Here is a 53,458-nt window from a genome sequence, read left to right as displayed (position 1 = left end):
AGATTCACACCACGCATGGTGGCTCCGGCCGCGGCGTGATGGTGGCGCGCGACGGGCGTTTGTTCGGCGGCAATGCCGCCTTTGCGTTCGCCGGCCGCTACCTCGAATCCGGTCACGATATCGCTGTCGACATCACGACGGTCCAGCGCAACGACAATCTGGGTTTCAAGCGGGTATCGGGTGCCGATAACATCACGCTGCGGGGAACGCGCAGAGGGGGTGACCGATACATATTTGAGGATGGCACCGCGCTGCTCGCGGGCGCGCCATTCACGGCTCACGTAACCGCCATCAGCGAGGAGGCGGCGCCGCCGGCGGGAGCGAACGCGCCGGACGGCGTCCGGAACGGACTCTATTCGCTCAACATCCGCATGCTCGACGGCATCGACTCCGGCAATACCGGCCTGATGGTGCTGCATGACGGCACCATTCGCGGCGGCGACGCCCATTTCGACTATGTCGGCGCCTACAGCAGCGCGCAGGGGCGGTGGAAGGGCGAATTGATCAACCACACGCATACGCCGACGATGGGCCAACGTCCGCTGTTCGGCGACCGTGAGGTCGGCATCGGCTTTTCCGGCACCTACGACGAGGATGGCGCGGAAGGCGAAGCCACCGCCCTGGCCGGCAAGCGCAGCATCCGCTTCAAGGCGGTGCTGCGCAGGCTTGCAGATTGAGGACTTAAACCCGCCCGCTTACCGGCAGCAGCGCGCCGGTGACGGCGGAGGCGGCGTCGCTGGCGAGGAACAGGATCACGTCGGCCAGTTCTGTTGGTCTTACCCATTTGCTGAAATCGGCTTTCGGCATGCTGGCGCGATTGGCCGCGGTGTCGATGATCGACGGCAGCACGGCGTTCACCGTGATCCTGCCCTTGTATTCGGCGGCGAGCGCTTCGGTCAGGCGATGCACGCCGGCCTTGGACGCGGCATAGGCGCCCATGCCGGCGCTCGCCTGCAGCGCGCCAAGCGCGCCGACATTGACGATCCGTCCGGCACCGGACGCGGTCAGATACGGGATCGCCGCGCGCGAGGCATTGAGCGCGGTCGTGACGTTGAGCGCGTACATGCGCTGCCACGTCTTCGGATCGCCCTCAATGACCGTCTCGAACGCAAAACCGCCGGCGATGTTGATCAGCGCGTCGAGCTTGCCGAAGTGCGACACCGCGGCATCGATGGCCTTCTTCGCCGCCGCCGCATCGGTCAGGTCGACGCCGCCGAGTTCGAACTGGTTTGACGTCGCCGGCACCTGCGTCGGCGCGTGGTCCACGCTTGCGACCCTGGCACCGGCCGCCAGCGCCTGGTCAACGACGACGCTGCCGAGCGCGCCGAGGGCGCCGGTCACGACAATGACTTTTCCATCCATAATGGGCCTCCGCGGGCCGATAAAAGGGAGCACACACTAGCGCCGGCAGTTTTTCATTTGCAATGCGGCGAATTTCGCATCCAAATGCGGGTGTCGAACAAAATATTCCCGTTGAGGGTGATGAAATGAACGACGTGTCACGTACCGGCGATCCGGACGTCGCCAACTTCAAATACAAACTGCCGTATCTGACGGCGGCGCTCCAGCGTCCGGAAAAGGTCAAGATCGTGGCGATCGGCTCGTCATCGACGGCGGGCGTTGCGCCGGTCGCACCTTATCCGCCTCGTCTGGAAATGCTGTTGCGGCAGAAACTTGCGCGGCGCACGATCGATGTGGTCAACCGCGGTATCAGCGGCGAAGAGGCGCCGAAAGAGTTAGAGCGGTTTCGATCCGACGTGTTCGATGAGGCGCCCGCTCTGGTAATCTGGCAGGTGGGTACCAACGCAATCTTTCATGACATGGATCGCAGGGAGGTCGCCAGAGCCATCGAGAGCGGGTTAAGACAACTCGCCGACTTGTCGGCGGATGTGATCCTGATGGACCTGCAATACACCAGGGCGATGACCGACAAGCTCAAGGCATCGGAAGAAATGGTGGCGTTCATCGCCGCAGCCGCTGAGATCGCGAAGGTCAACGTCTTTCAACGCTTCGCCCTGATGCGACGCTGGGTCGATGACAATATCCCGATCAGTGCCCTGGAAGACGGTGCCGACAATCATCTTCACATTAGCGAGTGGGCGACCGGTTGCTTGGCAGAAGCCCTGAGCGATGCGATCGAGCGGGCCGTGAAGGCGGCGGGTACTACGTAAGAATACGGATCAAGGCCGATAGCTAAAATTTGCCTGAGTTGCGCAAGTCGATTGCAGGTTCCGTTCCCTACAAGGGGAGTCCAATCCTGGCAGGGGCATCACGATGGGATCTCTACCCGATCACGGTTTACCGCTTGTTCAGCTTAAGGAGCAGCGGCGGGACTTGGTGGTCGCGCTGCAAAACCGCAACGGTCCGATCAAGGACTGGGAGCTGATGCAGATTGCGGCGATCCAGCAGGCGATCCAGGCGTTCGAGGACGTCATCGCCGATCTCGATGCTGAAATGGAAATGGAAGCCGCGGCCTGAGCGATCGCGAGACACACTCGAGCCCAAAGGTCGGCCGCGCGGATCGCTTCGATGCGGCGGGTGAAACACGATTAGAGCGTTTTCGAGCGAAGTGGGCACCGGTTCGCGTGAAGAAAACGCGTCAAAATAAAAACCGTCAGGATTGCAGATAGCGCGCCGCGAGCGCCGCGCGCTCCTTTTCGCCAAGACCGATGCCGTCGCGGAGATAAGCTTCGAGACTGCCATAGTCGGCGTCAATGGCTTCGAACGCAGCGCTGAGGAACGCGGGCTGCACCGAACCCAGCACCTGCTTGACGTGATCAGGCAGGTCGCTGCTGGCAGCGGGATCCCTGCGGTAGAACTGGTTCGTCAACAGATAATCTTCCGCAATCACCTCGTCGGGAACGCCAAGCGTATGCAGGATCAGCGCACAGGCGAAGCCGGTGCGATCCTTGCCGGCGGTGCAATGGATTACCAGTGGCGCGCGGTCCTCCAGCAGATGCGCAAACAGCGCCCGGAAGCGCGGCGTGTTCTGTTGCACATAGCTGCGGTAGGAATCGCGCATCACCTCGACGGCGTGGTCAGTCGACAGCGCCGTACCGCTGGCGGCGATGGCACGAAGTGCGGCGACCACCGTTGGCTCGACCGGCAGCGAATGCACGGTGATATCGGCCAGGCCGCACACCGCCTCAGCGCGCTCCGTCGTGCCTCGAAAATCGAACGCGCGCTTGACGCCGAGCGAGCGCAAGACCGCAGCGTCATCATCGGTGAGATGGCCGAGGTGGTTGGACCGGAACATCTGCCGCCAGCGTACCGTGCGGCCGTCCCGGGTGAGATAACCGCCGAGGTCGCGGAAATTGCTGGCGCCAGCAAGATTGAGATGACGGGCAGGGGAATCTGACATCGGGGCTGCCTTACGGAATTCTTGGTAGAATTCTTGGAGATGCAATTCTTGTGTGGCGATCGAGCCGGGGTGTGTCGCGTCTTGCCCTCTGGTCTATACTCGGGCCATCAGGAGGAGAATATGAATAATCGCAAGATCGCTGGTTTCGCGGCGGCGTTGCTTCTGGGAACGATGTTTTTGGGAGCGGGCGGCTCGACGGCCGCGTTGGCACAGGCGACCTTCAAAAACTATCGTTGCGCCGACGGCACGCAATTCATCGCCGGGTTTTTTCGGTACGATTCACGCGCCCATCTGCAGCTCGATGGCAAGGCGGTGACGCTGAAAAAGGGTGTGGCGTTGTCGGGGGCGCGCTATTCGGGCCGCGGGATTACCCTGAAAGTCACAAAGGCCGGGCTCACCACGCTCAAGCACGCCAAACGGCCGGTAACGGCATGCGAACTGACGTAAAAACAAGGCTTGCATGAAAAAGGGCCGAAACGATTTCGTTCCGACCCTTTTCTACTTCACCGACCGCGCCTGAACTCTTTGACGCGGATTTGCCGAACATTGGGCTGGCATCAGTGGTCACGCCCAGGCTTGGTTTCCTCGATGGCCGCTGCGTGGTACCAGCTGCCGCTGCAGTCCGCGACATCGACCGTCGGCGCGGCAAAGTCGGGCTTGGTCTCGCCAAAGCGACGTCCCGCCAAGGCCGACCGGCCCCCGGCTGGGAATTGATAGATCTTGGCAGATCCCTCATTCACACCTGTATTGATCATCCTGGTCTCTCCTGGATCGAGCGAACCACCATGGTGCGCCCGACTCGTTCTCCGTTAGTTACCGAGACTGCGATATCGTTCGCGCCCTCCCGGAATGCAAATTGCTCAAAAAAAGTCAGCTGCTGTGCATTTTGTAGGCATTTCCTGTTTTGCTTCGTGTGAGGCAATGGGCAGGTGACTAACGCTTGAGCCGGGGAGATGGTTGCCGGCCGCGACCGAACCTCCCGCCGAATGGCGCAAAAGGCTGCTGCAGCTTTAATCGGGCCGGGAGTTGCGGGCCGAAACTGCCGTAGAATCGGGCGTCAGACGGGCTCGAAAGCGCCTTTTGGCCGCCCGCCGCGCATGTCAGGCGCGCTTCTATGTCGCATCAAAAAATGCACGCACGAGGGTGGACATCCCAAAGCCGTCCGGTGCCGCGCTGCAGCGATTGGCACTTTAATTGCTTGGTAAGAAGCGGCCTGACGTGGCCGGGTACACGTGTGCGGGGACTGCAGGGCTTCTAACCTCCAAAGTCCGAGGCTTCCGCACCTAGCAGCATTAAACTCAAGAGAGGCTCAATGACCAAGTACAAGCTCGAGTATATCTGGCTCGACGGGTATACGCCGACACCGAATCTGCGCGGCAAAACACAGATCAAGGAATTCGCTTCGTTCCCGACGCTCGAGCAGCTCCCGCTGTGGGGCTTCGATGGCTCATCGACCATGCAGGCCGAAGGCAGAAGCTCGGATTGCGTGCTCAAGCCGGTTGCGGTTTATCCCGACGGCGCGCGCAAGGACGGCGTCCTGGTGATGTGCGAAGTCATGATGCCGGATGGCGTCACCCCGCACGCGACCAACCGGCGCGCCACCATTCTTGACGACGAAGGCGCGTGGTTCGGCTTCGAGCAGGAATACTTCATGTACAAGGACGGCCGGCCGCTCGGGTTCCCGACCTCGGGTTATCCTGCGCCGCAGGGCCCGTATTACACCGGCGTCGGCTACAGCAATGTCGGTTCGGTCGCGCGTGAGATCGTCGAGAAGCATCTCGAGCTCTGTCTTGCCGCCGGCATCAACCACGAGGGCATCAACGCCGAAGTGGCGAAGGGCCAGTGGGAATTCCAGATCTTCGGCAAGGGCTCCAAAAAGGCCGCCGACGAAATGTGGATGGCTCGCTACCTGTTGCAGCGCCTGACTGAAACTTACGGCATCGACATTGAGTATCACTGCAAGCCGCTCGGCGACACCGACTGGAACGGCTCGGGCATGCACGCCAACTTCTCGACCAAACTTATGCGCGAGACCGGCGGCAAGGCCTATTTCGAGGCGCTGATGGCGGCCTTTGAGAAGAACCTCATGGACCACATTGCCGTCTACGGGCCTGATAACGACAAGCGTCTGACCGGCAAGCACGAGACCGCTCCCTGGAACAAGTTCAGCTACGGCGTGGCTGACCGCGGCGCCTCGATCCGCGTGCCGCACTCGTTCATGAAGAACGACTACAAGGGCTATCTCGAAGACCGCCGCCCGAACTCGCAAGGCGACCCCTACGCCATCGCTTCGCAGATCCTGAAGACGATCGCCGAAGTTCCGACGGCTGCCAAGTCGGCCGCGGCCTAAACCACGCCGCAGACCCGGACGGGGGCGTCCGGATTACAACCCTGACCCGCCAAAGCGTGCCCGCTTTGGCGGGTCATTGCATTGCGATGACGTTGCCTCAAATGAATCGATTCAAGCCCTTTGCCCGATTCAAGCCGTTCCCCTGCGTTATGAACCGCGCTAGATAGCGGATGCGCTTGCCGGGGACACGGCCATTGCTCGAGGGTTTCTACAAGATCCGGTTTCAGCTCAACGACGCGGTCGGCCGCAGCGTGATGTATGTGCGCGCCGGCAAGATGCTCGGCGGCAATTCCGCCTTTGCGCATATCGGCACCTACCGGGAAGAAGCCGATGGCGAGCTTGCCATCGAGATCAAGACCGTTCGCCATAATCCCGACCCGAATTACCGCGCGATGGCCGGCACCGACGACGCCACCCTGCTGGCGCGGGGCAAGCCGGATGGCAATCTTTACCGGTTTGAAGGCGGCCTCAAGGAATTGCCGGGTGCGAAATTCAGCTCAGTCATGACGCCGATCGGGGAGGAGGAGATCCCGATCGCCGGAGGCGTCGGCCAGGATGGTATCGTCAATGGCCTCTATTCCATTCACATCCGCATGCTCGACGGCGTCGACGGCGGCCTGACTGGCGTGATGCTGCTCAATGAGGGTCGTATCCTCGGCGGCGACGCGTCGTTCTACTACATCGGCAGCTACACCTCGGAGAAGGGCCGCTGGAAGGGCCAGATCCTCAATCAGGAGCACACGCCGGCAAGGGGCGAGAACCCGGTGTTCGGCGGCCATGAGGTCGGCATTGGCTTTGCCGGCACCTGCGACGACCAGGGCGCGCTGCTGGAGGCCACCGCGCTTGCGGGCAAGCGAAGCCTCCGCCTGACAGCCGTGCTCAAGCTGATGCATCGGGCGTAACGCCATGGACAATGCCGTGCGCGTGCTCTCGACACTGGCCCTGAAGGGCGCGGTTCACAATCTGGCTGGGCATTATGAGGCAGCCGGCGGTGTGCGCATCGATGCCGACTTCGCGCCGACATTGGCGCTGCTGGATCGCCTGCGCGGCGGCGAGGGCGCCGATGTCGTTATCCTGACCCGCGAGGGGCTCGACGACATGGCCCGCGAGGGGCGCGTGGTGGCGGATAGCTGCGTGGATCTCGCGCGGTCCTATGTCGGCCTGGCGGTGAAAGCGGGCTTTGCCCATCCCGACATCGCAACCGAGCCCGCGCTGCGCGCGGCGCTGCTTGACGCCCGTTCGGTGGCCTATTCGCGGATCGGCGCCAGCGGCATTTTGTTCGCGCAGTTGATCGAGCGCTTGGGGATTGCATCCGAGATCAATGCGAGAGCGTGCATCATCCCGTCGGGTTTCACGGCCGAGCGGCTGGTCACCGGAGAGGCCGATCTGGCCGTGCAGCAGATTAGCGAGTTGAAGCAGGTCGGGGGTATCGAGGTTATTGGCCCGATTCCTCGCGAGCTGCAAACGCCCGCGGTGTTTTCCGCCGGCCGCGTGGCGGCCTCTGGCAAGGCTGCTCAAGCGGACCGGCTGTTGCGGTTTCTCGCCTCGCGCGAGGTTGCGCCGGTGCTGCGCGAGAGCGGGCTTGAGCCTTGAATTTGCCTGCCGGTCGACGCAACCTGTCGCCCCATGAGGACGCTGTTTCACGGGGTCGCGGTTGCGATGGGTGTGTTGGTGTTGCCCGTTCCGGCGCGCGCGCAATCGGCCGATCTCGTGCTCTGCGACCGCGTCGCCGCCGATCCGTCCGATCCCGACAAGCCGGCCGACGTGAAAGGCACGTCTGAGATTGCAGCCTCCGATATCGCCACCGCGATCAAATACTGCAAGATCGCCGCGAGCTCATCGCGGCGGGCAACGTACCAGCTCGGACGCGCCTACGCGGCTAACCGGCAAGCACCCGAGGCGGTCGCGGCATGGCGCAAGGCGGCCGACAAAGGCTCGACCTCGGCCATGGTCGAACTCGGTGTGCTCTACGGAACCGGAGCCGGCGTTGCGCGGGACGAAGCGCAGGCGCGCAAGCTGTTCGAGCGCGCTGCCCAGGCCGGTAATCCGCGTGGCATCAGCAATCTCGCGGCCCTTGGCGGCGGCGCGGGCGGACCGGCCGACCCGGTGCGGGCGCGCGAATTGCTGTCGAAGGGCGCCGAGACCAATGCGGAGGCGCAATATCAGCTCGGCATGATGCTGGCGGAAGGCGACGGCGGCGCCAAGGACGATGTTGCCGCGCGGGCGTTGTTTGAAAAGGCGGCGGCACAAAATCATCCTGGTGCGCTGGAGCGCATGGGCGCGTTCGCACAGCAAGGCCGTGGCGGCGCCAAGGATTCCAACGCCGCCAAAGCCTACTACGAGCGGGCCGCCGCACTCGGCGATGAAGATGCCAAGAAGGCATTGGAGCGGCTGCGATGTCCTTACACAATCAAGGCAAGCGCGGCAACGTGGTGACCAATCTGTGCTTTTGAGGTGAGGGGCGCGTCGTTCAGGCCGCCATCACTTCATGTAATAGCTGATGTAGTATCGCGCCCGCTGATAGGTCAGTTCCAGATATCCGGGATAATCTCTTGCCGCCAGTTCGACCGCGCGCTTGTAGCGTGCGCCGAACTCGCCCTTGATCTTGTCGAAGTAACCAAAACAGGCATCGTCGAATCTCACCGCGGCAATGATGGCCTGCTTCACTTCCGCTTCATCCATACCGGGATGGGTGAGTTGCAAGCGGTCGAAGGTCAGACCGTCTTCGGGATGATCGTGCTCGAATTTGACCTCGATGGAATTTTCTCCCGACGGCCGCGACCGGAACACGTCACGCACGTTCGGCGGCATCGCGCGCCACGCGAGCAAGTCGAGCTTGGAGCACTCCCGCCACAGCAGATAGGCCGCGTCCCTCAACGGCAGCTCGCTGGCCTCGGCGATGGTTCGGGCAATGGTCTCTTCATCTTCGGTCATCGGTATCACCCGCAATGGAAATCGCCCATTGGTCGGCTGCCGTGGCCAGCCGGTTCACGTCGCCGGCACCGGTTGCGTGAGGTATGACACGGAACGCCCAAAACCTGCGCTGAAACGACCGCTGGTACTGCTTCCCCGCTGGTGCTATGCCGCCGCGAGATGGTTCAATAAAGCTGGAAATCTTCCTTGCTGGACGGGCTTTACAAGGCTGAGTACGGCGTGAACGACGCGTTCGGTCGCAGCATCATGTGCATGCATGAGGGCAAGCTGCTGGGCGGCAATTCCGCTTTCGCGCATCTGGGGACCTATCAGGAGAGCGGCGAGGAGATCCTCGCCGAGCTCATCACCCAGCGTCACAATCATGATCCCCATTACAAGCCGCTGATGGACACCGACGTCGCCTCAGCCAGCGTGATTGGCCGGGTCAACGGCAACATGCTGCGCTTCGAGGGCAGCGCCGCGCAGCGGCCGGGTGCGCTGTTCTGGGCCAATCTGACCCGGCTCGACGACGAGGCCTTGCCGCCTGTCGGTGAAGTCGGGCCAGGGGGCATCGTGAACGGGCTCTATTCCATTCACATCCGCGCGCTCGACGGCGTCGATGCCGGCCTGTCCGGCGTCATGCTGCTGATGAATGGCCGCATCCTCGGCGGCGACGCGTTCTTCTATTACCTCGGCTCCTACAGCTCGGCCGATGGCCGCTGGAAAGGCGAGATCCTCAACCAGGAGCACACGCCGGCGAAGGGCGAAAATCTGGTGTTTGGCGGCCATGAGGTCGGCATCGGCTTTGCTGGCACCTGCGCCGACGAGGGCGCGGAACTGGAAGCCATCGCGCTGGCGGGAAAGCGCAGCCTGCGGCTGGCCGCCACCTTGAAGCTGATGCGGGCCGCATAATCTTTTTATTTGACGCGTTTTCTTGACGCGAACCGGTGCCCGCTTCGCTCGAAAACGCTATGCCTTGCCCCCGGAATAGGCTTTCCCCTGCGCCCCACATGGAATAAGAGCGGCCAACAATTTTCATGTTTGGGCAACAATGATCCGTCTCGATAACGTCAGTAAGCAAGTCGGCCACCAGATCCTCTTCATCGAAGCTTCGGCAGCCCTGCAAAAGGGCGAGAAGATCGGCCTTGTCGGCCCGAACGGGGCTGGAAAGACCACGCTTTTCCGGATGATCTCAGGCCAGGAACTGCCCGACGAGGGGCAGGTGTCGCTCGATCGCGGCATTACCATCGGCTATTTCAGCCAGGATGTCGGCGAGATGGCAGGCCGCAGCGCGGTTGCCGAGGTGATGGACGGCGCCGGCCCCGTCAGCGTCGTGGCGGCCGAACTCAGGGCGCTCGAGGCCGCGATGGCCGATCCGGACCAGGCGGATGAGATGGAAGACATCATCGCCCGCTATGGCGAGGTCCAGCACCGCTTTGAGGAACTCGACGGTTATGCGCTGGACGGCCGGGCACGCGAGGCGCTTTCGGGCCTCGGGTTCAGCCAGGAAATGATGGATGGCGACGTCGGCGCGCTGTCGGGCGGCTGGAAGATGCGCGTCGCGCTGGCGCGCATCCTGCTGATGCGCCCGGATGTGATGCTGCTGGACGAACCGAGCAACCATCTTGATCTGGAAAGCCTGATCTGGCTGGAGCAGTTTTTGCGCGGCTATGAAGGCGCGCTGCTGATGACCTCGCATGACCGCGAGTTCATCAACCGCATCATCAACAAGGTGGTCGAGATCGACGGCGGCACGCTGACGACCTTTTCCGGCAATTACGAATTCTACGAACAGCAGCGTGCGCTGAACGAGAAGCAGCAGCAGGCGCAGTTCGAGCGCCAGCAGGCGATGCTGGCCAAGGAGATCAAGTTCATCGAGCGCTTCAAGGCGCGCGCCTCGCATGCCGCCCAAGTGCAGAGCCGGGTCAAGAAGCTCGACAAGATCGAGCGCGTCGAGCCGCCGAAGCGGCGCCAGACGGTCGCGTTCGACTTCCTGCCGGCGCCGCGTTCCGGCGAGGACGTCGTCAGCCTGAAGAATGTCCACAAGGGTTACGGCAGCCGCAGCATCTATGAAGGGCTCGACTTCATGATCCGCCGCCGCGAGCGCTGGTGCGTGATGGGCATCAACGGCGCCGGCAAGTCGACGTTGCTGAAACTGGTGGCGGGCTCGACCGAGCCTGATGACGGCACCGTCGTGGTCGGCGGCAGCGTCAAGATGGGCTATTTCGCACAGCACGCGATGGATTTGCTCGACGGCGAACGCACCGTCTTCCAGTGGTTGGAAGATTGCTTCCCGCAGGCAGGCCAGGGCTCATTGCGCGCGCTGGCCGGCTGCTTCGGATTTTCCGGCGACGATGTCGAGAAAAAATGCCGGGTGCTGTCGGGCGGCGAGAAGGCGCGTCTGGTGATGGCGCAGATGCTGTTCGACCCGCCGAATTTTCTGGTGCTGGACGAGCCGACCAACCATCTGGATCTCGCGACCAAGGAGATGCTGATCAACGCGCTCTCCGAATTCGAGGGCACCATGCTGTTCGTCTCGCATGATCGTCATTTCCTGGCGGCGCTTTCCAACCGCGTGCTGGAATTGACGCCCGAGGGCATCCACCAGTTTGGCGGCGGCTATACGGAATACGTCGCGCGCACCGGCCACGAGGCGCCGGGCCTGCGGAGCTGATGCGCGGGACGCACATGGGGCACGCGCCGCGGGCTGCTTGAACCATCATGATCTGCCCGATACGCTTCTTGCAAAAATCGGGGGAAACGATGCGGCAGATCAGGATCGGCGACATCACTATCGACGCGGTGATCGAGCGCGAGGGGCCGTGGCGGCGGCCGCAGGATTTCTTCCCGGCCTATGACGACGCGGTCTTCAAGCAGCATCTGCCAAAGATGGAGCCGGAATTCTTCGACGCGGCGTCCGGCAAGATGTTCATCACCTACCAGACGTTTGTGGTCCGCACGCCGCGCCATACCATCCTGGTCGACACCTGCACCGGCGAGGACAAGGGGCATCCGCCGCCGTTCGATTTCCCCGGCAAGGCGCGCTGGCGCAACGAGCTGTTCGCGCTCGGCGTCGGCTTCGAGCAGGTCGATTACGTGTTCTGCACCCATCTGCACATCGACCATACCGGCTGGAACACCACGCTGCGCGACGCGCGGTGGGTGCCGACATTCCCGAATGCGAAGTACATATTCCACAAAAAGGAATACGCGGTGTGGGAAGCCGAATACGCCAGGGGAGCCGAGCCGCCCGGCAAGGTGTTTCGCGACAACTGCCTGCCGATCGTGGAGGCCGGGCAGGCGCTGCTGGTCGACGACGACTACGCACTCGACGATACCGTCACGCTGACACCGACGCCCGGGCATTCGCCCTGCCATTGCTGCGTCAACATCTTCTCGAAAGGTCAGCACGCCGTGGTGGCCGGCGACTTGATGCATCATGCGATCCAGTGCCGCGAGCCCGACTGGTCGCCGGGTGTCGACTGGGACCCAAAACAGTCGGCGGTGTCGCGCCGCACGTTCTTTGCCTCCGTTGCCGGCACCGATACGCTGATCCTGCCGGTTCATTTCCCGAATCCGACGGTCGGCCTGATCACGGCCGATGGCGATCGCTTCGATTATCGTTTCAAACGGGATTAGCGCTATTGACTGATCGCTCACCGAATGGCGACTTCGTGCGCTATGTCGGGTTCGACGACTAGACCAGCAACACAGGACAGCATCATGGATCAGCGCGACCCAAGGACCGGTAAGGAGCACCGAGAGTTCTTCAACATAGATCTTTCCTCGGGTTGGGAAACGATCGCACCGGGTATCGAAGCGAAGACGCTGGCTGGATCGCTCGATGAAGCTGCCGGCAAGGGGCATCTCAATCGCCTCGCTCGCTGGGCGCCGAATGCCGAGATCGACGCTGTGCGCGTGCACGAGTTTTACGAGGAGGTCGTGGTTGTCCAAGGAACGCTCCTTGTGGCCTCGCAGGAGCCGCCACATCGTTTTGAGGCGTTCCACGCTCCGGCTTTCGCCTGCCGCCCTCCGCATGCCAAACACGGCCCCTTCAAGGCAGGTCCGGAAGGCTGTTTGCTGCTTGAAACATCGTTTTTCTACTAGGCGGTACCCGCAGATTGACCCCACCGCGCGCAGAATGCCTCGACGTCGCCGGATTGAAATTCCGGCAGGCGATGAAAGATGGTTTCCGCCGGCCAATTCCACCACGCAATCCGCGAGAGCTGCACGGCGATTTCGCGGTTGAAACGCTCTCGGATCTGTTTGGCCGGAATACCGCCCACGATGGTGTAGGGTGCCACGTCGCGGGTGACGACGGCGCCCGCGGCCAGCACGGCGCCATCGCCCACCGTTACGCCCGGCATCACAATGACGGCGTGACCGATCCAGACATCGTTCCCGATGACGACGCGATCGGCGCGGCGCTGCCGGAAGAAGCCGTGGTCGCGCTGCGCATCCGCCGTGTAATATTCGGGGCAATAGGTGAAGCGGTGCTGTGACGGGCGGTCGAGAGGATGGTTCGGCGCCCCGATGCGCACTTGTGCCGCGATTGCACAAAATTTCCCGATCTCTGCATCCGCGACCATGCAGCCCGGGCCGAGATAGGAGTAATCGCCGAGGTCGGTGTATTCGATGGCGGTGTCGCCGAGAATTTCGCAGCAAACACCGATGGTTACTTCGCGCAATTTGACGGATGGTTCAACGAAGGTTTCGGCAAGTTTTGGGCGCGGCGGTGCCGGTTGGTGCATGTCGACTGCTCGTCCTGAATCAAGCGGCCCTGCTGCCGCGAGATTCATCTATCACACCAGGCAGGCGGCCGCGCGCAAAGGTTCGGACTGGCCAGCATGCGCTGGCTGCAACGATCCCCGCCTGACTCAGGCGGTGCGAACCTCGCTGAGGAAGCGGTTGACCTGGCCGGCGAGGTCCTTGGACTGCGACGACAATTGCTCGGCAGCGCCCAGCACCTGGGTGGCGGCTGAACCGGTCTCGTCGGCCGCCCGTTGCACGCCCGAGATGTTGGCGTTGACTTCCTGGGTGCCGCGCGCGGCTTCCTGGACGCTGCGGGAAATCTCCTGCGTGGCCGAACCCTGTTCCTCGATGGCGGACGCAATCGCAATGCCGATCTGGTCGATCTCGGCGATGACATTGGCGACGTTCTGGATGGCCGTCACCGTCTCGTCGCTCGCGGCCTGAATGGCGGCGATCTGTTCGGAGATCTCGGTGGTCGCCTTCGCGGTCTGGCCGGCCAGCGATTTGACCTCGGAAGCGACGACCGCAAAGCCGCGTCCGGCATCGCCGGCGCGCGCGGCCTCGATGGTGGCGTTGAGGGCGAGCAGGTTGGTTTGGGCCGCGATGCTCTGGATCAGCGTCACGACGTCGCCGATCTTCTGCGCGCCCTCAGCCAGCGAACGGGCGGTGTCGCCGGTGCGGCGCGCGTTGTCGACGGCACGGGCCGCGATCTCGGTGGACTGTGCGACCTGGCGGCCGATCTCCGAAATCGAGGAGGTGAGTTCTTCCGTGGCGCTCGCAACGGTCTGGACGTTGCTCGAGGTCTGCTCGGAGGCGGCCGCCACAATACCGGCCTGACGGTTGGTGGCTTCCGCGGTCGAGGACATCGACTGCGCGGTGTCCTCCATCACCGATGACGCCGCGGACAGCCCGCCGACGAGTTCGGTCACCTTGGCTTCAAACCCGCGGGTGAGTTCGTCGAGCACCTGGACGCGCCGCATCTTGACGTCGTTCTCGGCGGCCTTTTCCGCTGACAGGCGTTCGGCCTCGATCATATTGTCCTTGAAGACGCGCACGGCAGCCGCCATCGCGCCGATCTCGTCGCCGCGCTCGGCGCCCGAGATTTCGTCGGAAACGTTGCCGCTGGCAAGACGCGTCATGGTGGCGGTAAGCTCGACGATCGGTTTGCAGACGCGGCGATAAACCATCAGGATCAGGCCGGCGCTGGCGCCGATAACGGCGATCAGGCCTGCGAGCGCGATGATGAAGCTGAGGCGCGCCGAGGAGTAGGCGGCGCCCAGGACCTCCTCGGCATTGTCGTAGAACGCGTCGCGCAGCGTGATGACCGCGCCGAGGCCCTTCTGCGATTCCGCGAAGAACACGTCGACGTCGTGCTCGTATTTGCCGCTGATCGCGCCGTCCTTGACGAGCTTCAGCTCCTTGCCGAACCGATCGACATAGGCCTCGTTCATCTTGCCGAGGGCGGCTGCCACATTGGCTGGCGTTGCGGGATTGCCGCGCAAATCCTGCAGCGACATCAGGATCTGGTCGGCGCGGCCTTGCGCGCGGCTCAGTTCCATTTTCTCGGCGTCGGTCGCGACGCGGTTGGCGCCGACCAGGTTCTTGTGCAGGCTGGCGTTGTAGCCGCCGACATCGCGCAGCGCCCAGGTGATGTTGGCGTAGGTCGCCTGGCGGTAAGCGTCGCCGTCGAGCAGCGCCATGCGGCGGACCTGTTCTTCGAGCAACGCGGTGATGGCGGCGTTGAAGGCTGCGTTATCGGCGACGATCTTTCTGGCGGCGTCCTTGCGGGCATCGGCGGGGCCGGCGATCGCCTTGTCGATGGATTCGCGCAAGGCATTGAACTTCGCGTTCAGCGCATCGATGCCGCTGCCGACCAACGCGCCATCGTCGAGCGAGCCGGGCAGCGCCTTGCGGATTGCGTTCATCTTCGCCAGCGCGCCGTTGGTATCCTTGCGGTACTTGTCGAGGTCGGTGAGCATCTTCGGCTCCACCACCGCCGGCCCATACAGGATGTTGGTGGAGAAGCCGCGTTCGGGGTTCATGTAGCGCGGGATGTCGCCGACGGCCCGCACCACTTCGAGCCGGCTCTGGGCGACGGACACCTTGTCCATGGTCTGGTATTTCGTGACGGCCACATAGACGGCGAGGCCACCGCCCACGGCGGAAAGCGAGACGATAGCGGCGGTCAGGAGGGTACCGATTTTCATGGGATTTGGGCCATTCACGATGGTATGGTGACCTCCATCCTAAGTGGTGCGCCTTAATCTTGGGTTACGGTGCGGGCAGTTGGCCGATCCACCAGCCGTCGTGGCCGATCCGCAGCGCGAACTACCTGACGCCTGCAACCAGCGCGTTTAAGAGCAGCGGTTCCGGCATCGCGCGGCGGGAAAACACACTTGCGCATTCCCGCGGCTCATTTCGCCCGGGTTGTTCAAATCTCGCCGCCCCCCAGAAAAATTAGAGGGCGCAGGGAATGCCGGATGCGCGCTGCACCCGCGGTCTCGTGTGCGATTGTGCAACAAGATGGTGCACACGAGCATACAGGGCAGCGGAGAGCATCCGACATTCCCTGCGCAATGGCTTTACGGCTTATGGCGCGCTCTCCCCGGTGAGACGGTCTCTATTGCCACCGTCGTCCCTCGGAAGCGTTAGCTCCCGAAAGACTTGACGCCGTTACGGGCGCCAGGACCACACGCTTTCGCCGTACGCTTCAGCCGCGACCGTCAATCGCAACCTCGGCGTCCACCGCGACCCGCCCCTCGTCGTGACGATGGCCAACGCCCCTCTGAGTGGGACGGGATGGCTATTGATGTGCCGGTGATTTGGGGTGGAAGGAAAGGGAAATATTTTTGATTTACAGAATCTTTGTGCTTGACATTATTTCCGTAAATCAGAATTGATTTGCCCGTCGCGCTAATTTGTCGCGGCCTGTCCCTATCGAACCCCGCATGTGCTCCCCGGGATCACGCGGCACCGCGTGACCGTTGCAATCGACGGATGGGTCAAGACTTCGCGCTTCAGCGGTCGTCTTCGTCAGTCGTTCGCGCCGACGATCCCCGACTGGGCCAACGATCAGCACACACAAGCCGGGAAAAAGCCGGGCCGCGGTCGCGATCATTTCCGTGTGGAAGGCGCGAAGCTGTTCCCGCCGCCGATAGAGCCGGACCCGCAACGAGGACGAAGCCTATCGGCTGTGGGCGCTCAAGCAGCGGGGCAAGTGAGGCCACGGAACGTCTTGGTTCACCCGCGCGCCTTTAACTCCCCTGGCGATTTGCGTGCGAGGTATTCGCGTAAGAGCCGATCCATCGCAAGTTGAGGCTCACTGTTTGGTTGAGACGGCGCTACGTTCGCAATTTTTCCTGAGCCTTCGCAGGAGAGATTTTCGGTCGTGATTGGTGGCTTGCTGCCGTAGCTATAGATTGAAGCGCCAGAAGACATAATCTCTTCCCAAGCCAGTGCCGCGAAACGCCCGGACCGAACGTGAATTAGACTGAAGCTCTCCACAATTGGATCAAAGGACATTGTCCTAAGGTACACTGTTTCATTGACGCGCCACCTCGTGTACCGAGCGGCACAAAATTAAGCCGGGATTGCGCGAGGGCAAATATCCTCAAACGTCGCAGTCGCGCGGTCCCGGCGCAAAGTCGCGCCCTCCACAGGACCCGGACAACCGATGGAGGTCCCCCGTTAATGTTTGCTGTCACAGCAAAAGCTGACATCGGTCTGACCGCGCGGAGGTCAGAAAATGACCCAAAGCGGACTCGCGTGCCGTTTGGGTTGATTTTCGGAACAACGAGGAAAGCTCATCCGAGCCCATTTCGATCACGGGAATTTTGCAACCGCAGCCAATCGACTGCGCAGCCAGCGATGGGCTTTATCCCTGTCGTTGCGCGGATGCCAAACGGCAATCACTTCGAAACCGGGGACCTGGAAAGGAAGCTCGCGCACGAACAGCCGCTTGTTGTTCTGACCCAGCAGGCGAGATGGAACGAGTGCCACAAGATCGTCCGTCTGCAATATCTCCGGAATGAGCAGGAAGGTTGACAGGGAATAGCGGACCTTGCGCCGTTGCTGAAGCCGCGCAAACGCCTGATCGCCCTCGAACGATCCGCCCGTTGGCGACACCACAACGTGATCGTAATCGCATAAGCGCTCGACCGTCATGGCCGCATTGCCCGCGAGCGGATGCTGACGGCGAACCGCGACGACATAGCGGTCGCGATAAAGCAGCCGTGACGGCAGATCGGACATCGCAAACTGAGCCGCAGTGATCGCCAGGTCGATCTGTCCGCGTGCGAGGGCGTCGCCGAGGCCCTCGATAATCGGTGGCACGATGGCCAGCCGGATCTGTCTCGCCTCGCTTCTGAGCGCCTTTACGAACGGGGTGAGAACGGCGTGCTGCATATAGTCGTTGCTCGAGACCCTGAAGGTGACCTCGGCATGGACCGGATCGAATGCATTGCGTGCGACGAGATGCCGGCTGTCATCGAGCAACTGTTTCAATGGAACGGCCAGCGCCTGTGCCCGCGGGGTCGCCAGCAGGCCGCGCTGGGTGCGTACGAACAGGGGATCGCCAAACAAGTCGCGGAGACGCATCAACATGCCGCTGACCGTCGGCTGGGTGTAACCTAGCCGCGCGGCTGCTCGCGTAACATTTCCTTCTTCGAGCAGTGCGTCGAGCACGACGAGCAGGTTGAGGTCAACTTTCCTGATATTGGCCATGGCAATATTAGAACCATAATATTGCGATTTGAGCAATGTCAGGCCGCTTGGTAGTCTTGTTGCACGGATTTGCGCTCGGGAGTGAAGAGCAGGGAGAGATGCGATGCCGACGATCGAGGGAGGGTGCCTCTGCGGTGCCGTACGCTACCGTTCTGACGCCGAGCCGCTGATGCAGGTGGTCTGCCATTGCGAGACCTGCCGCAAGAACTCGGGCTCCGCTTTCTCGATGAACGTCGCGGTGCCGCAGGACACGCTCCGCATCGAAAGCGGCAGTCCGCGCCGCTACGAGGATCATAGCGGCGCGAGCGGCAAGGCGTTCTACCGGTTCTTCTGTGGCGATTGCGGCTCCCACGTCTACAGCCACGGCGCGGCATACGGCGCCATCGTGTTCGTCAAGGCCGGCACGCTCGACGACTCGAACTGGCTCGCACCCAACCTGCATATCTGGTGCGCCGAAAAACTGCCTTGGGTCGGTATTCCCGAGGGCGCCACCGAAGTACCCGCGAACCCGGGCTGAGCAGGAAAGCAATTTCCCCCATCGAACCAGCGAAACCGATCAACTCGTCTTCATCGTCGTCTGCCATCCCGCGCCATCGGCTAGAGTATCTGCGCGTGCGCTTTGGTCGCTAATGGCATTTTTCGAACGTGCCGAGCACGTTAACTCGGGCAGTATTGCCCTACGTTTGGTCCAGAATGCGCATTTTGCTGATGGAGTGACCTAATGATTACGGCAGGTTGTGAACGGCTTGGCATCGAAGTTCCAATAATTCAAGCGCCCATGGGTGGGGCAGTCGGCCCCGCCCTCGCTGCTGCCGTTAGCAACGCTGGCGGCCTCGGTACACTTGCGCTGTGGGGGGCGGACGTACCGAGATTGCGTCAGCTGGTCCGCGAAACGCGCGCTCTCACGACTAAGCCGTTCGCCGTCAATCTGAACCTGGAGTTTCCGCAAGAAGAGCGCCTTGACGCCTGTTTGGAGGAGGGCGTGCCGGTTATCTCCTTCTTCTGGCGCGATCCTTCAGACCTTGTGGCCCGCGCAAAGTCTGGTGGTGCCACAGTGCTCCACACCGTCAGCACGGCTGCAGAAGCGCGGCACGCGGTAGGGAGCGGGGTTGACGCCGTTGTCGCACAAGGATGGGAAGCCGGGGGTCATGTGCGTGGTAAGGTCGCAACGATGCCACTCATTCCCGCAGTGGTCGATGCGGTCGGACCGGTTCCCGTCTTTGCAGCGGGGGGTATTGCCGACGGCCGCGGGCTTGCCGCTGCCCTGGCACTTGGCGCTTCGGGGGCATGGATCGGGACCCGTTTTCTTGCGAGCAATGAGGTCGCCATTCATCCGCGCTATCGCGAGCGAATTTTGCAGGCCACCGAAGACGATACCGTTTATCTCGAAGAACTGTTCGACATCGGCTGGCCTAACGCACCTCATCGTGTATTGCGCAATAGTACTGTCGCTGCGTGGGAAGCCGCCGGACGTCCGGCAACGGGCAAGCGCCCGGGTGAGGGTGATGTGGTGGCTACTTCGAAATCACGCGGGCCGATTGTGCGCTATCGATCGTACACGCCCGGTACTGATGCCGAGGGGGATATAGATGCGTTGTCGCTCTGGGCTGGCCAGAGTGCTGCCCTTGTTCACAAGCGACAACCCGCAGCAGAGATCGTGCGCGAGATTGCTGGCGAAGCTCAAGCTATCTTGTTTGGATTAGCTCGGCAGCTGAGAAACTGATCGTCAAGGCATATGTCTGTTCCTGGCACTTCTGAGACATGATAAGGCACGCGACCGGAGTCCGCCTTTAACATCGGAAGCGGACCTCTCTACTCAAGTCGGCGTAAAGGCCTCCTTTTAAATTCCGGGCCCCGCCCACGCTAGGGAACGGCCGCGGCGCGCTGGAACGCTGGCCGCGCAAGCAGGCGCTCACGATAGGCCGTGGCGCGGGGACCGAGCAGCGAGGCGAATTCGGGCTTTCCCATGGTGTTGAGCGGATAGCCAACCGAAATGTCAGCAAGCGTCATCCGCCCCGCCACCAGGAAGTCACGACCCTCCAGCCGCTGCTCGAGTAGCTTTGCCCGCATCGAGAGCGAGTGGCGTGCATCAGCCAGCACGGCATCGATGCCGGTCTGCATCTCCGGCGTCTTGTTCCGGATGCGGCGGACGCGCGCGATCGCGGAGAGCGGCGCCTGCAGAGTCGCCTCGCCGTACAACAGCCATTGCACGAACTCCGGCCGCTCCGGCTCGTCCGGCGCCACGACTAGGTCGGAACCATGCCGGGCCGCCAGGTATTCGCAGATCGCCAGCGATTCGTAGATCGCCCGGTCGCCGTCGATTAGGGCGGGCAGCGTGCCGGCCGGATTGATCGCGAGATACTCGGGCTCCTGCAGCCGCGGCCGAACACCCAGAGACTTCACTTCGACCGTGGCGCCGATCTCCTCCAGCGTCCACAGCACGCGGAGCGAGCGCGAGGTGGGCACGTGATAGAGCGTGGCCATCAGTCGACCCTCTCCAGCAGCCGCGCGCAGAGATAGGTGCGCGGCATCAGCGACGAATAGTAGATCTGCTCATAGGCGGCGTGCGAATAGCCGACCACATCGGCTGTAACGATTGCCGCCAATCGGCGCTGCTCACGAGCCAACAAAACTCCTCCCACTCGGTTTGTACAAGGGCTCAACCGACAGGGCAATGACGCGGCCGACGTGGCGCGCGTACATGTCTGCTTCTGGCAGATATTGTTGAAAAAGTCGAAAATCGAGCGACCCGAAAAATCTCGCGAAAGTTGACCTCAAGGCATCTCTGCTGCTGCATCGTTTGCCAGCGCCACTACGGAAGCACGTGATCGATTTTGGACGAAGCGATATGGTCCTGTAAGGCGCATCAGCGGCGCTAGGAATTTTCGTTCGTCACCCCAAAACGACTTTTTCAACAATATCGGCCATTTTTGGACCTCGACGCACGCAATCGCGATGTCCGCTCTACACCGATGAGCCGACTTCGTCAGTCTCGCGCGTCACTTCCGAAAAGGGCCAAAAGCCGACTTCATCGACTTTCCCCGGCAGATCTAAGGCAGCATCGCCCCGTCCGGCCAAACTAGGGCAGCTATAATGTGAAACGCGGATCGGCTGAGAGCGCCGATCGGGCGACGTAGTCGAGTTCGCCCCGTGCAATCCCGATATCCATCAACTCTCTGTCGCTCAGATCGTCCAGCGCAGCACGCAGCCTCTCGCGTTTGCGCCACTCACGAAATGCATTCCAATATGCCTCGAGGGGACTGTAAGGCTGCCGCCTCGCCGTTGCTGGTCCAAACTCACTGTTTCCGTGGATGGTGCTCATTGGAGTGTCCAGGTTGGTCTATTTCTGCCAAGCGAGATTGCCGGCACATCCCCTGGCGCGCTTAACAGTTGGCTTACATTTCCCTTACCGACAGCTTATTCTTGGGGTTTCAGAGGTGGCCGCGAGAGGGAATGCAGCTTGCGTTTTCTTTTTGAGGAGTACGCATTGGATACCGACAGGCGCGAACTGCGGCGCGCAAGGGAAGAGGTCGTTGTCACACCCCAAGTATTCGACCTGATTGAATACCTGATCCGGAACAGGGAGCGCGTCGTCAGCAAAGACGACCTCGTCAGCGCCGTTTGGAAGGGTCGCATCGTCTCGGATGCCGCGCTAACGACTCGCCTGAACGCCGCCCGGAGCGCAATCGGCGACACGGGCGAGAAACAGCTCTTGATCAAAACATTGCCGCGCAAAGGTTTCCGCTTCGTTGGCGCAGTGAAGGAAGACCGGAGGCCCGCAAATGAGACGATTGGCCTAATTGAGCGAACCGGCGAAGCGCCGCCGCGCCTGTCCATCGTCGTGCTACCCTTCGCGAACCTGAGCGGTGATCGTGAGCAGGACTATTTCGCGGACGGTATAACCGAGAGTCTGACCACGGACCTGTCGCGCATCGGTGGTTCATTTGTAATGGCACAGAACAGCGCCGTCTCATACAAGGGCAGAGCTGTCGATGTCCGCCAAGTCGGCCGCGAATTGAATGTTCGCTACGTGCTCGAAGGCTCAGTGCAACGCAGCGGCAAGCGACTTCGGATGAATGTTCAGCTGATCGATGCCAGGAGCGGCCAGCATCTTTGGGCCGAGCGCTTCGAGAAGCCTGTCGTCGACCTGTTCGATATGCAGGACGAAATCGTGTCGAGGCTCGCCGGTACATTAGGTGCCCAGCTCATCGAGGCTGAGGCGCGACGAGCCGAGCGTACGCTGCATCCCGATGCGATGGACTTGTGCTTCCAGGGCCGGGCCTGGTTGATGAAGGGGATTAGCCTTGAATGCGTGACGCAAGCGCGGGGCTTCTTCGAACGCTCGCTGGAGTTCGATCCCGGCAACGTCGAAGCAATGATTGGTCTGGCAAATGTTGATACGGTAGTGGGAGGTAGCTTTACGACGGATGATGGGCCCACGCGGCTTGCGGCGGCCGAGGCGATGGTGAACAAGGTATTGTCGATTAGGCCGAACAGTGCCTCAGCCCACATGGCTCGGGGTTGGGTCCAGACCTTTACGAACCGGGCCGCCCAAGGCATCCGTGAGTTCGAACATGCGTTGGCGCTGGCTCCGAATTTGGTCCACGCTCATGCTGCCCTTGGTTTCGCAAAATCCTACATAGGTCGCGCTACGGAGACCGAAGGCCATATACTCGAAGCTTTACGGCTCTCTCCTCGCGACGTTTTCGCCTACCAGTGGGCGTGTTTTGCGGGCGTGGCCAAGCTGCTGCTTGGTTCAGACTTCGAAGCCGTCAGTTGGCTGCGACGAAGCACCGAGGCGAACCGTAACTTTCATCTCGCTCATATATCGCTCGCCGCTGCCTTGGCCTTGACCGGCGCGCTCGATGAGGCGCGAACTGCTGCGAGAACGGGACTTGCGCTCAACTCAGGTTTCACCATTCGTCGCTTGCTCGCAGCTCAACAAAGCGACAATCCAATTTACCTTGCCGGGCTGCAGCGCTTGTGTGAAGGCTGGCGCCTCGCTGGCGTGCCGGAAGGGTGATGAGCGCTTCAGGCCGACTTCAGTGCTTTACTGCCCTACGTCGGCTTTGGGGCACTTTTCGGACCTGATGGGCCACATCGACGATGTCCGTTCTTGAAGGCGAAGCCGACCTGCCGGTTGAACGTCCGGGCTTCTCACTTTGACCCAACACGGACATTCGATGAGGTTGTGGTGACGCCTGCAGTTGGCCTACCTTCGGGTTGAGAAGCCGGGGGCGAACAATGAATGATAGCGGCAAGAGCGAAGAGCTTCACGAGGGCGGATGCTTGTGCGGCGCAGTACGATTTCGGACCGTGGGAGCGCCGATAAAGGTCACGGTTTGTCATTGCCCGCTCTGCCAACGTACCTCCGGTAGCGCATTCACTGTCGAACTGATTTTTCTTCGAAAGGCCGTAGGCTTCGAAGGTGTCCCTTCCAGCACGTACACGTATCGCTCGCCAGATCACGGACGACTGCTACACTACAACTTCTGCCCAACTTGCGGCACTCGCCTCGGCGTAACCCTGGAGCGGTTTCCCACTCTTCAGATCATTTACGCCGGCGTTTACGATGATCCATCTTGGGTAAAACCTGACTCGCACATCTTCACGCGCAGCGCCGCGGCATGGACTCTCCTTCCCGAGGATGTTGACTGCTTCAGCGCCAATATGATGGACGAACAAGGCAGTCCTCAAAAGCCACTCGCGCGGAAGGTCTGGTGAACTGCACGCGGTCAAGCTCGGCATTCCCGGCAATGTAGCCGAATGACCGCTGTTGGCACTTTCCGGACATGACTGGTCTCACTGGCAATGTCCGCTCACGGGGCGGAAGCAGCCATCAAGCATTCGCAGTTTGAGGCTGCTTGTGGTCCATCGGCGCGCGCCGTCTATTATGGACGGATCGTACAGAAACTAAAACCGGGAATGCGCGATTGCAAATACGCTCGCACCGGGCCGTCGCGCGGTCCCCGCATCGGATTTTCGGCCTTCACAGTACCTTGCCGCCGACTGCGCAGGTCGCCATCCTTCGACGGTCCCGCGCCGACAGTCATCACGCCGCGTCGGCCTGCACCCGGTGCGCTTACCCCTGTTGGGTCAGTTGCTGCATAATCTGTTGAAACATTTGGGCCGGATCGTTCTGACCACCCCCACCACCGCCCGTTCCTCCGCCTGTGATTTCCAGCACTTTGACCGCCACCAAGGGGAGCCGCATAAAGCCGCCAGACACCGCATCGAGTTCCTGCGCATTCAGAACGTCGCTCACATTGATTGCTTCGGTCATCACAGTTCCCCTTTGATTTAACCAGCGCGATCATCCGGGCTGGTGCGGCCACATTTAGCGACACCGCTTTTGTCGCGATGTGACGGAGATCACATAGCCAGCGCTCGCGCGCATCGCGTCATCACGACCGGCGACGACAACGCCAGTATCACGGCGCGGACGGCGACCGATTGCGGACGGCATCACGTCATCTCGACGCGGACGATGGCATGGCAAGCTGGTCACTTCGCCCGTTTGAATACCAACTCCAGTGTCACACCTGCGGGTGTGCGCGGGTTCGTGAGCTTCAGTTCCTCGTCGGTAATCGACGTGACGATCCGGCGCTGATTGGGCGCTCCGACGAAATTCGGAACCGAACTCGTCTCGATGTTGAGGTGAGCCGTCTTCGTGCTTTCGTCCACCGTGTAAGTCCCGGTGTAGGCAACCACGCCCGACGCGACGGCCATGGCTTCCTCGGGGGACGGTCGTGCTGGATCGCCCGACGCATACTTCGGCACCTCGGTGCGCACCGTAATGAAGTGGAAGCGGCCGTCTGGCGTGTAGGTCACCGCGCCTTGGGCGCTTGGCCGCGGCACGGCGCTGCCATCCTCGCGCTTACCTGTGCTGGATACGTAAATCCACGTGCCGACGAGTTGATCCTTGAGTGACTTTCCTTGCGCCACGCTGCTGCCTGGGAAAGCAGGAATTGTGACCAACGCGATTGCACAGAGGCCAAATACGCAATGCCTGTTCATGAGACCCCCTAAAGTTGGTCCAGCCACGGTACAACAAAAGCTGGTGGCCAGACCAGTTTCCCATTCATCGCAGCGTCGCGTCTTGCAGGATCGGCGCCTAGCGGCGGCACTGGCAACCCTGGCACCCAACAAGCCGGGAGATGGGCGACACCGGCGGGCGACCGGGACCGCAGCCGAAGGCACAGGAAGGCGTACATCGCGCCGCCAGCGCAGGGCTACAGGACACCGCGCCCGCACCGGCAGCACGCATAGGTCAACCGTGCTTTCCAGAAGATAAGCGACAGGCGCGAGGATTGATTAGGAGCGCCGTACAGCGCGCCGCTAGCGCAGGGCTAAGGAACAATCGACGGATGGGGCAAGACTTCGCGCTTCAGTGGTCCTCTTCGTCAGTCTTACGCGGCGAGGATTTGCGCGATGGGGCGGGTGCGCCGAGTTCCTGGCAGGGCAGTTCGGTCCACGATCCATCTGATGTCTGCTGGTAGGAATGGCAGGACGATGACGCCGGCTGCTCGCTCGTCTTCGGCGTGTCGGCATTTTTGGCAAGTCCGGGTACTGCCGCCGCGAGCAGGGCGGCTGTCGTCGCCACAAAGATCGCGTGTCCTAACCGCATGGAAATTCCCCTTTTTGAAAACAGAGTTCCTTTCGTAGCGGACATTGTGGAATTTTTTGGACAGGCGTTGCGCGCACGATAGTTTGATTAATGATCTCCAAATCGTGCGCGCTCGTTCACAGCCGCGTGACGCGCAACCGCAGGGCATTGCCGACGACGCTGACCGACGACAGCGCCATGGCCGCAGCGGCAATGATCGGCGACAGCAGGATGCCGAAACCGGGATAGAGGATACCCGCGGCAATCGGGATGCCGGCGGCGTTGTAGATGAAGGCGAAGAACAGGTTCTGCCTGATGTTGCGCATGGTGGCCTGCGACAGTTTTCGTGCGCGGACGATGCCGCCAAGGTCGCCCTTCAAGAGCGTGATGCCGGCACTTTCCATCGCCACATCGGTGCCGGTTCCCATGGCGATACCGACTTCGGCTGCCGCCAACGCCGGGGCGTCGTTGACGCCATCGCCGGCCATGGCGACGATCCGCCCCGCCTTCTGCAGCCTGGCGACCACGGCGCTCTTCTGATCCGGAAGCACTTCGGCCTCGACGTCTGATATGCCGAGTTGCCGTGCGACGGCTTGCGCGGTGGTTCTGTTATCGCCGGTCAGCATGATGACCTTGATGCCTTCTTCCGCCAGCGCGCTCAACGCCGCTTGTGTTGAAGCCTTGACGGGATCGGCGATGGCGAACAATCCGGCAAGTTTGCCGTCCACCGCGATATTGATGACGGTGGCGCCATCGGCGCGCATGCGCTCGGCATCGGAATCCAGCGAATGGGGATCGACGCCAAGCGAATTCACGAACTTCGAATTGCCGAGCAGAACCGATTTGCCGTCGACCTTGCCGGTCGCACCTTTGCCGGTCGGCGAGTCGAACGCCTCGACCTTGCCGAGTTCCAGTCGACGTTCCCTTGCGGATCGCACGATGGCGTCGGCGAGCGGATGCTCGCTGGCAAGCTCGACGCTGGCGGCGAGCCGCAGGATTTCGTTCTCGTCGAATCCTGAGGTCGCCACGATTGCTGTAACCTTCGGCTTGCCTTCGGTCAGTGTGCCCGTCTTGTCGACCACCAGCGTGTCGACCTTTTCCATGCGCTCCAGGGCCTCGGCGTTCTTGATCAGGACGCCGGCCTGCGCGCCGCGCCCGACCCCGACCATGATCGACATCGGCGTCGCAAGGCCGAGCGCGCAGGGGCAGGCGATGATGAGTACGCTCACGGCGGCGACGAGGCCAAACGCCATGCGCGGCTCCGGCCCGAAATATGACCAGACGCCGAAGGCGATCAGTGCCACGGCAATGACCGTGGGCACAAACCAGCCCGCAACCTGATCGGCGAGCCGCTGGATCGGTGCGCGCGAGCGCTGCGCATCCGCCACCATCTTGACGATCTGGGACAGCAGCGTGTCGCGGCCGACTTTCTCCGCGCGCATCACGAACCCGCCGGACTGGTTCAGCGTGCCGGCGATCGCCTTGGCTCCGGCCTCCTTGGTAACCGGCATGGATTCGCCCGTTACCAGCGACTCATCGAGCGAGGAGCGGCCTTCGAGAATGACGCCGTCGACCGGTACTTTTTCGCCGGGGCGGACGCGCAACATGTCGCCGACCGCGAGGCTGTCGATGTCGACTTCATGGTCGGCGCCGTCTGCACCGAGGCGGCGCGCGGTCTTCGGCGCCAGTTGCAGCAGGGCCTTGATGGCGCCCGAGGTCGCTTCTCGGGCGCGCAGCTCCAGCACCTGACCGAGCAGGACAAGCACGGTGATGACGGCAGCAGACTCGAAATAGACCGCGACCGCGCCGCCATGGCCGCGGAAGGTGGCCGGGAAAATTTGCGGGGCGATGGTGCCGATCAGGCTGTAGAGATACGCGACCCCGGTGCCAACAGCGATCAGCGTGAACATGTTGAGATTGCGTGTCAGCAGCGATTGCCAGCCGCGCACGAAGAAGGGCCAGCCGGCCCAAATGACGACAGGCGTCGCGAACGCGAGTTGAATCCAGTTTGACAGCGCCGGGTCGACGAGGCCGTGACCACCGACCAGATGCCCACCCATCTCGAGCACAATCGGTGGCACCGACAGCACGAGGCCGATCCAGAAGCGCCGCGTCATGTCGGCGAGTTCGGGGTTGGGCGGCGTATCGAGGCTCGCAACCTCCGGCTCCAGCGCCATGCCGCAGATCGGGCAACTTCCGGGCCCGACCTTCCGGATCTCGGGATGCATCGGGCAGGTGTAGATCGTGCCGTCGTCGGTGGCTTGGGGGACGTCGGCCTTCCCAGCAGTTTTCTCCAGATACTTCCTTGGATCGGCGGCGAATTTCGCTTTGCAGCCCGCCGAGCAAAAGTGAAACGTCTTCTCCTGGTGGTCGAAGCGATGTTTGCTGGTCGCGGGATCGACCGTCATTCCGCAGACGGGGTCGAGCACCTTGGCAGCGGCGTGGTGATCATGATGGCTGTGGTGCCCGTCATCTGTGTGGGCGTGATGATCGTGGCCACCGCAACACGATTTGGAAGTTGCGCCGTCCGGATTGGCCTTGGTGTCCGGGGTCTTGCTTGCCGGGTTCTTGTCGTGGTGGCTCATCGCGAATGCAGTCCCTTGCAACCCATACCCTATAGGGGTATATAGGCCGCATGAGAAAAGACATCAAGGCATCCTGTCAAAAACGTCTGAGCCGCATCGAGGGCCAGGTCCGCGGCCTGTCCCGGATGGTGGACGAGGACCGCTACTGCATCGATATCGTGACGCAGATATCGGCGGTGCGCGCCGCGCTCCGGCGCGTCGAAGAAGAAGTGTTGAAGGATCATGTCTCGCATTGTGTCGAACACGCGATTGCGAGCGGTGACAAGACGGATCAGCGCCAGAAGATATCGGAGTTGATGGCGGTCATCGGCCGTTCTGACCGATAAGACGCGATCGCGTCACTGTCGGCGACGTGCAATCGCGCCGGCAACGGTCTGCATGGTGATTCCCAAGACCCAGCCGATCATGATCATCCAGGTCCAGGCGAGGTACGGATCGTGACGGAGCACGATCACGCACACGGAGGCAAAGGCGGCGCCCGCGGCGAGGAACGTGCCGACCGCGCTGAGCAATTCCGGCGCGTCGATCTTGCCATCCCAACGCCCGTCCGACGGCTTGCCATTGTTGTAGAAGGGACGTTGCGGGGTGTCGATGCCCAGATAGAATCCGACTGCGCCGCCGAGCATCATCAAAAGCAGGAAAGCCTGGGACGTGAACCGCGCGATGCTGGTGCCGACGAGTGCAGCCACAAACAATCCGCTTGCAGCGCCGGCCATCGCAAGGCCAAGGCGCTCCAGTACGTGTGCGGTCTTTCTGACGCGGGTTCGCATGCTGGCTCCCGCAGACTGTGAGCAGGGAGGTTAGGCCGTTTTGGTGCCGGTTGAAAGACGTCTACAAGTTGAAAGACGTCTACAAGGAGAAGTGATACGCGCCGACGGATCCGCGTAAGCGGCGGCTACGGATAAGCGTCCTGCGCCAGCCAGTTCGGTGAATCGGGCCGCGCCACCGTCGTGCAAAACGGGCGCTAGTTCTTGGCGCGGATGAAGCCTGCAAGCCTGCCCTTCTGGGTCTGGCACCAGGTCGTCATGCCGACACGCCTCTGGTCGAGGTCCGTCGTCCTCGTCGCGATGGCGACCTCCTGCAAGAGCAGGTCATCGGGGCGCTCACCCATTTTTCCGCCGGTATGCACGTATGCAATGGCCTTTCGGACTTGCTCGGTGGTGCCATCCGGCTGCTGCATCTCCTGGGCCTTCTGCACCAGATCCTGATACACGACATCCGTGCCGGGGCATTCCACCTTGGCCGCGAACGCCTGCAACACCATCGTCACATATTCCGAGCGAGGGCCGGCATGCGCCGTCGTCGCAACGAGAACCAAACCAACTAGCAACGCAGCACCGCGCATCATGACCTCCCTGGCACTTTCCTTAGGCTTTTCCGGTTTTGGGGAGGCTAGCGCCGACGGCAGCCCGGCACAACCTTCGGAAAGCATCTGGCGCATCAAAGCGCCGTCAACTCGCCCTTTGCCCAGATCTCGCGCAACTTGAACTTCTGGATCTTGCCGGAGCCCGTCAGTGGAAACGCCTCGACCACGAACCAGTGTTTTGGCGTCTTGTGCGGGGCCAGCGAGGCCCGCATGTAGGCCGACAGTTCCTCCTTGTCGATCACGGCACCCTGCGCCGGGCGGATGAAGGCGGCGACTTCCTCGCCCCATTTTTCGTGCGGCAGTCCGACCACGGCGATCTCGCTGATCTTGGGATGGCGGAACAGCAGTTCCTCGAGTTCGCGCGGATAGATGTTCTCGCCGCCGCGGATGATCATGTCCTTGAGCCGGCCCTCGACGGTGCAGTAGCCGCGGGCGTCCATCGCGCAGAGGTCGCCGGTGTGCAGCCAGCCATCGGCGTCGATGGAAGCGGCCGTGGCGTCCGGCATTTCGAAATAGCCGAGCATGACGTGGTAGCCGCGCGTGCAGAACTCGCCGATCTCGCCGATCGGCATGGTCTGGCCGGTGTCGGGATTGACGATCTTGTTCTCCATGTTCGGCAGCGGCAGGCCGATGGTGCCGGCCTTGTCCTCGATGGTGTCTGACGTCTTGGTCATCGCCGCCACCGGCGAGCATTCGGTCTGGCCGAACACGATGGTGAAGGGTGCGCCGAGTTCTTTTTCGAACCGCGTCACCAGTGCGGCCGGCACGGTCGAACCGCCCGAGCAGATTGCCTTGACCGACGACAGGTCTGTCGTGGCGAAGGAGGGATGTTCCAGCATCGCCACCAGCATGGTGGGAACGCCGACCATGGCGTTGCCGCGATAGGTCGCAAACATTTCCAGCACGAGGCCAGGCTCGAACGCTTCGATCAGCACCTGGGTTGCCGCGCGCGACACCGCGCCGAGCACGCAGCAGACGCATCCGCCGGTGTGGAAGAGCGGCATCGTGGTGACGAATACGTCGCCGGGCTCGACCCCCATCTGCACGGCGGTATCGGCGCCGTTATTGGCAAGCCCGCGGTGATGCAGCAGCGCGCCCTTTGGGAATCCGGTGGTGCCTGACGTGTACTGGATCATGACCGGATCGGTCGGCTTGACGTCCGGCAGCGCGATACTGTGGTCGTCGCCGGCGGCGATGAAGGTAGCCCAGTCGTCAAACGAGATGATCTCGCGCAATTCCGGGCAGCGCGGCGCGACCTCCCGCACCGTTTCCAGCATCGGATTGCCGCGGAACGCCGGCACCACGAAGACGCCGGCCGCGCGGGACTGCTTCAGTACATATTCGACCTCGTTGGCCCGAAAACCCGGATTGACGGTGACCAGCACCATCCCGGCCATCGCAGCGCCGAACTCCATCATCACCCATTCCGGCAGATTATACGCCCAGACGGCGACCCGCTCGCCCGGCTTGAAGCGGCGGAGCAGGGCGCGCGCCGTGCGCTGCGCCTCGGTGTGAAGCTCCGCATAAGTCCATTGCCGGCGCGCCGCGGGATCGGGGACACCCGCAATCAGCGCGAGCCGGTCCGGCGCTGACTGCGCGGCCTGCTCCAGCAACTGGCCGAGCGTGACGTCGCGGACGGTGGTGGAAACACCCGCGACGTGAGATTCCTTCAAGGCCATTGTCTCTCCCATGGGGTCTTTGCCGGTATGATGCCGATTTGCGGCAATTGACCGGACTATGGCATCCGCCGCTTGTGTTTTGCAGCCGGGTTCCGAAAGAAATTGTGGTTCTTTCCGGTTGATACGGTTCGTTTCGCTGGGCGTATTGGCGCAGACCGGTGCGCCGACTTATGCTTGACCGCGATACCGTCTGGGAGAACGCCATGAGCCTGCTCGGCAATCCATTCGACCCCGCACGCGAGGCGGCGCTGGTGACCGGCGCCGGCAACGGCATCGGCCGGGCCATCGCGCAGGCGCTGGTCGGCGAGGGCGTGCGGACCGTATTCGCTGATATCAGCAAGGAGCGGGTCGCGGCTGCGATCAAGGCTTTGCCACGGCCGGAACTGGCCGTGCCGTGGGTCGGCGATCTCGCCAGCGCCGCCGCGCGAGAAACGCTGCTGAAGGACGCGCAATCCGCCGTCGGGCGGGTGACCCATTTCGTGCACAGCGCCTCGCCGCCGCGGCGCGAGGCGGATCATGCCATGGCCGTCAGCACTGAGACCTGGGCGCAGATGCATGCGGTCAATCTCGAGGCCGGCTTTCACCTTTCGCGCGAACTGGCGCGGGGGCTGATCGCGGCGAAACAGCCCGGCTCGTTCCTGCTGCTGACCTCGCTGCATTCAGGCACGCCGCGCAATCTGCCGCATTATTCGACCGCAAAGGCCGGGATGGCGATGCTGGTGAAGGAGCTCGCAAAAACGTTCGGCCGCTACGGCATCCGCGTCAACGCGCTGGTGCCCGGCGCGATTGCCGCCGGCGGTTTTGTTGCCGATCCGTCGCTGGCAAAACACATTCCGCTCGGCCGTCTCGGGGAAGCCAGCGACCTCGCGCCGCTGGCGCTGGCGGTGCTCTCGAACCGGGTGTCGGCCTATGTGACGGGCTCGGCGATCACAATCGATGGCGGCTTGTCGCTGACCAACTGGTTTGAGCCGCCGGAGCTCGGAGAAATGTGAGGCGGAACCCGGATGAGGAGTGCCCGGCGTGGAACGAGCGGGCCGGTTCGGCGGTTCTCACAACAGGCCGCAGCCCTACAGGGGAACCGGTTCCTGCGGCGCCAACCTCAGGGAGCGCGACATGACATCCGAGATGCAAATCCACACCATCGCGCGGCAGATGCTCGAGAAGCATGGCCCGGCGGCGATTGCCCAGGCTGCGCAGAATGCGGTTGCCTGCGAGCGGAAGGGCGAGGCCGACGAGGCCAGCGAGTGGCGCCATATCGAGGACGCCATGAAGATGATGCGAGGACCGCATCAGAGCTGACGGTGTCCCGGCGTTCGGTCCCGGAGGATGACGGCAGTGAACCCTTTTCCATCCACCGCGACCAAAGGGCATGGAAAACATAGCTCAATACATCGGCGTGACGCTGATACTCGGCGTCTTCGTCTGGGGCATGATCGGCTTCTATCGCGGCCTGTCGATGCCCAGGAATGAGCATCGTCTGGATCGCACGGGCGATACCTGGTTGAGCTGAGCCAGCCCGATAGCGAACCCCCGGCGGCCGTGTTAGCCTGCCGCCACAATGACCCATCGCATTCTGGTCCTCTACGGCTCCTATCGCTCTGACCGCATGGGCATCCGTCTCGCTCAGTTCATCGTCGAAGGCTTGCGCGGCCGCGGCGACGATGTCGAGCTGATCGACGCCAAGGCGGTCGGCCTGCCAATGCTGGACCGGATGTACAAGGAGCATCCGAAAGGCCAGGCGCCGGCGGTGCTCGAAGAGCTCGCCGGAAAGATCCGCGGTGCCGATGGCTTTGTCTTCATCACCGGCGAATACAATTGGGGCATGCAGCCCGGCCTCAAGAACCTCACCGACCATTTTCTCGAGGAGTGGTTCTGGCGCCCGGCCGCCATCGTCAGCTATTCGGCCGGCCGTCTCTCCGGTGCCCGCGCCGCTACCGCCTGGCACGGCACGCTCTCCGAGATGGGCATGGTGGTGATCTCTTCCACGATCGGGGTCGGGCCGATCGCGCAAACCCTCTCAGACGACGGCAAGCCGACCGGCGAGGCCGGCAAGGCGCTGGAGCGGGCGTTCCCCCGCTTTGCGGATGATCTGGCGTGGTGGGTGGAAGCGGCAAAGGCGCAGCGGGCGAAGAAGGCGCCTCCGTATTGAGCCGCTAAGTCAGATCGCAGCAGCGGCTGCCGCGCCATGCTTGGCGTACCATTTCGGCCCCCGGCCGCGCATGTAATGCCGCTCGGGCCGGTAGCTGTCGAACGCGCGGTCAATCAGGCGATACCACCCCGTGACGATTCGGTCGAGGCGGTGGAACAGCGGCCTGGTGATTTGCGCGGTGCTCATGACAATGCTCAGTTCGGCTTGCCGAGAACGGACGAGAAGGAGAGCTCGAAGATCTCGTCGTCGAAATCGTCGCTGACATGCACGACCCAGTCGCGCCAGTCTTCCGCGCTTTCTTCCATGATCAGCGATCGCACCACGCAGGCGGCGCGGTCGCGCGCCTCGGCGAGGTTGCTCACGACAGCGCCGAACTGATCGACGCGAACTTCGCGGGAGCTGGAGCAGTGGAAATAGACCTGGGCCATGTCGGTCTCCTTCACCAAGCGAATCGAATCTGTGTCTCAAAGTAACAGCGGCGGATTCCGCTGGATATTCCGGTAGAATCCCGACGGGGAATTACGGGCATGTCCCGCAACGTGACAGCAAACCTACCTGGACGAATCGTGCGGTTCCGTGATTCACATCACTCTGATTCTGTTAACGTTCGATTAACCAAACTCGCGCAGGATTTCCGCCATGGGATCGCAGCGGAACCGGATTCGAGCCGGCAGTTGCAAGAGAGGCCGGTGGCGTAACGCCCGCCGGCCTTTTCTCTTTGTGGCACGTGATCGACTTCCGGTTCGAGCTTCAAGCAAGCGTGATTGCTGATCCCCTCCAGGGATTCGCTCACGCAGGGATGACGGAGGCATAGCGGAGGAGCAGGCGATGACTTACGCCCGCGAATTGCGCGCAAACGTCATGCTGATCTCGGAGCGCGTCTTGCTGACGTTGGAGAGGATCTCGCCCATCAGCTTCAGGTTGGCCATCATCTCCTGGATCAAGAACCCGCCCGCCACGCGTTCGAGCTGCTCGGCGGTAAGCTCCTGCGCCTTAGTATCACGATCGTGCGTCATGGCGGTCTCCTGTGGGTTGGCCGTAAGTGGATTGCATCCGCGTGCATAGGTTGGCCTGGCGGCGCGGACCCGGCCGTGATCCGGATCACGTTCTGGCGGAATCCGGCTTTTGCTTCCCCCTCGTTGAGCTTCACCGAGGCAGGTCGCTGGTTGGGTTACTTTCGGCGGACAAGTCGCTTAGTTGTGTATGCAAGGGGATCGCTTAGCGGGTGTTCGCGTCGCCTTCTTTCAGGTAGCATCGGCGCATGAGCGAAACCGATACCTTGTTTGCCGCCCTGCGCCAGTCGGCCGACGAAACCATCGTGGACATGTTCGAGCGCATGGTGCGGGACGCGCCGGACCATGCCCTGAACAAAATGAACGCATTGGAGATCGCAACCAAAGAGGGCCTCGACGAGGAGCGGGTCATCGCAACACTTTTGAATGCGGTCGGGCTCGGCATGTTCGAGATGACATGGAACGTGATGTGCCCGAGTTGTGCCGGGGTGCTTTCCGCCAATAAGAGCCTGAAGACGCTCAATAGCGCGCAGTACAATTGCGCGTTCTGCGCCGCGGGCTATGAGACGACGCTCGACAATCTGGTCGAGGTGACCTTCACGGTGAGCCCGCGTGTGCGCAAGATCGCGGCCCATAGTCCTGACGAATTGTCGGCGGCCGAATATTATCACCAGATATTCTGGAGTTCGGCGATCGATCTTCCCGGCGACGTCGAGAAGCTGCTGGGGGAGGTCACGCTTGAAATGGTCGACTTGCCGCCGGGCGAAAGGGCCATCCTTTCGCTGCAGGCGCCGGAAGGCACGTTGATCGTGTTCGATCCCGTGACGCACGCGGCCCAGTTCATCGAGGTCAAGGGCGAGGAGACCGGCGAGCGCCAAAATCTGTCCGTGATGTTCAACAAGGTCCAGGTTCCCGTCGATACCGTCGCCTTGCGCCCCGGGCCGCTGCGGCTGGCGCTGGAAAACCGTACCGACGGCCGCGTGTTGCCGGCGGTATGGGTGGCGAACGCGGCGCTGGACGCCATCCTGACGCGACGCAAGCCCGTGCTCACGGCAACGCGCCTCCTCACCAACCAGACTTTTCGCGACATCTATCGGACCGATACGCTCGCGATCGGCCAGAGGCTCAAGATTCTGAGCCTGACGTTCTTGTTCAGCGACCTCCGGGGCTCCACTGAACTCTATGAACGCGTTGGCGACCTCACGGCCTTCGATCTCGTCAACGAGCATTTCAGGCTGTTGCAGGAGATCATCGCGTCCGAACGGGGCGCCGTCGTCAAGACCATTGGCGATGCCGTGATGGCGACCTTCGAGACGCCGGACCGCGCCATTGCCGCGGCGATCCGCATGCGCGAGGCGATGAGCGACCTTGGCGCCGAGCGGCAGCATCAGAGCCTGAGCTTGAAGATGGGTATCCATGAAGGGTCGTGCCTCGCGGTAACGCTCAATGCCCAGCAGGACTATTTCGGCCAGACGGTGAACATCGCCTCGCGGGTCCAGGGCCTTGCGGCGTCACGCTCGATCGTGGTGACGGAGCAGGTGGTGGAGAACGCGAAAGCCCGGTCTTTGCTTGAGACCAAGGGGCTCAAGCCAACACCCAGAAGCGTGGCGTTGAGCGGGATTGCGGACAAGGTGTCGGTCTACGAGATATCCTGATTAGGATTGGCAACACGGAGACGAAGCCATGAACAAGCCCGTGCACGTCAACCCGCCCGAACTGCGTTCGACCTTCGTTGCGGCATCTTCGATGCCCTGGCAGCCAACGGACTTCGACGGAATTCAGATGAAGATCCTCTACAAGGACGACGAAGGGCGCTCGACCATCCTGTTCAAGATGGCGCCCGGCGCGGTCGTGCCGCTGCACGAGCATACCGCGCTCGAACAGACCTTTATGCTGGAGGGATCGCTGGAAGATGCGGAGGGCAGCTGCGGCGCGGGTGACTTCGTGTGGCGGCCCGGCGGCAACATCCATGTCGCGCATTCGCCCAACGGGGCGACTTTCCTCTCCGTTTTCAATCGGCCGAACCGCTTTTTCGATGGCAGCAAGTTTTTCACGTCGGACGAGCGGAAGTAGGACAGGGCAGGGCGGTAGAGCCGAACGAGAATCCGCCGTCAGCGGTCATCCAAGGCGGCGGATTACGCTAGCGCTGATCCCACATCCCGCCTGCGACACCCACGAGAGCTGTGACCCAATCACCACACCCCAACGGAATTGCGCTGGCGGGGCGGGGTCTGACGTTTTCCGGCCCCGGTTCCGCCCCGATTGGATTCGGACGATGGGCCGTGCTGGTTTTCGGCTTGGGCTGGGGCGCAAGTTGGGGATCGCAACATGTCCATCGACCGCGCTGCTACTTCGAACGTCGACATCGGAACGAACCGCACTCAACGCAAGGCGCCGCCTTGGATGCCGGCCGCGGGGAAGGTTATGCGGCTGCTTGCCGTTGGCGTGGCAGCGGCATCGCTGGCGGCCTGCTCGCAGACCTCGGGCGTCAGCCAGAAATCTGAATTGCGCGCCAGCCGGGTGGCGTCGCTGGACCACGATCGAATGTCATCGCCCATGATCAAGAGGCGCGTGGCGGCGACAAGAAAGCACACCCGGTTTGCGTCGCGCAAAGATGCAGGCAAACCCAAGACGACGGCCTCGCATGGGGTGGCGAGTTTCTACACCGAGGGCACCAAGACCGCGAGCGGTGAAAGATTCAACACGATGGACATGACCGCGGCGCATCCGACATTGCCGTTCGGCACCAAGCTGCGCGTGACGGATGTCTCGAGCGGCAAGTCCGTCACGGTGCGGGTCAATGACCGCGGTCCCTACGTTCCGGGGCGTGTGGTCGACGTCTCCTATTCCGCGGCCGACGCGCTCGGAATGGTCGGAAAGGGCCTCACCAATGTCAAACTCGACGTGGTGCAGTAGGGGACAGGGACAGGCTGTCGCTGCACGTCAATCGAGCAGCAGGCGGCCGACAGGCTCGCTGCGGTCGGCGCTTCCGCTTCGGACCACCACGATCTCACCGCTTGCCGGCGAGATCGTGGTGAGGGCCAGGATGTTCGCGCCGTGCGTCACGACCAGAAGGTTGCCACGGCCGGTCCATTTGCCGATCACCGCGCGGGCACCGGCGGTCAAAGCCGCTGTCTGATCGCGCAGCACGACCACATTGCCGAATGTCGGTGCGGCTTCGACCGGTCCCAGTTCCAGCAGGGTTGCCGTGTCCATGCAGCGACACCATGGCGAGGTGAGGATTTGATCGACCGCGATCCCCTCCGACTTGAGCCGCGCGCCGATCCTTCTCGCGTCGGCGCGGCCCTTGGCGCTGAGATTGCGCTGGGTGGCGCAGTCATCGATCCGGAAGCCCGGCGGATCGCCGACGCCACCCGGCGCATCGGCATGGCGCATCAGTGCGACATGCCCGCCCGCACGCAAGGCGGACCAGGCCGCGGCATCGTCGGCGCGCGCGATGTCCGCCGCGGCGGCAAGGGCGAGGACGAGGGCGACGATGGCGAAACCGTTGCGGCGCATGGCGGCGACCTTCTCAAAGATAGGCGATCAGACGCCCGGCGCAGACGGCGCCGAGCCACAGCAGCAGCGACAGCAGCGCAGTAACCTTGGCGCCAGAAGGTGCTTCATCGCGCCAGAGCGCCACGCGCCGCCACGGGCCGGCATGGGCGATCACGACGTTGACCAGGGCGGCTGCGATCAGCAACAGCTTGGCCTGGAAAGCCGGGTTGCGCACCACGTGCGACGCGTCCGCGCTGAACAGCAGGAAGCCCATGCTGATCGCCAGCAGAAAACCGATGCGTGACAACGGCAGCAGCAATTTCGCCATCGGCGCGATCGGGATTGCGCGCCCCCATCCGAGTAGCCTCAAATCGAGTGCCAGGATCGATCCCACCAGCACGACGAAGCCGAGGATATGCAGGATTTCGACCGCGGGATAAAGCGCGGGCGACGAGCGCATCAGATGACCCAGCGCGCTTTCCTGCAAGGCCAGGAAGATCGACGCGGCGGGTTGCTGTTCCACGCGGGCTTATCGCAATTCGATGCGCTTGCCGTCGAGAACGACGTATTCGATGCGCGCTTCGTCCGGCTTGCTGGTATGGGGATAGCCGAACACGGTGCAGGTCTTGCCGGGCGCGATGAGGTCCGCGGTGATGCCGCGCGCCTGCATGCGCGAAGGCGGCGCCAGCACGAAATGCCAGTGCTTGCCGTCGACCTCCATCTCGATCTCGCAGTGCGGGTTCTCGAAGGTCGATTTCAGGATCTTGCCGGTCACGGTGAACGATTTCGAGGTGTCGTATCCGCCCCAGCCGTGATGGGCGGCCGCAGCGCCTGGCGCAAGGGCAGCCGCTAGCGAGAGGAACAGGCGTCGGGTGATTGTTGTCATGACGGCCTCTGCACGATGGAGGACAACACCGATCCGCGCCGGATTCATAGCGGGTTTTGCATGACCATTCAAATGATCCGGAATAATGCACGTCGCCATCAGGGCGCCCGAGGAGGCAACGATTGAGCCCGTCAAAAGTTCTATACGCGAAGTTCGAGGAGCGCCGTCCGGTTCATTGCCGCGGCAGTGCGGCAAAGCCACAAGGAGACCGGCGGTGCGCAGGATTGAGGATCAAAGTTTTCTGCTGTTGCTGCTCGTGGTCAGCATCGCGTTTGGCTGGATTCTGAAACCATTTTACGGCGCTATTCTCTGGGCCACCGTCGCAGCCGTCATTTTTGCGCCGCTGAATCGGAAGCTGCTGGTCAGGACGGGCGGGAAGCCAGGGATCGCTGCCCTGGTTACGGTCCTGATCATCATCGCAATGGTCATTTTACCCCTGGCGATGATCGCGGCCTCTCTGACGCAGGAAGCCTCCAATCTTTACGCCAAGGTCCAATCCGGAGAGTACGACTTCGCCCGCTACATTCAGCGAATATTCGATGCGCTGCCGGCCTGGGCCACCGGTCTGCTTGATAGCTTCAACCTGAACAATCTCCCGGCCGTTCGCGACTGGCTGGCATCCGGCGCTATGAAGGGTGGACAGGTCCTGGCGCCCCAGGCGCTCAGCATCGGCATGAACACTTTCGACTTCATGATTGGCCTCGGCATCATGCTCTATCTTTTGTTTTTTCTGTTGCGTGACGGTAAAGCGCTGGCTGAACGGATCAAGCGGATCGTCCCCCTTCGCGCAGATCAAAAGACGGCACTCTTCGGCAGATTCGCCGATGTCGTCCGCGCGACGGTGAAAGGTGGCATCCTGGTTGCCATCGCCCAGGGCACGCTTGGCGGGCTGGCGTTCTGGTTTCTGGGGATTCACGCGCCGCTTTTATGGGCGGTGTTGATGGCCTTCCTGTCCCTTCTGCCGGCCATCGGCTCCGGCCTGGTCTGGGTGCCCGTTGCAATCTACCTGTTGGCAAGCGGCGCCGTGTGGCAGGGCGTTGCCCTGATCGTGTACGGAGTGCTCGTCATTGGACTGGTGGACAATCTTCTCCGTCCATTCCTGATCGGGAAGGATGCCAAGCTGCCAGACTATGTCGTGCTGATTTCCACGCTGGGCGGCATTGAAGTGTTCGGCTTGAATGGCTTTGTGATCGGCCCGGTGATTGCAGCGATGTTCATGGTGACCTGGGAGAGTTTCTCCACCTCCCGGCAGGGCAACGCCGCCGGGGCTACGGGCTAACTCGCCAATTGGCCGCTTGCTGGCCGTTGTCACAGTTCTGTCATGGTCCTTGCTTGGCAGCATACGGGCTATGGAGAATTTTATCGATAGTGGATCGTTCGATGCGTCGACGTCAGTTATTTAGGCTATATCTGTATGGATATATCGAGGTCTAGGCTATATTTTACTGGATATATCGAGCCGTGCGTCGAACAACGTGCGAGTTCCCTAAGGTTCCCGTGAACAGAATATTAGGATCAACCAGCGATGGAAAGTTCCATCGGCGCACTTGAGATTGCAACTTAAGGTTTTTTTAAAGCGCTCTCCCTCAAATCGCAGCCAGGTGTCTACACAACCAGATCGATCTCGCGTCGGTCTGTCGCCGCCTGCATTGCATCGGGTGATGACGATGCCGGGCACTGTCCTGGAGTCGCAATTCATGAACTTCCCTGCAGCGCTCATCTCCGCAGGTCTGGGCGCAGCATTCCTGGCGGCCGAGCTCACCTTCTATTATCAGCCCGCCTGGATCAATCCCGACTACGCATTGGGCTTGATCTTCTCCATGCGCCATTCGAAAGCGCGCACCGCAGTCTCGCGTTTGCTGATCAACCCGCAGTCGGCGGAATTCAGCACGCTGCGCTCGGTGGAGGAAAACGCCGCGAAATATGTTTGCGGGGCCGTCAAGGCCAAGGATAAATCTGGAAAATATGTCGACTTCCGCAGCTTCGTTTACACCGTGGCGACGGACTCTGCCCGCATCGATGACGATGGTTTGATTTCGCATAGGCACGGCGCGTTCAGGGCTTGCCCGATCTCGCCGGAAGACAAGGTATCGCCCGACGGGCAATCGATGGTGAAAGCCATTGAGAAGGTCGTCCCGTCCGTCGTCTCCTCGGCCATGTCGACCATCGGGACACAGATGCCGGCGGGAGGCGGGTCCGGAGGGTCACTGGAACAACAGGTTGGCCACATGGCCAACCAGATGACGGGAGGCCCACTGCCGGGAAGCTCGTCGGGCTCGGGAAGCTATTCCGGTTCTGCAAGCTCTTCCGGCTCAAAGTCCGGTTCGGCGGGACAACAGGCCAATTTGTCCTCCAACGCCGTGCTCGACAACGAGAGCGGCTGGAGCAGCGACCGGCCGCCGGCCGCATGGCCGACGTTTCCCCTGGATCACCCGCTGGCGCGGTCGGCGCCGAAACGGACCGCGGGCCAGGCGATCGCGCTCGCAAAAAAGATCGAGGACCGCTGGGAGCAAGCGAAATCCGGTAACGCGAAGGCCCGTCCTTCATCCGACGAGATCCAGGAAGCCTGCCGCGCGCTGCTTACGGTCAGTCCGAAAGACAGCAAGTTTCCGAAGGCGTGGGCCGCCTTCGTGCGTTTACGAAAAATCGACCGCGAGACAGCTTGACGTTACCTGCATGCTACGTCCGTCTCCCGGACAATTCCTTGCCGCGCTCCGCCAGCTTCACCATCACCTGCAGCGCCTGATTGGTCGGTGTGGGAATGCCGAGTTCAGCGCCCTTGCGCACCACATAGCCGTTGAGAAAGTCGATCTCGCTGGGCTTGCCGCGCGCCAGATCCTGCGCGGTGGACGACATCTGGTTCGGCATGTTGGCGGGAATCTTCATGATGTGCCCGGTGATGTCGTCTGGGATCGCGACCCCGCTGGCACGGGCGACCGCGATCGCCTCCTGAACCGCGCGGGCGACGACATCCCTGGTGCCATCGACTTCCAGCATCGGTCCGTAGGAAATGCCCGCCACGGCGGACAGCGCATTGAAGGCGCAGTTGATGATCAGCTTGCTCCACAGCGTGACTTCGATGTCGTGCGATATCGTAACGCCGACGCCGGCGGCTTGCAGCGTTTGCGCCAGCGCTTCGCTGGCGGCCGAGGCGCCGATCGCAAGATCGCCGCCGCCGTGATGCCGGACATGGCCGGGACCGGCCATCTCGCTGCCGACATAGACGACGACGGGAATTACGGCGTGGCCGGTGATGGCGGCGAGGCGCGGCGCGTTGTCGACGCCGTTCTGCAGGCTGAGCACGGAGGTTTCCGGCCGCAAGCGACCGGCCAGCGACCGGCCGGCCTGCTCGGTATCGGCCGACTTGACGCACACCAGCACCAGATCCGGCGAGGCGAGGGCGCCAGCGTCGGTTGCGGCTTTGGCGGGCAAATGTCCCTTGAACGTCTTGGTGTCGAGCAGCAGGCCGTTTGCGTTGATGGCGTCGACATGCGGCTGCCGGCCGATGAACGTCACCTCATGTCCGGCCCGCAGCAGCAATCCTCCATAATAGCAACCGACCGCTCCGGCGCCGACGACCGCGACTTGCATGCTGTTCCTAGCCCTTGAAGGTGGGCTGGAGTGGATGCACGTAATCCTTAAAGCTGTCAAAGCCCTTCCACACCGGCTCGGGCGCCTCATATCCGGCGCGCGGCGCGTAAACCGAGGCATCGTTGAGCTGCATGTCCGGGATGTAGCGCGGACAATTCGGAAAGATCACGCGCGCGGCGACGCGGACGATCAGCTGCGCGCCGACGGTGCTGGCGAGCAGCGGATCTTCGCGGCTGACGGTTGCCGTGCCGTTGACCCGCAGGCGCTGCGGCCTGCCATGCATGGCGATGAACAACAGGCCGACATCGGCGTTCACCAGAATATTGCCGAGGCTCTTGAACATGCCATTGCCGTCGTAATCGGGGAAAGCGAGTTCGGACGGCCCGGTGACGGCTACGAAGCCCGGCATGCCGCCCTTGAACGAGCAATCGGGCCGGCCCTCGGCGTCGGCGGTTGCCAGGAAGAAGTACGGCTGGTTCTCGATGAACACCCGGTCATCAGGTGTGAATTCCTCGCGGGAAAATTCCTCCAGACGGTCGGAAATCCGGCGGCTGTCGAACTGATCCTGCAGCCGGCGATTGCCCTCGTGAAACATGACGGTATCGGTCATCGCTTGCCTCCTCGGTCACAGGGCGGTCGGACAGGTGCTTACAGCAGCTTTGCCAGCACCGCGACCAGCTCGGCCTGCCGGTGCACGCCGGTCTTGGCGAAGATGCTCTTGAGCTGGCTCCGCGCGGTCTCCTTTCCGATCCCGAATTGATCGGCGACGTTTTCCAGGGACGCGCCGAGCGCCAGCTGGGTCGCGAGCCTGGCTTCCGCCTGGGTCAGGTGAAACACCGTACGCAAGTTCGTTTCCGGCGTTGGAGACCGGCTATCGGGATCGATCAGAATGACCATGGCCTGGCAATCGGCCAGTGCATTGGCGGTCGAATTCGAGAGTCTCGCCGGGTACGCAAGCAGCGGCCGGCCGGTCGCACGAGGCAACGCGACCGGCGCGGAAAGTCCGCCGGTCGGACGCCACAGCAAATTGTGAAGGGCGCGGTTCAGGGCCGTCGTCGCCCGCGTATCTCTTGCGGTCAGCTGGCCGTTTACGATCCTGATATCATCCACCAGAAGGCGTTCGGCCGACGCATTGGCCTTGAATACATGGCCATGGCGGTTGATCAGGACCACCGCCGTGCCGCTCATTTCAAAAGCTTCCAGCGCGCCGGCGGCGGCGGAAGCGCTGAGCGCGCGGGCGATCGCGGCGCCGGTCGAAAGCCGGCTCGAGATCCGCGCCAGTTCGTCCTTTTCGTCCGCCGAAAAGGGTCCCTGATCGATCGTTCGCTGCAGCGCCACGGCCCAAAGGTCATCGCCGCAAGCAACCTTAATACCGGCGTACCAGCGCAGGCCGTGCGGTGCGAGGAACTCCTGGTAGTAGGGATGTTTGGCGATCTCATCGGCGCTGTGGCCGTCGAAATCGTCGGCGACCCCGCGCTGCGTCAGGGTCGGGACGGTGCGCATTCGCTCATCCTGCAAGTGCCATCCGTCCCGGAAATAGTCTTCCATCACTCCGGAAACGTTTTCGGTATAGGGGACATTCGGGAGGGCGTCGCCCGACAGGGGCAGCATGACGGCCCCAAAGCTCCCGGTGGCCGAGGCCACGGAAGTCAGCGCCTGGACCCAACGCGTAGGATCAAGGCCGGCTTCGGCAAATTCCTGTTCGGCGGGGCCGAAATTCCACGCTGGCAAGGGTTCTCCCGGTCGCAAGCTAGAATCTGAAGCTGCCCAGAAATACGCCGGGGTCACTGGGAAGGCAACAACCAGCCCAAATTTGCGGCGCTAACCTTACCCCGAGCGGATGCCTAGGCGCTACCCAGGATGTCGGACAGCGCGGACAACAACCGGTCGGTTTGCCCGTCGGTGCCGACGGTGATCCGCAGATAGTCTGATATCCGGGGCGCTGCAAAATGGCGGACGATGACCGCGCGCTGGCGCAGCGCCGCGGCCAACGCCGCGCCCTGATGCGCCGGATGACGCGCGAACACGAAGTTGGCGGAGGACGGCAGCACGTCGAAGCCAAGCCGTGCCAAGCCTTGGGTAAGCCGCTCGCGGCCTTCGATCACGCTTGCGCGGCTCTTCTGAAACCAGGCTTCGTCCTCCAGTGCGGCGATGGCCCCGGCCTGGGCGGGGCGGCCGAGCGGATAGGAGTTGAAGCTGTCCTTTACCCGCGTCAGCGCTTCGATCAGGCCGGCGTCGCCGATCGCATAGCCGACGCGCAAGCCCGCGAGCGCCCGCGATTTCGACATGGTTTGAACGACCAGCAGGTTCGGGTGCGAAGCGACCAGCGGGATCGCAGTCTCGGCGCCGAAATCGACATAGGCCTCGTCGATCACAACGGGCGCGTCGGGATGTTGCTCCAGCAAGGAAGCGATCTCGGCCCGCGACAGCGCCACTCCGGTCGGCGCATTAGGATTGGGCACGATGATCGCGCCGGCGGTGCGGCGATAATCGGCGAGCCGGATCCGCATGGCCTCATCGAGCGGCACGGCCTCATAGGCGATGCCGAACAGGCGGCAATAGACCGGGTAGAAGCTGTAGGTGATGTCGGGGAATAGCAGCGGCGCATCGTGCTTCAGGAGGGCAGCGAAGGCGTGGGCCAGCACCTCGTCCGAGCCGTTGCCGACGAACACCTGCTCGGGGCGCACCTTGTGGTAGGCGGCGAGGGCCGCGCATAGCGCGGACGCCTGCGGGTCAGGATAGAGGCGCAAGCTATCGGCGGCCTCGCGATGGATTGCCTCCAGCACGCGCGGGGAAGGGCCCAGCGGGCTTTCATTGGTGTTGAGCTTGACCAGATCCGCGATGCGGGGCTGTTCGCCCGGCACATAGGGTTTCAGGTCGTGCGTCAGGCGGCTCCAGAAACGGCTCATTTATTCTCCAGCGAGCAGAGAGCGAGTAGGTCGGATTAGCGAAGCGTAATCCGCCATCTTGGATAATCCAAAAACGGCGGATTACGCTATCGCTAATCCGTCCCACAGCGTCAGGCTCACTTCAAATTGGCGAACATTATCTTGACTGCGAGGATCTGTTCGTACTGCGCCTTGGTCACCTGAACGCGTGCCTTGCCACCCGACACGGCGTTGAGTTCTTTGTCGGAAAGCGCATCGGTCTGAGCGGTCTGGGCGTTATCGACTTTCATGGCATTCCTCCCTCTGGCAGGTGGGGCGCGACCACCGCGACCCTTTCTGTGATCTGGAGAATGTCTCGCGCCGAACGCGAGTTCCGTGACTCACATCACGCCTGAGCTTTTGAGGTTTGAACCTGATGACGATCTCCAGCGATGTCGTCATTCCGGGATGGTCCGCAGGACCAGACCTCAGGGGCGCAATTGCGCCCCGGGGAATCTCGAGATTCCGGGTTCGATGCTTTGCATCGCCCCGGAATGACGCTATCAACTGCGCACCGCGACCGCCTCGAACCGCTGCTTCGGGTGGACGAGCAGCTCCGCGGTCTCGACAATCCGCATTTCCTCCGTCCCGCGCGCCGCGGTGCGCTCCAGCACGGCTGATATGGCCGACGCCGCGTGCCCGAGCGCTTCCGGTGTGGCCTTGTTCTGAACGCGCGCGGAGGTGAACAGCGCGGCGAACAGGTCGCCGGTGCCGTTCGGGCTGATGGGAACTTTCGGCGTGCGCACGCGCCAGGCGTTTGACGCTTCGATGGCGAGGGTCTCGATCTCGCCGTCAGGCGTATCAGACAATTCGGCCGACGTGACGACGACCGTCGATGGACCGTGCACCATCAGCGCGCGCGCTGCTTCGATCATTTGATCCGACGTGGAGGCCTTCGCCCCGCACAGCCATTCGAACTCGAAATGATTGGGGGTGATGATGTCGGCGAGGCCGCACAGCCGGTCGCGCACCAGCGGCGGGATGTCGGCTTTCACGAACAGGCCGCGGTCGCGATCGCCGAGCACGGGATCGCAGACATAGCAGAGGGCCGGGTTGCGGGCCTTGGCGCGCGCGACGAAGTCGGCGACGACAGCGGCATTGTCAGCCGAGCCGAGATAGCCCGACAGGATCATCTGACAGGTGTCGACCGCCCCGCGCTCCTCGATCCCGAGCAGGAGATCGGCGACCAATTGCGCCTCCAGCACCCGGCCGCGGATGGTTGGATAGCCCGGCCGGTTGCTCAGCAACGTCGTCGGCACCGCAATGACGTCGATGCCATGCATCTGCATCGGAAACACCGCGGCAGAGTTGCCGACATGGCCGTAAGCGACCTGGGACTGGATGGAGATGACGCTCATGGCATTGAATGTAGCCCGGATGAAGCGCAGCGCAATCCGGGATTGCGCAGGGTGGAGACGGTCCCCACGTCATTGCGAGGCATCGGGCGCGCATTCGCGCGATCCGGTGGCTCGCAATGACGGCGCATATACGTCCGCCTTCTCGCGGCGCGAATCGTCCGAGGTTTGGTAGCCGGACCCTCCGTAACAGAGGAGAGCGCAGCGAAAGCCGGGTCAGCGCGCCGCGCTGCCGCATGCGTTCGCGCCGGCGTAAAATTTGGTCAAAAGACCGGCTCGCCGATCGCCACCTCGCTGCGCGGGCCGAGGACGATCACGCTGCCTCCGGCGTCCTTTGCGCCGAGGATCAGCAGTTCGGATGTGAAGCCCGCGATGTTCTTCGCACCCAGATTGCAGACGCAGACGACCAGCGAGCCGAGCAGGGCTGCGGGCTCATAGTTCGTGATCTGCGCGCTCGACCACATGATCCTGTCAGCGCCGACGTCGACGCCGACCTTGAAGGAGGGATTGCGCGCGCGGGGGAACGGCTGGATATCCACGACCTTGCCGATCCGGATGTCGAGACGGGCGAAATCGTCGTAAGTGGCCGGGGCTTTCAGAGGGGACATGTCTTGCGTATGGCACATTAGCGATGTCATCGGAAGTGAGTTGCGCAGGCAACCGGCCGATGGACGTCTCGCGCAAGGCGGTGAGGCGCGGCGGATTAGCCGAAGACGTAATCCGCCGTTTTCGTATGAGCCCAGACGGCGGATTACGCCTTCGGCTCAATCCGCCCTCCAGGTTTCTTCGAAATTCTGATCGACACGGAGCCGCGGCGCATGTCAGTGATCCCTGACGATCTGAGAAATGCGCGCCGCTGGACGAAACCCTCATCGGGGTCTGCTGTAATACAGCCGTCCTGCAGCACATCGTCGAGGAATACGCGGACATCATAACCGTCCGCGATCAGCGCCAAATGATTGCGGTAGCCCGGATCGAACATCACTGACGATACACGGCCGAGGAAATGCTGTTGTACACAGCGGCGGAGTTCAAATGCGTCCGCGGTCATCACGCGTTGCTCCGAATCGATGCGTGATGCTGGCTGAATAATGCTGTAGCCGCGGAATTGTTCCTCAATAGAGGTTGCACACGGACCGGTTCTGCGGAAAATTGCAGACGATCTCGCAACTCGCGATATCTGTCACGGGCGCCGGTAAACAATGACCACCAACATTTCCATCTTCGACGGCCATAACGATGTCCTGCTGCGTCTTTACAAGTCGGCTTCCGGCGACGTGGTGTCCGATTTCCTTGATGGCGAAGACGCCGGCCATATCGACCTGAAAAAGGCCAGGGCAGGAGCTTTCGTCGGCGGTCTGTTCGCGATGTACTCGCCATCGCCAGGCAACTTTGCGTCGCTCAGCAAGCAGATGACGGGCGGACAGTATGCGGTGCCGCTTCCTGATCCGCTTCCCATCGAAGAGGCACGGAAATCCGTCGCCGGTGAGCTGGCGATCCTGATGCGGGTTGTCAGGGGATCGCAGGGCGCCGTGGCGCTTTGCAAGACGACCGCCGAGATCCATTCGGCGATCGAGCGCGGAGCGCTGGCGGTGGTGCTTCATCTGGAAGGCGCCGAAGCCATCGACGGTGATCTGCATTTTCTGGAGGTGCTGTACGCGGCGGGCCTGCGCTCGCTGGGACCGGTCTGGAGCCGTAACAACATTTTTGGTCATGGCGTCCCGTTCCAGTTTCCCGGCGGGCCGGATATCGGCGACGGCCTGACCGCTGCCGGCGAAAAGCTCGTTGGCGCCTGCAACGAAATGAAGATCCTCGTCGACCTCTCGCACATCACCGAAAAGGGCTTTTGGGATGTCGCGCGCCTCTCCAAAGCGCCGCTGGTCGCGACGCACTCCAACGCGCATGCGTTGTGCCCTTCGCCGAGAAACCTTACCGACCGGCAATTGGCAGCGATCCGCGATTCCGCCGGCATGGTCGGTCTCAACTTCGCGACCTGCTTTCTTCGCCCTGACGGCAGCATGATCGCGGATACGGATGTCGAACTGATGGTGCGTCAGCTCGACTATCTCATCGACAAGCTCGGCGAGGACCACGTCGGATTTGGATCGGATTTCGACGGCGCAACCGTGCCGGCGAAAATCGGCTCGGCGGCCGGGCTGCCCGTGCTCATCGGGGCTCTCCGGCAAAGCGGATACTCCGAGCCGCTGTTGAAGAAGCTGGGCTCGACCAATTGGCTCAATCTGCTCGAACGCACGATTGGCTGAAACCGGGAGCCGTCGCTCTCCTGGCGACCACGCATGCCGCCCGCGGCGAGCTTCGGCTGACAACGTCTCTCTTTGCGCTCGCGCGTTCCTCGGAAAATTCGGGGTACTCCGAAAGAGTAGCTGTTGTTCGCGCAGTTTTGGAATGCGGACCTGCTTCAGGCGCGCGAACTTCACTTCTGGGGCGGACCCGTGTTTCCAGAGCCAGCCCTTGGCGAACCGCCCCACGATCCGTTATTCGAGATCGGGGTGATAAAATCCCTGTGCAGGGCGGTTGGTCTGTTGGCGCCATTGAACAACACGGTAACGCCCGTGTTGCTATGGCTCACTTCGACAACGATCCCAGTCTGCCCGGCCAGTTCCGGGCATCGAGCGGCTCCGAGTTCACTCATCTTAAAACGAGTGCCGGCGACCAATCTGGTGGTTTCCTGATCCATCCCTGAAGCTATTCAATAGTGAAAAGGTCTTTCCGGCTAAAATGCAATGATGCCAACTGGTTATAATAATTAATTGCGCGACTCAGGCAGCGGCTAATTTAAGTACGTTCCAGGTTCGGTCGTCTGTCCGATATCCGACATTACGGGCGCAGCTGCCACTTTTTCCCGGGAATCCGTATGAAGCGAGCGACCTCGAAACCGGGAAACCCGGGGCGTGTACGGCGCTAATTAATATTGGTCGCAGGCTGCGTTCTTTTGGTTCAAAGGGCGGCCTCAGCCAGCGCTTCTGACCGGTTGCCGCAGGATCGTCTTGAGCTTTTCCGGCGGCGTCCGGCGTGCATCGCTCAGATAGATCTCGTGATGAGGCCCTGCAAACGTCATCCCCATCGCAGGCATGATCTCGTGGTGAAGCCTGGCGAGCACCGGGCCTTCGTCGTCATAGCTGCCGACATGCAGCGTCTGCAGGCATCGCCCTTCGTCCAACGGCTCGAGGCGCAGCGAGACGGGAGGCTCTCCGAGCTTGTCCCGCGACCTTGCAAGGGCAGCCTCATACCGGGGCCGCTCGACGAAGTCGGGCACCATGATCATCATCGTCCATTGCCACAGATGCTTCCGCCGCCCGACAAAATCGTCGGGATTGTCGGCCCACCAAAGGCCTTCGAGCGGCGGAACCACGTAGTCTTTTCCCGATGTGCTCTTGCTGGCAAATTTCATCGCGTAGCTCAGCGAATACAGCCACTCGATGGCGCGCTGATAGGCTGGATCACGATTGGGGTCGCCTTCGCCGTTGATCTTGACGAATTGCATGGCAGGCATGTTGATGGTGGCAAAGCTGCCTTTAGGCGCGCTGTAGAATGTTGCGAGCTGCTTCTTGAAATCGATCTTGTCCACGTTCGTCACGGTTCGCTGGATGCTGCGCTGTGCCGCGTTCCGGTCCAATCCGCCTGCGGTGGCGCGATCCGCCGCTCGAGACACGTAGCGGCGGATTGCGCACCGCGAATCCGCCGTGCAGGCTGGGAATGGTTGGCAGGCATGTCGCCAACGTCAAGCGCGACGTGGTGCGCTAGCAGGCGAGGGCGCCTCTCATCCGAGAGGCGGCGCATTGCATCATGCTTCGTCTTTGGGCACGTATTTGCCCGCGATGCATTTGTATCTCTGTAGTTTCCATTGGTGATACGGACCCTTGGCGAGCCATTCGGCAATGCCGATTTGCGCATTGACCATACAGGCGGTCATGGTGATGCCCGACTGCTCACTGTTGGTGACGACTTTCTCCAGGCATAGCTGGCCGTTGCAGAGAACGGCGACAAGAGTAACGAGCATGGCGTCCTTCGTTGATAGGAAATTCCCGGTCAACTAACTCCATGCAGGCTTCATGCCATGATTCTGCATGTGCCGTACGCAGCCAAAGGCTTTCCCGGTAGTACTACGGGCGCGCGAAACCAAACGCCGCAAGCGCGCTACTCGGTGGGAGTTTAGTGCAACGGGTCCGTCCAATGCGCGGCCCGATGACAGGCTCCGGCGTAATGCGCCGCTTTAGAAAAACACGTAACGGCAGATTACGCCTACGGCTCACGGGCTGCGAGGCGACCATGGCCATGACACTGACGGTTGCGGTTTTTTGGCTTGCGGCCGCACCGGGGGCGGCGCCGGCTTTTGCGACTGGGCGACATTGGCCGACTGCCGCGGACGCGGCAGTGGTGTTCCGGGCATCACCTTTGGCTCTTCAGGGATCATCTTTGGCTCGTCGGACATCGCCTTTGGCTCTTCGGGCAGCGCATTTAACTCTGAAGCGCTGGCGATGATGCGGGCGAGTTGTTGCTGGCTTGCGTTGACCCGTTCGGTCAGCGTCTGGCTTTCGCGCGCCATCTGGATCTGGCTCGCCCTGAGCTGGTCGATGACAGCGTTGTTGCGCGCTATTTCTTCCCGGCCCGCCGCGAGCTGGCTCGTGAGATTTTCATTGTCGCGGACCAATTGTTCTTGCCTCACCTTGAGGTGTTCGAGTGATTGCCTCAAGGCCACGAGATCGCGCGCCATCGGTTGGAGTTGCTGCTCCAATCCGGCGGACGCGGCAACAGCAGCCGGTGCGGCGTCTTTCGGCGCAGCGGCTTCCGGTGCCGCCTGTGCCAAAGCTATCGGAGCTGAGGGGGCCGTCATCGCCGTATCAGGGGAGGATGACCACCACCAGGCGACGACACCAATGCATGCTGCCAACAGGCAACCGGCGACAGCCACATGGCGCCAATCCGCCAATCGAGGCTTCGCTGCTGGCGGGGCGCTCGACGTCTTCATGCTGGGCGGCGGGGCCGAAGCACTAAATCCCGCTTCGCGCGCCAGGTTCGAAAGCTGCTCCTCCAGGCTCGCGATCTGCCCTTCGGCGAGCCTGTCGCTCATTGTGGAATTCATTTGGTGCTCCGTATCAAATGCAATGGCACCCGCCTGAAAGTGGATCCGCACATCTGCGTTTTAACGCAGCCGAGGAGGCGGAACTATGTTCACGGCCGGAGAACTACGGAAGGAACTCTGACCCTTTGCGCGCGCTGCATTCATCGCCAGCTCGCGTAGCCCGCCGCGAAAGTTCCAGCGAACCTTCACGGCGTCTCGTGCGACCAACGCGCGGTTCAGCATTCCATGATCACCATCATCACATTCTTGTATCACGTTTTTGTGCGTCGCACCATTGAACTATTGCAGTGCAATAAACGACTACTAGATCCGCATTCCAAGCCATCGAAGGAGAATTGCCGTGAAGAAGATTACCCTGTCCGTCGCTGCCGCCGCCATGTTCGCGATCACGGCCGCTGGCGGCGCTGTCGCAGCCGAGTTGCCGTCTTATGAACGGTCAGGCTTGCCGGTCTCGGCCGTGCAGCTTCAGGTGCTCGGCGTTGAGGGCGTCCAGGAAGCGTCACCCGTTGCCACATCGGTCACGGCAGTTCAGCTCAGCGTCCTGACACCGCGGAGCAAGATTACGACCGCCCAAGGCCGCACCGAAACCGTCGGCCGCGCCATTCAGTGAGGACAAATGCTTGATCGGCGCTTCAACTGGCGCCGATGCACGAGCACCTTGTCGCGTTTGCAAGAAGCCCGCGATGTCGTCGCGGGCTTTTTTTCGTGATGAGGGCGTACAAATGCGAAGCAACGTGTTGTTAGGAATTGACCCGCGCTGATTTGCGCGACTCCGATTCGTTCCTTGCGAACAAACTGGAGTCGGATGGAGAACAAAGCCGCCTTGGCTGATCCATGCTGCGTAGGGGCTGGGCAGTAGGGCGCCTTTGTTGTGGCGATCATGACAACGATAGTCCATGCGTCCGCGATCTCGCGGCGTGAAGCGTCCGAGTTTTGCGACTTGCTGACCCTCCTGAAGCGAGGAGGGCGCAGGAAAAGCCGGGTGCGCGCTGCACCCGCGGTCTCGTGCTAGAAACAACCAAGTGTACAAGATCGCTTCCCTTGCCGCGATCAATCGTTGCAGCCATCATGTCGAAACCAGTGCCGACGGCTGGGCCGATGATATCAGGCTCTCCGACATTGAGCCTGACTTCCTCTGTACCGCCTGCGGCAAGCGCGCGGCGCGGAAGTGGGACCGGTGTTTTCGCAGGCCAGCGTGCGCGCCACGCCAACTGCATCTCAGGCCGGCATGATCGGCGATTTAAATGGTAAAGCGGACCACTGAACTTTGAGCCCGCGCCTGTCGCTACCTCTCAATCGGCTCGTCGATTGTCTTTACAGATGCAAAACATTGCCACACTCAGGAGAAAAGCAATAACACCTCCAGCATTGCCGAGCGGCACCCAACTTGCTGCCGAACATCCATCCCCTTGTCAGATCGAACAGCGCCGGGATCGCTGCGGCGAACAACAACCAAATGACGGGCTAGTAACTTTGGTCGACTCGAAATGTGGCCCAGACAATCAGAGGTAAAGTAGCACGCGCCAGAATGAGCTTCGGGCAAATGCAGTGCTTGGCCGGCGCGAGGATGACAATCGTCATGCGCATTATGACCGAGGTTC

At 62.1% G+C, this 53,458-nt stretch carries 61 protein-coding genes and 1 pseudogene (1 of these 62 only partly in view); 28 read left to right on the top strand and 34 right to left on the bottom strand.

Going from position 1 to position 53,458, the window contains the following annotated elements; all coding sequences use genetic code 11:
• On the top strand, positions 1-677 hold the 3' portion of the coding sequence (locus JQ597_RS01710; protein WP_212262235.1) for a hypothetical protein. 25 nt of this gene lie to the left of the window's left edge; 677 of the gene's 702 nt are visible here — the last part of the coding sequence; its start codon lies beyond the left edge, outside the window; its stop codon occupies positions 675-677.
• A gap of 4 nt (positions 678-681) precedes the next feature.
• On the opposite strand, the gene fabG is transcribed toward JQ597_RS01710, so the two are convergent.
• Entirely contained in the window at positions 682-1,362 is a 681-nt protein-coding gene (fabG, locus tag JQ597_RS01705) for a 3-oxoacyl-ACP reductase FabG (protein ID WP_212262232.1), read from the bottom strand.
• 125 nt (positions 1,363-1,487) lie between these two features.
• On the opposite strand from fabG, the gene JQ597_RS01700 reads away from it, so the two are divergent.
• Positions 1,488-2,171 carry an SGNH/GDSL hydrolase family protein gene (locus JQ597_RS01700; RefSeq protein ID WP_212262229.1) on the top strand — a complete coding sequence of 228 codons (684 nt, stop codon included), beginning with the start codon at positions 1,488-1,490 and terminating at the stop codon, positions 2,169-2,171.
• 103 nt (positions 2,172-2,274) lie between these two features.
• A complete protein-coding gene (locus tag JQ597_RS01695; RefSeq protein ID WP_192733344.1) occupies positions 2,275-2,478 on the top strand; it encodes a hypothetical protein in 204 nt (67 codons plus the stop codon).
• Positions 2,479-2,614: 136 nt separating this feature from the next.
• On the opposite strand, the gene JQ597_RS01690 is transcribed toward JQ597_RS01695, so the two are convergent.
• Positions 2,615-3,361, bottom strand: a complete 747-nt coding sequence (locus JQ597_RS01690) for a tyrosine-protein phosphatase (RefSeq protein WP_212262226.1) — start codon at positions 3,359-3,361, stop codon at positions 2,615-2,617.
• Between the two features lie 120 nt (positions 3,362-3,481).
• Between JQ597_RS01690 and JQ597_RS01685 the strand changes: the two genes are divergently transcribed.
• Complete coding sequence (locus tag JQ597_RS01685; protein WP_212262223.1) at positions 3,482-3,808, top strand: MliC family protein; 327 nt, start codon at positions 3,482-3,484, stop codon at positions 3,806-3,808.
• A 110-nt stretch (positions 3,809-3,918) separates the two neighbouring features.
• Here JQ597_RS01685 and JQ597_RS01680 read toward each other — a convergent pair whose 3' ends face one another.
• Positions 3,919-4,116, bottom strand: a complete 198-nt coding sequence (locus JQ597_RS01680) for a DUF2735 domain-containing protein (protein WP_212262220.1) — start codon at positions 4,114-4,116, stop codon at positions 3,919-3,921.
• Positions 4,117-4,673: 557 nt separating this feature from the next.
• Here JQ597_RS01680 and JQ597_RS01675 point away from each other — a divergent pair.
• From JQ597_RS01675 to JQ597_RS01660, 4 genes and pseudogenes are all read left to right on the top strand, one after another.
• A complete protein-coding gene (locus JQ597_RS01675) occupies positions 4,674-5,711 on the top strand; it encodes a glutamine synthetase beta-grasp domain-containing protein (RefSeq protein ID WP_212262217.1) in 1,038 nt (345 codons plus the stop codon).
• 194 nt (positions 5,712-5,905) lie between these two features.
• Entirely contained in the window at positions 5,906-6,613 is a 708-nt protein-coding gene (locus JQ597_RS01670) for a GrlR family regulatory protein (RefSeq protein ID WP_212262214.1), read from the top strand.
• A 4-nt stretch (positions 6,614-6,617) separates the two neighbouring features.
• Positions 6,618-7,304: a substrate-binding domain-containing protein gene (locus JQ597_RS01665; RefSeq protein ID WP_212262211.1), complete on the top strand. Its 687-nt coding sequence runs from the start codon at positions 6,618-6,620 to the stop codon at positions 7,302-7,304.
• A gap of 33 nt (positions 7,305-7,337) precedes the next feature.
• Positions 7,338-8,164 (top strand): annotated as a pseudogene (locus JQ597_RS01660) (tetratricopeptide repeat protein).
• 28 nt (positions 8,165-8,192) lie between these two features.
• Here the strand turns inward: JQ597_RS01660 and JQ597_RS01655 are convergent.
• Positions 8,193-8,645: a hypothetical protein gene (locus tag JQ597_RS01655; protein ID WP_212262209.1), complete on the bottom strand. Its 453-nt coding sequence runs from the start codon at positions 8,643-8,645 to the stop codon at positions 8,193-8,195.
• Between the two features lie 186 nt (positions 8,646-8,831).
• Between JQ597_RS01655 and JQ597_RS01650 the strand changes: the two genes are divergently transcribed.
• From JQ597_RS01650 to JQ597_RS01635, 4 genes are all read left to right on the top strand, one after another.
• Positions 8,832-9,536, top strand: coding sequence for a hypothetical protein (locus JQ597_RS01650; protein WP_212262206.1), 705 nt, complete (start codon positions 8,832-8,834; stop codon positions 9,534-9,536).
• 139 nt (positions 9,537-9,675) lie between these two features.
• Positions 9,676-11,298, top strand: a complete 1,623-nt coding sequence (locus tag JQ597_RS01645) for an ABC-F family ATP-binding cassette domain-containing protein (RefSeq protein ID WP_192733335.1) — start codon at positions 9,676-9,678, stop codon at positions 11,296-11,298.
• 89 nt (positions 11,299-11,387) lie between these two features.
• Entirely contained in the window at positions 11,388-12,263 is an 876-nt protein-coding gene (locus JQ597_RS01640) for an MBL fold metallo-hydrolase (RefSeq protein ID WP_212262203.1), read from the top strand.
• A gap of 84 nt (positions 12,264-12,347) precedes the next feature.
• The gene (locus JQ597_RS01635; RefSeq protein WP_212262200.1) at positions 12,348-12,731 is read left to right on the top strand and encodes a cupin; all 384 of its coding nucleotides are present in this window, start codon (positions 12,348-12,350) and stop codon (positions 12,729-12,731) included.
• Here JQ597_RS01635 and JQ597_RS01630 read toward each other — a convergent pair.
• The 3 genes from JQ597_RS01630 to JQ597_RS01620 all read right to left on the bottom strand — a co-directional run bounded on the left by JQ597_RS01630 (position 12,728) and on the right by JQ597_RS01620 (position 18,098).
• Positions 12,728-13,375 carry a DapH/DapD/GlmU-related protein gene (locus JQ597_RS01630; protein WP_212262197.1) on the bottom strand — a complete coding sequence of 216 codons (648 nt, stop codon included), beginning with the start codon at positions 13,373-13,375 and terminating at the stop codon, positions 12,728-12,730. The two genes, JQ597_RS01635 and JQ597_RS01630, sit on opposite strands and share 4 nt — an antisense overlap.
• Positions 13,376-13,501: 126 nt before the next feature.
• Positions 13,502-15,583, bottom strand: coding sequence for a methyl-accepting chemotaxis protein (locus tag JQ597_RS01625; protein WP_212262194.1), 2,082 nt, complete (start codon positions 15,581-15,583; stop codon positions 13,502-13,504).
• A gap of 1,615 nt (positions 15,584-17,198) precedes the next feature.
• Positions 17,199-18,098: a LysR family transcriptional regulator gene (locus tag JQ597_RS01620; protein ID WP_212262191.1), complete on the bottom strand. Its 900-nt coding sequence runs from the start codon at positions 18,096-18,098 to the stop codon at positions 17,199-17,201.
• 103 nt (positions 18,099-18,201) lie between these two features.
• Here JQ597_RS01620 and JQ597_RS01615 point away from each other — a divergent pair, with 103 nt between their 5' ends.
• Both JQ597_RS01615 and JQ597_RS01610 read left to right on the top strand, forming a co-directional pair.
• Positions 18,202-18,615, top strand: coding sequence for a GFA family protein (locus JQ597_RS01615; RefSeq protein WP_212038241.1), 414 nt, complete (start codon positions 18,202-18,204; stop codon positions 18,613-18,615).
• A 204-nt stretch (positions 18,616-18,819) separates the two neighbouring features.
• Positions 18,820-19,821 carry an NAD(P)H-dependent flavin oxidoreductase gene (locus JQ597_RS01610; protein WP_212262188.1) on the top strand — a complete coding sequence of 334 codons (1,002 nt, stop codon included), beginning with the start codon at positions 18,820-18,822 and terminating at the stop codon, positions 19,819-19,821.
• A gap of 140 nt (positions 19,822-19,961) precedes the next feature.
• Here JQ597_RS01610 and JQ597_RS01605 read toward each other — a convergent pair whose 3' ends face one another.
• From JQ597_RS01605 to JQ597_RS01595, 3 genes are all read right to left on the bottom strand, one after another.
• Positions 19,962-20,582, bottom strand: coding sequence for a glutathione S-transferase family protein (locus JQ597_RS01605; RefSeq protein ID WP_212262186.1), 621 nt, complete (start codon positions 20,580-20,582; stop codon positions 19,962-19,964).
• A complete protein-coding gene (locus tag JQ597_RS01600; protein WP_212262183.1) occupies positions 20,582-20,725 on the bottom strand; it encodes a hypothetical protein in 144 nt (47 codons plus the stop codon). Before JQ597_RS01600 ends, JQ597_RS01605 begins: the two co-directional genes overlap by 1 nt.
• 461 nt (positions 20,726-21,186) lie before the next feature.
• Positions 21,187-21,420, bottom strand: a complete 234-nt coding sequence (locus JQ597_RS01595) for a DUF1127 domain-containing protein (RefSeq protein ID WP_212262180.1) — start codon at positions 21,418-21,420, stop codon at positions 21,187-21,189.
• Positions 21,421-21,558: 138 nt separating this feature from the next.
• Between JQ597_RS01595 and JQ597_RS01590 the strand changes: the two genes are divergently transcribed.
• Together JQ597_RS01590 and JQ597_RS38425 are read left to right on the top strand one after the other, a co-directional pair.
• Positions 21,559-23,121, top strand: coding sequence for a winged helix-turn-helix domain-containing protein (locus tag JQ597_RS01590; protein WP_212262177.1), 1,563 nt, complete (start codon positions 21,559-21,561; stop codon positions 23,119-23,121).
• A 221-nt stretch (positions 23,122-23,342) separates the two neighbouring features.
• Entirely contained in the window at positions 23,343-23,822 is a 480-nt protein-coding gene (locus tag JQ597_RS38425) for a GFA family protein (protein ID WP_212262175.1), read from the top strand.
• 358 nt (positions 23,823-24,180) lie between these two features.
• Here JQ597_RS38425 and JQ597_RS01580 read toward each other — a convergent pair whose 3' ends face one another.
• The 4 genes from JQ597_RS01580 to JQ597_RS01565 form a co-directional block, all read right to left on the bottom strand.
• Positions 24,181-24,381, bottom strand: a complete 201-nt coding sequence (locus JQ597_RS01580; RefSeq protein ID WP_212262172.1) for a hypothetical protein — start codon at positions 24,379-24,381, stop codon at positions 24,181-24,183.
• Between the two features lie 221 nt (positions 24,382-24,602).
• Complete coding sequence (locus tag JQ597_RS01575) at positions 24,603-25,043, bottom strand: lipocalin-like domain-containing protein (RefSeq protein ID WP_212262169.1); 441 nt, start codon at positions 25,041-25,043, stop codon at positions 24,603-24,605.
• Between the two features lie 442 nt (positions 25,044-25,485).
• On the bottom strand, positions 25,486-25,725 hold the full coding sequence (locus JQ597_RS01570) for a hypothetical protein (protein ID WP_212262166.1): 240 nt from the start codon (positions 25,723-25,725) through the stop codon (positions 25,486-25,488).
• A gap of 116 nt (positions 25,726-25,841) precedes the next feature.
• Entirely contained in the window at positions 25,842-28,289 is a 2,448-nt protein-coding gene (locus JQ597_RS01565; protein WP_212262163.1) for a heavy metal translocating P-type ATPase, read from the bottom strand.
• A gap of 50 nt (positions 28,290-28,339) precedes the next feature.
• Between JQ597_RS01565 and JQ597_RS01560 the strand changes: the two genes are divergently transcribed.
• Positions 28,340-28,615 (top strand): metal-sensitive transcriptional regulator, encoded by a 276-nt coding sequence (locus tag JQ597_RS01560; RefSeq protein ID WP_192739747.1) that lies wholly within the window; start codon positions 28,340-28,342, stop codon positions 28,613-28,615.
• Between the two features lie 12 nt (positions 28,616-28,627).
• Here JQ597_RS01560 and JQ597_RS01555 read toward each other — a convergent pair whose 3' ends face one another.
• The 3 genes from JQ597_RS01555 to JQ597_RS01545 all read right to left on the bottom strand — a co-directional run bounded on the left by JQ597_RS01555 (position 28,628) and on the right by JQ597_RS01545 (position 31,334).
• Positions 28,628-29,059: a hypothetical protein gene (locus JQ597_RS01555; RefSeq protein WP_212262160.1), complete on the bottom strand. Its 432-nt coding sequence runs from the start codon at positions 29,057-29,059 to the stop codon at positions 28,628-28,630.
• Between the two features lie 194 nt (positions 29,060-29,253).
• Positions 29,254-29,634 carry a hypothetical protein gene (locus JQ597_RS01550; RefSeq protein ID WP_212262473.1) on the bottom strand — a complete coding sequence of 127 codons (381 nt, stop codon included), beginning with the start codon at positions 29,632-29,634 and terminating at the stop codon, positions 29,254-29,256.
• A 95-nt stretch (positions 29,635-29,729) separates the two neighbouring features.
• Entirely contained in the window at positions 29,730-31,334 is a 1,605-nt protein-coding gene (locus tag JQ597_RS01545; protein ID WP_212262157.1) for an AMP-binding protein, read from the bottom strand.
• Between the two features lie 203 nt (positions 31,335-31,537).
• On the opposite strand from JQ597_RS01545, the gene JQ597_RS01540 reads away from it, so the two are divergent.
• From JQ597_RS01540 to JQ597_RS01525, 4 genes are all read left to right on the top strand, one after another.
• The gene (locus JQ597_RS01540) at positions 31,538-32,326 is read left to right on the top strand and encodes an SDR family NAD(P)-dependent oxidoreductase (protein ID WP_212262154.1); all 789 of its coding nucleotides are present in this window, start codon (positions 31,538-31,540) and stop codon (positions 32,324-32,326) included.
• Positions 32,327-32,447: 121 nt separating this feature from the next.
• A complete protein-coding gene (locus JQ597_RS01535) occupies positions 32,448-32,633 on the top strand; it encodes a hypothetical protein (RefSeq protein ID WP_212262152.1) in 186 nt (61 codons plus the stop codon).
• 70 nt (positions 32,634-32,703) lie between these two features.
• Positions 32,704-32,844 carry a hypothetical protein gene (locus JQ597_RS01530; RefSeq protein ID WP_212262149.1) on the top strand — a complete coding sequence of 47 codons (141 nt, stop codon included), beginning with the start codon at positions 32,704-32,706 and terminating at the stop codon, positions 32,842-32,844.
• Between the two features lie 48 nt (positions 32,845-32,892).
• On the top strand, positions 32,893-33,483 hold the full coding sequence (locus tag JQ597_RS01525; protein WP_212262147.1) for an NADPH-dependent FMN reductase: 591 nt from the start codon (positions 32,893-32,895) through the stop codon (positions 33,481-33,483).
• 9 nt (positions 33,484-33,492) lie between these two features.
• Here JQ597_RS01525 and JQ597_RS01520 read toward each other — a convergent pair whose 3' ends face one another.
• The 3 genes from JQ597_RS01520 to JQ597_RS01510 all read right to left on the bottom strand — a co-directional run bounded on the left by JQ597_RS01520 (position 33,493) and on the right by JQ597_RS01510 (position 34,499).
• Positions 33,493-33,669: a hypothetical protein gene (locus JQ597_RS01520; protein ID WP_212262144.1), complete on the bottom strand. Its 177-nt coding sequence runs from the start codon at positions 33,667-33,669 to the stop codon at positions 33,493-33,495.
• Between the two features lie 8 nt (positions 33,670-33,677).
• A complete protein-coding gene (locus tag JQ597_RS01515) occupies positions 33,678-33,911 on the bottom strand; it encodes a DUF6894 family protein (RefSeq protein WP_212262141.1) in 234 nt (77 codons plus the stop codon).
• A gap of 405 nt (positions 33,912-34,316) precedes the next feature.
• A complete protein-coding gene (locus tag JQ597_RS01510) occupies positions 34,317-34,499 on the bottom strand; it encodes a hypothetical protein (RefSeq protein ID WP_212262138.1) in 183 nt (60 codons plus the stop codon).
• Positions 34,500-34,744: 245 nt separating this feature from the next.
• Between JQ597_RS01510 and JQ597_RS01505 the strand changes: the two genes are divergently transcribed.
• The 3 genes from JQ597_RS01505 (at position 34,745) to JQ597_RS01495 (ending at position 37,412) form a co-directional block, all read left to right on the top strand.
• Positions 34,745-36,151 (top strand): adenylate/guanylate cyclase domain-containing protein, encoded by a 1,407-nt coding sequence (locus tag JQ597_RS01505; protein WP_212262135.1) that lies wholly within the window; start codon positions 34,745-34,747, stop codon positions 36,149-36,151.
• A gap of 28 nt (positions 36,152-36,179) precedes the next feature.
• The gene (locus JQ597_RS01500; RefSeq protein WP_212262133.1) at positions 36,180-36,569 is read left to right on the top strand and encodes a cupin domain-containing protein; all 390 of its coding nucleotides are present in this window, start codon (positions 36,180-36,182) and stop codon (positions 36,567-36,569) included.
• 255 nt (positions 36,570-36,824) lie between these two features.
• Complete coding sequence (locus JQ597_RS01495; RefSeq protein WP_409363314.1) at positions 36,825-37,412, top strand: septal ring lytic transglycosylase RlpA family protein; 588 nt, start codon at positions 36,825-36,827, stop codon at positions 37,410-37,412.
• 27 nt (positions 37,413-37,439) lie between these two features.
• Here the strand turns inward: JQ597_RS01495 and JQ597_RS01490 are convergent, their stop codons facing one another.
• Genes JQ597_RS01490 through JQ597_RS01480 form a run of 3 tightly spaced genes read right to left on the bottom strand, consistent with a single transcriptional unit; the run spans position 37,440 to position 38,880 of the window.
• Positions 37,440-38,015 carry a histidine phosphatase family protein gene (locus JQ597_RS01490; RefSeq protein ID WP_212262130.1) on the bottom strand — a complete coding sequence of 192 codons (576 nt, stop codon included), beginning with the start codon at positions 38,013-38,015 and terminating at the stop codon, positions 37,440-37,442.
• A gap of 13 nt (positions 38,016-38,028) precedes the next feature.
• Positions 38,029-38,517: a DUF6644 family protein gene (locus JQ597_RS01485; protein WP_212262127.1), complete on the bottom strand. Its 489-nt coding sequence runs from the start codon at positions 38,515-38,517 to the stop codon at positions 38,029-38,031.
• A 6-nt stretch (positions 38,518-38,523) separates the two neighbouring features.
• Complete coding sequence (locus tag JQ597_RS01480) at positions 38,524-38,880, bottom strand: DUF6152 family protein (RefSeq protein WP_212262124.1); 357 nt, start codon at positions 38,878-38,880, stop codon at positions 38,524-38,526.
• Between the two features lie 214 nt (positions 38,881-39,094).
• Between JQ597_RS01480 and JQ597_RS01475 the strand changes: the two genes are divergently transcribed.
• Positions 39,095-40,159: an AI-2E family transporter gene (locus JQ597_RS01475; protein ID WP_212262121.1), complete on the top strand. Its 1,065-nt coding sequence runs from the start codon at positions 39,095-39,097 to the stop codon at positions 40,157-40,159.
• Between the two features lie 418 nt (positions 40,160-40,577).
• Entirely contained in the window at positions 40,578-41,546 is a 969-nt protein-coding gene (locus JQ597_RS01470; RefSeq protein WP_212262118.1) for a hypothetical protein, read from the top strand.
• Between the two features lie 13 nt (positions 41,547-41,559).
• Here JQ597_RS01470 and JQ597_RS01465 read toward each other — a convergent pair whose 3' ends face one another.
• The 8 genes from JQ597_RS01465 to JQ597_RS01430 form a co-directional block, all read right to left on the bottom strand.
• Entirely contained in the window at positions 41,560-42,471 is a 912-nt protein-coding gene (locus JQ597_RS01465) for a ketopantoate reductase family protein (RefSeq protein ID WP_212262115.1), read from the bottom strand.
• A gap of 7 nt (positions 42,472-42,478) precedes the next feature.
• Complete coding sequence (locus JQ597_RS01460) at positions 42,479-43,081, bottom strand: pyridoxamine 5'-phosphate oxidase family protein (RefSeq protein WP_212262112.1); 603 nt, start codon at positions 43,079-43,081, stop codon at positions 42,479-42,481.
• A gap of 38 nt (positions 43,082-43,119) precedes the next feature.
• Positions 43,120-44,202 (bottom strand): helix-turn-helix transcriptional regulator, encoded by a 1,083-nt coding sequence (locus JQ597_RS01455; protein ID WP_212262109.1) that lies wholly within the window; start codon positions 44,200-44,202, stop codon positions 43,120-43,122.
• 113 nt (positions 44,203-44,315) lie between these two features.
• Positions 44,316-45,380: a histidinol-phosphate transaminase gene (gene hisC, locus JQ597_RS01450; protein WP_212262106.1), complete on the bottom strand. Its 1,065-nt coding sequence runs from the start codon at positions 45,378-45,380 to the stop codon at positions 44,316-44,318.
• 116 nt (positions 45,381-45,496) lie between these two features.
• Positions 45,497-45,649, bottom strand: coding sequence for a bacteriocin (locus tag JQ597_RS01445; RefSeq protein WP_212262103.1), 153 nt, complete (start codon positions 45,647-45,649; stop codon positions 45,497-45,499).
• A gap of 252 nt (positions 45,650-45,901) precedes the next feature.
• Entirely contained in the window at positions 45,902-46,756 is an 855-nt protein-coding gene (gene pdxY / locus JQ597_RS01440; RefSeq protein ID WP_212262100.1) for a pyridoxal kinase PdxY, read from the bottom strand.
• A 260-nt stretch (positions 46,757-47,016) separates the two neighbouring features.
• Positions 47,017-47,361: a tRNA-binding protein gene (locus JQ597_RS01435; RefSeq protein WP_212262097.1), complete on the bottom strand. Its 345-nt coding sequence runs from the start codon at positions 47,359-47,361 to the stop codon at positions 47,017-47,019.
• A 143-nt stretch (positions 47,362-47,504) separates the two neighbouring features.
• Positions 47,505-47,804: a hypothetical protein gene (locus JQ597_RS01430; RefSeq protein ID WP_212262094.1), complete on the bottom strand. Its 300-nt coding sequence runs from the start codon at positions 47,802-47,804 to the stop codon at positions 47,505-47,507.
• A gap of 151 nt (positions 47,805-47,955) precedes the next feature.
• On the opposite strand from JQ597_RS01430, the gene JQ597_RS01425 reads away from it, so the two are divergent.
• Positions 47,956-49,017 (top strand): dipeptidase, encoded by a 1,062-nt coding sequence (locus tag JQ597_RS01425; RefSeq protein WP_212262091.1) that lies wholly within the window; start codon positions 47,956-47,958, stop codon positions 49,015-49,017.
• Positions 49,018-49,724: 707 nt separating this feature from the next.
• Here JQ597_RS01425 and JQ597_RS01420 read toward each other — a convergent pair.
• From JQ597_RS01420 to JQ597_RS01410, 3 genes are all read right to left on the bottom strand, one after another.
• Complete coding sequence (locus JQ597_RS01420; RefSeq protein ID WP_212262088.1) at positions 49,725-50,342, bottom strand: GyrI-like domain-containing protein; 618 nt, start codon at positions 50,340-50,342, stop codon at positions 49,725-49,727.
• 216 nt (positions 50,343-50,558) lie between these two features.
• Positions 50,559-50,774, bottom strand: a complete 216-nt coding sequence (locus JQ597_RS01415) for a hypothetical protein (protein WP_212262085.1) — start codon at positions 50,772-50,774, stop codon at positions 50,559-50,561.
• A 249-nt stretch (positions 50,775-51,023) separates the two neighbouring features.
• Positions 51,024-51,908 carry a hypothetical protein gene (locus JQ597_RS01410; protein WP_349628767.1) on the bottom strand — a complete coding sequence of 295 codons (885 nt, stop codon included), beginning with the start codon at positions 51,906-51,908 and terminating at the stop codon, positions 51,024-51,026.
• Positions 51,909-52,197: 289 nt separating this feature from the next.
• On the opposite strand from JQ597_RS01410, the gene JQ597_RS01405 reads away from it, so the two are divergent.
• Positions 52,198-52,467, top strand: coding sequence for a hypothetical protein (locus JQ597_RS01405; protein WP_212262083.1), 270 nt, complete (start codon positions 52,198-52,200; stop codon positions 52,465-52,467).
• Positions 52,468-53,458: the final 991 nt, after the last annotated feature.

Source organism: Bradyrhizobium sp. AUGA SZCCT0177 (genome assembly GCF_018130125.1).
GTDB lineage: Bacteria > Pseudomonadota > Alphaproteobacteria > Rhizobiales > Xanthobacteraceae > Bradyrhizobium.
The sequence above is the reverse complement of the archived record's forward strand: the minus strand, read 5'-3'. Positions and strand labels throughout refer to the sequence as shown.

What these genes read in the sequence shown, in the direction of transcription:
- fabG (WP_212262232.1), bottom strand. Translation starts at nt 1,362, where the DNA reads ATGGATGGAAAAGTCATTGTCGTGACCGGCGCCCTCGGCGCGCTCGGC.
- JQ597_RS01700 (WP_212262229.1), top strand. Translation starts at nt 1,488, where the DNA reads ATGAACGACGTGTCACGTACCGGCGATCCGGACGTCGCCAACTTCAAA.
- JQ597_RS01695 (WP_192733344.1), top strand. Translation starts at nt 2,275, where the DNA reads ATGGGATCTCTACCCGATCACGGTTTACCGCTTGTTCAGCTTAAGGAG.
- JQ597_RS01690 (WP_212262226.1), bottom strand. Translation starts at nt 3,361, where the DNA reads ATGTCAGATTCCCCTGCCCGTCATCTCAATCTTGCTGGCGCCAGCAAT.
- JQ597_RS01685 (WP_212262223.1), top strand. Translation starts at nt 3,482, where the DNA reads ATGAATAATCGCAAGATCGCTGGTTTCGCGGCGGCGTTGCTTCTGGGA.
- JQ597_RS01680 (WP_212262220.1), bottom strand. Translation starts at nt 4,116, where the DNA reads ATGATCAATACAGGTGTGAATGAGGGATCTGCCAAGATCTATCAATTC.
- JQ597_RS01675 (WP_212262217.1), top strand. Translation starts at nt 4,674, where the DNA reads ATGACCAAGTACAAGCTCGAGTATATCTGGCTCGACGGGTATACGCCG.
- JQ597_RS01665 (WP_212262211.1), top strand. Translation starts at nt 6,618, where the DNA reads ATGGACAATGCCGTGCGCGTGCTCTCGACACTGGCCCTGAAGGGCGCG.
- JQ597_RS01655 (WP_212262209.1), bottom strand. Translation starts at nt 8,645, where the DNA reads ATGACCGAAGATGAAGAGACCATTGCCCGAACCATCGCCGAGGCCAGC.
- JQ597_RS01645 (WP_192733335.1), top strand. Translation starts at nt 9,676, where the DNA reads ATGATCCGTCTCGATAACGTCAGTAAGCAAGTCGGCCACCAGATCCTC.
- JQ597_RS01640 (WP_212262203.1), top strand. Translation starts at nt 11,388, where the DNA reads ATGCGGCAGATCAGGATCGGCGACATCACTATCGACGCGGTGATCGAG.
- JQ597_RS01635 (WP_212262200.1), top strand. Translation starts at nt 12,348, where the DNA reads ATGGATCAGCGCGACCCAAGGACCGGTAAGGAGCACCGAGAGTTCTTC.
- JQ597_RS01630 (WP_212262197.1), bottom strand. Translation starts at nt 13,375, where the DNA reads ATGCACCAACCGGCACCGCCGCGCCCAAAACTTGCCGAAACCTTCGTT.
- JQ597_RS01625 (WP_212262194.1), bottom strand. Translation starts at nt 15,583, where the DNA reads ATGAAAATCGGTACCCTCCTGACCGCCGCTATCGTCTCGCTTTCCGCC.
- JQ597_RS01620 (WP_212262191.1), bottom strand. Translation starts at nt 18,098, where the DNA reads ATGGCCAATATCAGGAAAGTTGACCTCAACCTGCTCGTCGTGCTCGAC.
- JQ597_RS01615 (WP_212038241.1), top strand. Translation starts at nt 18,202, where the DNA reads ATGCCGACGATCGAGGGAGGGTGCCTCTGCGGTGCCGTACGCTACCGT.
- JQ597_RS01610 (WP_212262188.1), top strand. Translation starts at nt 18,820, where the DNA reads ATGATTACGGCAGGTTGTGAACGGCTTGGCATCGAAGTTCCAATAATT.
- JQ597_RS01605 (WP_212262186.1), bottom strand. Translation starts at nt 20,582, where the DNA reads ATGGCCACGCTCTATCACGTGCCCACCTCGCGCTCGCTCCGCGTGCTG.
- JQ597_RS01595 (WP_212262180.1), bottom strand. Translation starts at nt 21,420, where the DNA reads ATGAGCACCATCCACGGAAACAGTGAGTTTGGACCAGCAACGGCGAGG.
- JQ597_RS38425 (WP_212262175.1), top strand. Translation starts at nt 23,343, where the DNA reads ATGAATGATAGCGGCAAGAGCGAAGAGCTTCACGAGGGCGGATGCTTG.
- JQ597_RS01580 (WP_212262172.1), bottom strand. Translation starts at nt 24,381, where the DNA reads ATGACCGAAGCAATCAATGTGAGCGACGTTCTGAATGCGCAGGAACTC.
- JQ597_RS01570 (WP_212262166.1), bottom strand. Translation starts at nt 25,725, where the DNA reads ATGCGGTTAGGACACGCGATCTTTGTGGCGACGACAGCCGCCCTGCTC.
- JQ597_RS01565 (WP_212262163.1), bottom strand. Translation starts at nt 28,289, where the DNA reads ATGAGCCACCACGACAAGAACCCGGCAAGCAAGACCCCGGACACCAAG.
- JQ597_RS01560 (WP_192739747.1), top strand. Translation starts at nt 28,340, where the DNA reads ATGAGAAAAGACATCAAGGCATCCTGTCAAAAACGTCTGAGCCGCATC.
- JQ597_RS01555 (WP_212262160.1), bottom strand. Translation starts at nt 29,059, where the DNA reads ATGCGAACCCGCGTCAGAAAGACCGCACACGTACTGGAGCGCCTTGGC.
- JQ597_RS01550 (WP_212262473.1), bottom strand. Translation starts at nt 29,634, where the DNA reads ATGCGCGGTGCTGCGTTGCTAGTTGGTTTGGTTCTCGTTGCGACGACG.
- JQ597_RS01545 (WP_212262157.1), bottom strand. Translation starts at nt 31,334, where the DNA reads ATGGCCTTGAAGGAATCTCACGTCGCGGGTGTTTCCACCACCGTCCGC.
- JQ597_RS01540 (WP_212262154.1), top strand. Translation starts at nt 31,538, where the DNA reads ATGAGCCTGCTCGGCAATCCATTCGACCCCGCACGCGAGGCGGCGCTG.
- JQ597_RS01535 (WP_212262152.1), top strand. Translation starts at nt 32,448, where the DNA reads ATGACATCCGAGATGCAAATCCACACCATCGCGCGGCAGATGCTCGAG.
- JQ597_RS01530 (WP_212262149.1), top strand. Translation starts at nt 32,704, where the DNA reads ATGGAAAACATAGCTCAATACATCGGCGTGACGCTGATACTCGGCGTC.
- JQ597_RS01525 (WP_212262147.1), top strand. Translation starts at nt 32,893, where the DNA reads ATGACCCATCGCATTCTGGTCCTCTACGGCTCCTATCGCTCTGACCGC.
- JQ597_RS01520 (WP_212262144.1), bottom strand. Translation starts at nt 33,669, where the DNA reads ATGAGCACCGCGCAAATCACCAGGCCGCTGTTCCACCGCCTCGACCGA.
- JQ597_RS01515 (WP_212262141.1), bottom strand. Translation starts at nt 33,911, where the DNA reads ATGGCCCAGGTCTATTTCCACTGCTCCAGCTCCCGCGAAGTTCGCGTC.
- JQ597_RS01510 (WP_212262138.1), bottom strand. Translation starts at nt 34,499, where the DNA reads ATGACGCACGATCGTGATACTAAGGCGCAGGAGCTTACCGCCGAGCAG.
- JQ597_RS01505 (WP_212262135.1), top strand. Translation starts at nt 34,745, where the DNA reads ATGAGCGAAACCGATACCTTGTTTGCCGCCCTGCGCCAGTCGGCCGAC.
- JQ597_RS01500 (WP_212262133.1), top strand. Translation starts at nt 36,180, where the DNA reads ATGAACAAGCCCGTGCACGTCAACCCGCCCGAACTGCGTTCGACCTTC.
- JQ597_RS01495 (WP_409363314.1), top strand. Translation starts at nt 36,825, where the DNA reads ATGTCCATCGACCGCGCTGCTACTTCGAACGTCGACATCGGAACGAAC.
- JQ597_RS01490 (WP_212262130.1), bottom strand. Translation starts at nt 38,015, where the DNA reads ATGCGCCGCAACGGTTTCGCCATCGTCGCCCTCGTCCTCGCCCTTGCC.
- JQ597_RS01480 (WP_212262124.1), bottom strand. Translation starts at nt 38,880, where the DNA reads ATGACAACAATCACCCGACGCCTGTTCCTCTCGCTAGCGGCTGCCCTT.
- JQ597_RS01470 (WP_212262118.1), top strand. Translation starts at nt 40,578, where the DNA reads ATGAACTTCCCTGCAGCGCTCATCTCCGCAGGTCTGGGCGCAGCATTC.
- JQ597_RS01465 (WP_212262115.1), bottom strand. Translation starts at nt 42,471, where the DNA reads ATGCAAGTCGCGGTCGTCGGCGCCGGAGCGGTCGGTTGCTATTATGGA.
- JQ597_RS01460 (WP_212262112.1), bottom strand. Translation starts at nt 43,081, where the DNA reads ATGACCGATACCGTCATGTTTCACGAGGGCAATCGCCGGCTGCAGGAT.
- hisC (WP_212262106.1), bottom strand. Translation starts at nt 45,380, where the DNA reads ATGAGCCGTTTCTGGAGCCGCCTGACGCACGACCTGAAACCCTATGTG.
- JQ597_RS01445 (WP_212262103.1), bottom strand. Translation starts at nt 45,649, where the DNA reads ATGAAAGTCGATAACGCCCAGACCGCTCAGACCGATGCGCTTTCCGAC.
- pdxY (WP_212262100.1), bottom strand. Translation starts at nt 46,756, where the DNA reads ATGAGCGTCATCTCCATCCAGTCCCAGGTCGCTTACGGCCATGTCGGC.
- JQ597_RS01435 (WP_212262097.1), bottom strand. Translation starts at nt 47,361, where the DNA reads ATGTCCCCTCTGAAAGCCCCGGCCACTTACGACGATTTCGCCCGTCTC.
- JQ597_RS01430 (WP_212262094.1), bottom strand. Translation starts at nt 47,804, where the DNA reads ATGACCGCGGACGCATTTGAACTCCGCCGCTGTGTACAACAGCATTTC.
- JQ597_RS01425 (WP_212262091.1), top strand. Translation starts at nt 47,956, where the DNA reads ATGACCACCAACATTTCCATCTTCGACGGCCATAACGATGTCCTGCTG.
- JQ597_RS01415 (WP_212262085.1), bottom strand. Translation starts at nt 50,774, where the DNA reads ATGCTCGTTACTCTTGTCGCCGTTCTCTGCAACGGCCAGCTATGCCTG.